The 56,447-nt window shown below is 64.8% G+C and carries 60 protein-coding genes and 1 pseudogene (2 of these 61 only partly in view); 36 read left to right on the top strand and 25 right to left on the bottom strand.

Features of this window, described 5'->3' with window-relative positions; genetic code table 11:
* From ACZYYX_RS20485 to ACZYYX_RS20465, 5 genes are all read left to right on the top strand, one after another.
* Positions 1–654: the 3' portion of an enoyl-CoA hydratase/isomerase family protein gene (locus ACZYYX_RS20485; RefSeq protein ID WP_463816422.1), read on the top strand. 189 nt of this gene lie to the left of the window's left edge; 654 of the gene's 843 nt are visible here — the last part of the coding sequence; its start codon lies beyond the left edge, outside the window; the stop codon is at positions 652–654.
* Positions 644–1,792, top strand: a complete 1,149-nt coding sequence (locus tag ACZYYX_RS20480) for an acyl-CoA dehydrogenase family protein (RefSeq protein WP_463816421.1) — start codon at positions 644–646, stop codon at positions 1,790–1,792. Before ACZYYX_RS20485 ends, ACZYYX_RS20480 begins: the two co-directional genes overlap by 11 nt.
* A 103-nt stretch (positions 1,793–1,895) precedes the next feature.
* Positions 1,896–2,540 (top strand): TetR/AcrR family transcriptional regulator, encoded by a 645-nt coding sequence (locus ACZYYX_RS20475; RefSeq protein WP_463816420.1) that lies wholly within the window; start codon positions 1,896–1,898, stop codon positions 2,538–2,540.
* Positions 2,537–3,043, top strand: a complete 507-nt coding sequence (locus ACZYYX_RS20470) for a hypothetical protein (RefSeq protein WP_463816419.1) — start codon at positions 2,537–2,539, stop codon at positions 3,041–3,043. Before ACZYYX_RS20475 ends, ACZYYX_RS20470 begins: the two co-directional genes overlap by 4 nt.
* A 107-nt stretch (positions 3,044–3,150) precedes the next feature.
* A complete protein-coding gene (locus ACZYYX_RS20465; RefSeq protein WP_463816418.1) occupies positions 3,151–4,329 on the top strand; it encodes an acyl-CoA dehydrogenase family protein in 1,179 nt (392 codons plus the stop codon).
* Here ACZYYX_RS20465 and ACZYYX_RS20460 read toward each other — a convergent pair.
* Positions 4,292–5,065: an emopamil-binding protein gene (locus tag ACZYYX_RS20460; RefSeq protein ID WP_463816526.1), complete on the bottom strand. Its 774-nt coding sequence runs from the start codon at positions 5,063–5,065 to the stop codon at positions 4,292–4,294. The two genes, ACZYYX_RS20465 and ACZYYX_RS20460, sit on opposite strands and share 38 nt — an antisense overlap.
* Before the next feature lie 23 nt (positions 5,066–5,088).
* A complete protein-coding gene (locus tag ACZYYX_RS20455; RefSeq protein ID WP_463816417.1) occupies positions 5,089–6,543 on the bottom strand; it encodes an aldehyde dehydrogenase in 1,455 nt (484 codons plus the stop codon).
* Between the two features lie 191 nt (positions 6,544–6,734).
* Here ACZYYX_RS20455 and ACZYYX_RS20450 point away from each other — a divergent pair, with 191 nt between their 5' ends.
* The 13 genes from ACZYYX_RS20450 (at position 6,735) to ACZYYX_RS20390 (ending at position 16,799) form a co-directional block, all read left to right on the top strand.
* Complete coding sequence (locus tag ACZYYX_RS20450; protein ID WP_463816416.1) at positions 6,735–8,000, top strand: aromatic ring-hydroxylating oxygenase subunit alpha; 1,266 nt, start codon at positions 6,735–6,737, stop codon at positions 7,998–8,000.
* A gap of 5 nt (positions 8,001–8,005) precedes the next feature.
* Positions 8,006–8,338, top strand: coding sequence for a hypothetical protein (locus ACZYYX_RS20445; protein ID WP_463816415.1), 333 nt, complete (start codon positions 8,006–8,008; stop codon positions 8,336–8,338).
* Complete coding sequence (locus ACZYYX_RS20440; RefSeq protein ID WP_463816414.1) at positions 8,335–9,573, top strand: metal-dependent hydrolase family protein; 1,239 nt, start codon at positions 8,335–8,337, stop codon at positions 9,571–9,573. Before ACZYYX_RS20445 ends, ACZYYX_RS20440 begins: the two co-directional genes overlap by 4 nt.
* A 24-nt stretch (positions 9,574–9,597) precedes the next feature.
* Positions 9,598–10,047 carry a MarR family winged helix-turn-helix transcriptional regulator gene (locus ACZYYX_RS20435; protein ID WP_463816413.1) on the top strand — a complete coding sequence of 150 codons (450 nt, stop codon included), beginning with the start codon at positions 9,598–9,600 and terminating at the stop codon, positions 10,045–10,047.
* A gap of 71 nt (positions 10,048–10,118) precedes the next feature.
* Positions 10,119–11,144, top strand: a complete 1,026-nt coding sequence (locus ACZYYX_RS20430) for a 2Fe-2S iron-sulfur cluster-binding protein (RefSeq protein ID WP_463816412.1) — start codon at positions 10,119–10,121, stop codon at positions 11,142–11,144.
* A 9-nt stretch (positions 11,145–11,153) separates the two neighbouring features.
* Complete coding sequence (locus ACZYYX_RS20425; protein WP_463816411.1) at positions 11,154–11,900, top strand: SDR family NAD(P)-dependent oxidoreductase; 747 nt, start codon at positions 11,154–11,156, stop codon at positions 11,898–11,900.
* Between the two features lie 49 nt (positions 11,901–11,949).
* On the top strand, positions 11,950–13,209 hold the full coding sequence (locus ACZYYX_RS20420; protein ID WP_463816410.1) for an aromatic ring-hydroxylating oxygenase subunit alpha: 1,260 nt from the start codon (positions 11,950–11,952) through the stop codon (positions 13,207–13,209).
* The gene (locus tag ACZYYX_RS20415) at positions 13,206–13,544 is read left to right on the top strand and encodes a hypothetical protein (protein ID WP_463816409.1); all 339 of its coding nucleotides are present in this window, start codon (positions 13,206–13,208) and stop codon (positions 13,542–13,544) included. Before ACZYYX_RS20420 ends, ACZYYX_RS20415 begins: the two co-directional genes overlap by 4 nt.
* A 17-nt stretch (positions 13,545–13,561) precedes the next feature.
* Positions 13,562–14,407, top strand: coding sequence for a TauD/TfdA dioxygenase family protein (locus tag ACZYYX_RS20410; protein WP_463816408.1), 846 nt, complete (start codon positions 13,562–13,564; stop codon positions 14,405–14,407).
* A complete protein-coding gene (locus ACZYYX_RS20405; RefSeq protein ID WP_463816407.1) occupies positions 14,407–14,943 on the top strand; it encodes a carboxymuconolactone decarboxylase family protein in 537 nt (178 codons plus the stop codon). Before ACZYYX_RS20410 ends, ACZYYX_RS20405 begins: the two co-directional genes overlap by 1 nt.
* Positions 14,944–15,024: 81 nt before the next feature.
* Positions 15,025–16,299: a cytochrome P450 gene (locus tag ACZYYX_RS20400; RefSeq protein WP_463816406.1), complete on the top strand. Its 1,275-nt coding sequence runs from the start codon at positions 15,025–15,027 to the stop codon at positions 16,297–16,299.
* Positions 16,296–16,487 (top strand): ferredoxin, encoded by a 192-nt coding sequence (locus ACZYYX_RS20395; RefSeq protein WP_463816405.1) that lies wholly within the window; start codon positions 16,296–16,298, stop codon positions 16,485–16,487. The genes ACZYYX_RS20400 and ACZYYX_RS20395 overlap by 4 nt, the downstream gene beginning before the upstream one ends.
* Positions 16,488–16,505: 18 nt before the next feature.
* Positions 16,506–16,799, top strand: coding sequence for a DUF1330 domain-containing protein (locus ACZYYX_RS20390; protein WP_463816404.1), 294 nt, complete (start codon positions 16,506–16,508; stop codon positions 16,797–16,799).
* Here the strand turns inward: ACZYYX_RS20390 and ACZYYX_RS20385 are convergent.
* The 6 genes from ACZYYX_RS20385 to ACZYYX_RS20360 are packed head-to-tail and all read right to left on the bottom strand — an operon-like array spanning position 16,783 to position 22,444.
* A complete protein-coding gene (locus ACZYYX_RS20385) occupies positions 16,783–17,589 on the bottom strand; it encodes an NAD(P)-dependent oxidoreductase (RefSeq protein ID WP_463816403.1) in 807 nt (268 codons plus the stop codon). The genes ACZYYX_RS20390 and ACZYYX_RS20385 overlap by 17 nt on opposite strands.
* Entirely contained in the window at positions 17,589–18,407 is an 819-nt protein-coding gene (locus ACZYYX_RS20380; protein WP_463816402.1) for an NAD(P)-dependent oxidoreductase, read from the bottom strand. Before ACZYYX_RS20380 ends, ACZYYX_RS20385 begins: the two co-directional genes overlap by 1 nt.
* A complete protein-coding gene (locus ACZYYX_RS20375; protein ID WP_463816525.1) occupies positions 18,407–19,267 on the bottom strand; it encodes an alpha/beta hydrolase in 861 nt (286 codons plus the stop codon). Before ACZYYX_RS20375 ends, ACZYYX_RS20380 begins: the two co-directional genes overlap by 1 nt.
* Positions 19,268–19,293: 26 nt before the next feature.
* A complete protein-coding gene (locus ACZYYX_RS20370) occupies positions 19,294–20,949 on the bottom strand; it encodes a thiolase C-terminal domain-containing protein (protein WP_463816401.1) in 1,656 nt (551 codons plus the stop codon).
* 1 nt (position 20,950) lies between these two features.
* The gene (locus ACZYYX_RS20365; protein WP_463816400.1) at positions 20,951–21,166 is read right to left on the bottom strand and encodes a ferredoxin; all 216 of its coding nucleotides are present in this window, start codon (positions 21,164–21,166) and stop codon (positions 20,951–20,953) included.
* Entirely contained in the window at positions 21,167–22,444 is a 1,278-nt protein-coding gene (locus ACZYYX_RS20360; protein WP_463816399.1) for an NADH-ubiquinone oxidoreductase-F iron-sulfur binding region domain-containing protein, read from the bottom strand.
* Between the two features lie 39 nt (positions 22,445–22,483).
* On the opposite strand from ACZYYX_RS20360, the gene ACZYYX_RS20355 reads away from it, so the two are divergent.
* Positions 22,484–22,966, top strand: coding sequence for a hypothetical protein (locus ACZYYX_RS20355; protein WP_463816398.1), 483 nt, complete (start codon positions 22,484–22,486; stop codon positions 22,964–22,966).
* 9 nt (positions 22,967–22,975) lie between these two features.
* Here ACZYYX_RS20355 and ACZYYX_RS20350 read toward each other — a convergent pair whose 3' ends face one another.
* The 4 genes from ACZYYX_RS20350 to ACZYYX_RS20335 form a co-directional block, all read right to left on the bottom strand.
* The gene (locus tag ACZYYX_RS20350) at positions 22,976–23,848 is read right to left on the bottom strand and encodes an alpha/beta fold hydrolase (RefSeq protein ID WP_463816397.1); all 873 of its coding nucleotides are present in this window, start codon (positions 23,846–23,848) and stop codon (positions 22,976–22,978) included.
* Between the two features lie 16 nt (positions 23,849–23,864).
* Positions 23,865–24,257 carry a Rieske (2Fe-2S) protein gene (locus ACZYYX_RS20345; protein ID WP_463816396.1) on the bottom strand — a complete coding sequence of 131 codons (393 nt, stop codon included), beginning with the start codon at positions 24,255–24,257 and terminating at the stop codon, positions 23,865–23,867.
* 112 nt (positions 24,258–24,369) lie between these two features.
* Positions 24,370–25,512 carry an amidohydrolase family protein gene (locus ACZYYX_RS20340; RefSeq protein ID WP_463816395.1) on the bottom strand — a complete coding sequence of 381 codons (1,143 nt, stop codon included), beginning with the start codon at positions 25,510–25,512 and terminating at the stop codon, positions 24,370–24,372.
* 14 nt (positions 25,513–25,526) lie between these two features.
* Positions 25,527–26,624, bottom strand: coding sequence for an amidohydrolase family protein (locus ACZYYX_RS20335; RefSeq protein WP_463816394.1), 1,098 nt, complete (start codon positions 26,622–26,624; stop codon positions 25,527–25,529).
* Between the two features lie 245 nt (positions 26,625–26,869).
* Here ACZYYX_RS20335 and ACZYYX_RS20330 point away from each other — a divergent pair, with 245 nt between their 5' ends.
* Genes ACZYYX_RS20330 through ACZYYX_RS20320 form a run of 3 tightly spaced genes read left to right on the top strand, consistent with a single transcriptional unit; the run spans position 26,870 to position 29,843 of the window.
* On the top strand, positions 26,870–27,868 hold the full coding sequence (locus ACZYYX_RS20330; RefSeq protein ID WP_463816524.1) for an acyl-CoA dehydrogenase family protein: 999 nt from the start codon (positions 26,870–26,872) through the stop codon (positions 27,866–27,868).
* The gene (locus tag ACZYYX_RS20325; protein ID WP_463816393.1) at positions 27,868–29,049 is read left to right on the top strand and encodes an acyl-CoA dehydrogenase family protein; all 1,182 of its coding nucleotides are present in this window, start codon (positions 27,868–27,870) and stop codon (positions 29,047–29,049) included. The genes ACZYYX_RS20330 and ACZYYX_RS20325 overlap by 1 nt, the downstream gene beginning before the upstream one ends.
* A 17-nt stretch (positions 29,050–29,066) precedes the next feature.
* On the top strand, positions 29,067–29,843 hold the full coding sequence (locus ACZYYX_RS20320) for an SDR family NAD(P)-dependent oxidoreductase (RefSeq protein WP_463816392.1): 777 nt from the start codon (positions 29,067–29,069) through the stop codon (positions 29,841–29,843).
* A gap of 72 nt (positions 29,844–29,915) precedes the next feature.
* Here ACZYYX_RS20320 and ACZYYX_RS20315 read toward each other — a convergent pair whose 3' ends face one another.
* Positions 29,916–30,473 (bottom strand): TetR/AcrR family transcriptional regulator, encoded by a 558-nt coding sequence (locus tag ACZYYX_RS20315; RefSeq protein ID WP_463816391.1) that lies wholly within the window; start codon positions 30,471–30,473, stop codon positions 29,916–29,918.
* A 223-nt stretch (positions 30,474–30,696) separates the two neighbouring features.
* Between ACZYYX_RS20315 and ACZYYX_RS20310 the strand changes: the two genes are divergently transcribed.
* Together ACZYYX_RS20310 and ACZYYX_RS20305 are read left to right on the top strand one after the other, a co-directional pair.
* Positions 30,697–32,010 carry a cytochrome P450 gene (locus ACZYYX_RS20310; protein WP_463816390.1) on the top strand — a complete coding sequence of 438 codons (1,314 nt, stop codon included), beginning with the start codon at positions 30,697–30,699 and terminating at the stop codon, positions 32,008–32,010.
* 110 nt (positions 32,011–32,120) lie between these two features.
* On the top strand, positions 32,121–32,291 hold the full coding sequence (locus ACZYYX_RS20305; protein ID WP_463816389.1) for a hypothetical protein: 171 nt from the start codon (positions 32,121–32,123) through the stop codon (positions 32,289–32,291).
* Between the two features lie 42 nt (positions 32,292–32,333).
* Here the strand turns inward: ACZYYX_RS20305 and ACZYYX_RS20300 are convergent, their stop codons facing one another.
* Genes ACZYYX_RS20300 through ACZYYX_RS20285 form a run of 4 tightly spaced genes read right to left on the bottom strand, consistent with a single transcriptional unit; the run spans position 32,334 to position 35,542 of the window.
* Entirely contained in the window at positions 32,334–33,701 is a 1,368-nt protein-coding gene (locus ACZYYX_RS20300) for a cytochrome P450 (RefSeq protein ID WP_463816388.1), read from the bottom strand.
* Positions 33,702–33,732: 31 nt separating this feature from the next.
* A complete protein-coding gene (locus ACZYYX_RS20295) occupies positions 33,733–33,924 on the bottom strand; it encodes a ferredoxin (RefSeq protein WP_463816387.1) in 192 nt (63 codons plus the stop codon).
* A gap of 19 nt (positions 33,925–33,943) precedes the next feature.
* Entirely contained in the window at positions 33,944–34,804 is an 861-nt protein-coding gene (locus ACZYYX_RS20290; protein ID WP_463816386.1) for a mycofactocin-coupled SDR family oxidoreductase, read from the bottom strand.
* Between the two features lie 36 nt (positions 34,805–34,840).
* Positions 34,841–35,542 carry an SDR family NAD(P)-dependent oxidoreductase gene (locus ACZYYX_RS20285; protein WP_463816385.1) on the bottom strand — a complete coding sequence of 234 codons (702 nt, stop codon included), beginning with the start codon at positions 35,540–35,542 and terminating at the stop codon, positions 34,841–34,843.
* Between the two features lie 238 nt (positions 35,543–35,780).
* On the opposite strand from ACZYYX_RS20285, the gene ACZYYX_RS20280 reads away from it, so the two are divergent.
* The 10 genes from ACZYYX_RS20280 (at position 35,781) to ACZYYX_RS20235 (ending at position 48,266) form a co-directional block, all read left to right on the top strand.
* Positions 35,781–37,286, top strand: a complete 1,506-nt coding sequence (locus ACZYYX_RS20280; RefSeq protein ID WP_463816384.1) for an aldehyde dehydrogenase family protein — start codon at positions 35,781–35,783, stop codon at positions 37,284–37,286.
* Positions 37,283–38,491 carry a CaiB/BaiF CoA transferase family protein gene (locus ACZYYX_RS20275; protein WP_463816383.1) on the top strand — a complete coding sequence of 403 codons (1,209 nt, stop codon included), beginning with the start codon at positions 37,283–37,285 and terminating at the stop codon, positions 38,489–38,491. Before ACZYYX_RS20280 ends, ACZYYX_RS20275 begins: the two co-directional genes overlap by 4 nt.
* A 292-nt stretch (positions 38,492–38,783) precedes the next feature.
* Positions 38,784–39,593 carry an MlaE family ABC transporter permease gene (locus ACZYYX_RS20270; RefSeq protein ID WP_463816382.1) on the top strand — a complete coding sequence of 270 codons (810 nt, stop codon included), beginning with the start codon at positions 38,784–38,786 and terminating at the stop codon, positions 39,591–39,593.
* A gap of 7 nt (positions 39,594–39,600) precedes the next feature.
* Positions 39,601–40,458, top strand: coding sequence for an MlaE family ABC transporter permease (locus ACZYYX_RS20265; protein WP_463816381.1), 858 nt, complete (start codon positions 39,601–39,603; stop codon positions 40,456–40,458).
* Between the two features lie 10 nt (positions 40,459–40,468).
* The gene (locus tag ACZYYX_RS20260) at positions 40,469–41,662 is read left to right on the top strand and encodes an MCE family protein (RefSeq protein WP_463816380.1); all 1,194 of its coding nucleotides are present in this window, start codon (positions 40,469–40,471) and stop codon (positions 41,660–41,662) included.
* A complete protein-coding gene (locus tag ACZYYX_RS20255; RefSeq protein WP_463816379.1) occupies positions 41,659–42,684 on the top strand; it encodes an MCE family protein in 1,026 nt (341 codons plus the stop codon). Before ACZYYX_RS20260 ends, ACZYYX_RS20255 begins: the two co-directional genes overlap by 4 nt.
* Positions 42,684–43,778, top strand: a complete 1,095-nt coding sequence (locus ACZYYX_RS20250; protein WP_463816378.1) for an MCE family protein — start codon at positions 42,684–42,686, stop codon at positions 43,776–43,778. Before ACZYYX_RS20255 ends, ACZYYX_RS20250 begins: the two co-directional genes overlap by 1 nt.
* Positions 43,775–45,277: an MCE family protein gene (locus ACZYYX_RS20245; RefSeq protein WP_463816377.1), complete on the top strand. Its 1,503-nt coding sequence runs from the start codon at positions 43,775–43,777 to the stop codon at positions 45,275–45,277. The genes ACZYYX_RS20250 and ACZYYX_RS20245 overlap by 4 nt, the downstream gene beginning before the upstream one ends.
* A 14-nt stretch (positions 45,278–45,291) precedes the next feature.
* On the top strand, positions 45,292–46,578 hold the full coding sequence (locus ACZYYX_RS20240; protein ID WP_463816376.1) for an MCE family protein: 1,287 nt from the start codon (positions 45,292–45,294) through the stop codon (positions 46,576–46,578).
* On the top strand, positions 46,578–48,266 hold the full coding sequence (locus tag ACZYYX_RS20235; RefSeq protein WP_463816375.1) for an MCE family protein: 1,689 nt from the start codon (positions 46,578–46,580) through the stop codon (positions 48,264–48,266). Before ACZYYX_RS20240 ends, ACZYYX_RS20235 begins: the two co-directional genes overlap by 1 nt.
* A 19-nt stretch (positions 48,267–48,285) precedes the next feature.
* On the opposite strand, the gene ACZYYX_RS20230 is transcribed toward ACZYYX_RS20235, so the two are convergent.
* A complete protein-coding gene (locus ACZYYX_RS20230) occupies positions 48,286–48,795 on the bottom strand; it encodes an Rv2253/PknI dimerization domain-containing protein (RefSeq protein WP_463816374.1) in 510 nt (169 codons plus the stop codon).
* A 167-nt stretch (positions 48,796–48,962) separates the two neighbouring features.
* Between ACZYYX_RS20230 and ACZYYX_RS20225 the strand changes: the two genes are divergently transcribed.
* Complete coding sequence (locus ACZYYX_RS20225; RefSeq protein ID WP_463816373.1) at positions 48,963–49,367, top strand: hypothetical protein; 405 nt, start codon at positions 48,963–48,965, stop codon at positions 49,365–49,367.
* A gap of 16 nt (positions 49,368–49,383) precedes the next feature.
* On the opposite strand, the gene ACZYYX_RS20220 is transcribed toward ACZYYX_RS20225, so the two are convergent.
* Positions 49,384–49,833 (bottom strand): hypothetical protein, encoded by a 450-nt coding sequence (locus ACZYYX_RS20220; RefSeq protein WP_463816372.1) that lies wholly within the window; start codon positions 49,831–49,833, stop codon positions 49,384–49,386.
* Positions 49,834–49,880: 47 nt separating this feature from the next.
* Complete coding sequence (locus ACZYYX_RS20215) at positions 49,881–51,167, bottom strand: cytochrome P450 (protein ID WP_463816371.1); 1,287 nt, start codon at positions 51,165–51,167, stop codon at positions 49,881–49,883.
* Between the two features lie 202 nt (positions 51,168–51,369).
* Between ACZYYX_RS20215 and ACZYYX_RS20210 the strand changes: the two genes are divergently transcribed.
* Entirely contained in the window at positions 51,370–51,999 is a 630-nt protein-coding gene (locus tag ACZYYX_RS20210; protein ID WP_463816370.1) for a TetR/AcrR family transcriptional regulator, read from the top strand.
* 2 nt (positions 52,000–52,001) lie between these two features.
* Here ACZYYX_RS20210 and ACZYYX_RS20205 read toward each other — a convergent pair whose 3' ends face one another.
* From ACZYYX_RS20205 to ACZYYX_RS20185, 5 genes and pseudogenes are all read right to left on the bottom strand, one after another.
* Positions 52,002–52,430: a hypothetical protein gene (locus ACZYYX_RS20205; RefSeq protein WP_463816523.1), complete on the bottom strand. Its 429-nt coding sequence runs from the start codon at positions 52,428–52,430 to the stop codon at positions 52,002–52,004.
* Between the two features lie 157 nt (positions 52,431–52,587).
* A complete protein-coding gene (locus ACZYYX_RS20200; protein WP_463816369.1) occupies positions 52,588–53,823 on the bottom strand; it encodes a DUF1214 domain-containing protein in 1,236 nt (411 codons plus the stop codon).
* A 1-nt stretch (position 53,824) separates the two neighbouring features.
* A complete protein-coding gene (locus ACZYYX_RS20195) occupies positions 53,825–54,634 on the bottom strand; it encodes a sugar phosphate isomerase/epimerase family protein (protein WP_463816368.1) in 810 nt (269 codons plus the stop codon).
* Positions 54,635–55,831, bottom strand: a complete 1,197-nt coding sequence (locus tag ACZYYX_RS20190; RefSeq protein ID WP_463816522.1) for a sulfotransferase family protein — start codon at positions 55,829–55,831, stop codon at positions 54,635–54,637.
* Between the two features lie 12 nt (positions 55,832–55,843).
* Positions 55,844–56,447: pseudogene (locus ACZYYX_RS20185) on the bottom strand (LLM class flavin-dependent oxidoreductase); its annotated part runs 500 nt beyond the window's last position; the annotation flags it as partial.

Below are 56,447 nucleotides of genomic sequence, written 5' to 3'. Positions count from 1 at the left end.
TCGGGAGCCGACATCGGCACCGGCGAGGACATCCATCCCCGCTACAAACTGCAACGGCTCACCGATGTGGCACTTGCTCTCCACGAACTCGCGGTCCCGACGGTGGCGAAGGTGACTGGGATTGCGGTCGGCGCCGGCTGGAACCTCGCCCTCGGATGTGACCTCGTGGCGGCCACCCCCGAATCGCAGTTCTGCCAGATATTCGCCAAACGCGGACTGTCGGTGGACCTCGGTGGGTCATGGCTGCTGCCGAAGCTGGTCGGCCTGCAGCAGGCGAAGCGCCTGATCCTGTTGGGAGACATGATCGATGCCGACGAGGCTCGTGCACTCGGTCTGGTGACCTGGGTGCGTGCGGCCGACGACATCGACGCCTTCGTCGACGGTCTGGCCGGTCGGTTGGCGGCTGGGCCGCCGTTCGCGTTGGCGCAGAGCAAAGCTCTCCTCAACGATGGCGCGAGTAGCACGTTGCAGTCGGCACTGGCGAACGAGGCCCGCGCTCAGCCCGGAAACTTCGCGACGACGGACGCGGCGGAAGCGTATGCCGCGTTCGCAGCCAAACGTGAGCCGACTTTCTCTGGCGAATGGGCGGTTTCACCTCCGTCGCCGCCGAGACCCCTGCCTGACGCCAGCGAAAGGAACACCCATGCGCCGTGACCTCTTCGACGAAGACCACGAAGCATTTCGTGCTCTGGTGCGCACATTCGTCGAGAAGGAGGTTGTGCCGCACTATCCCAGCTGGGAGAAAGGTGGTCGGCTACCACGCGAGGTGTTCGAGCGGATGGGTGAGCTCGGCCTGCTGGGTATGGCGATCCCGGAAGAGTTCGGCGGCGGTGGTACGAGCGACTACCGGTACAACGTCGTGCTGCAGGAAGAGGCGGCGCGGGCGCTGGTGACGCTGTCCACCGTGCGCACGCAGATCGAAGTGATCCTGCCGTACTTCCTGCACTATGCGAACACCGAACAGCGCGAACGCTGGTTCCCGGGTCTGGCGGCTGGCTCGCTGCTGACGGCCGTGGCGATGACCGAGCCGGGCACCGGTTCGGATCTGGCGGGCATGCGGAGCACCGCGGTGGTCGACGGCGGCGATTACGTCCTTAACGGCGCCAAGACGTTCATCACCGGCGGCATGCAGGCCGATCTGGTGGTCGTGGTGGCACGCACCTCCATCGATCCGGACAACCGCCGCAAGGGCCTGACCCTGCTGGTCGTCGAGGACGGTATGCCAGGCTTCACCCGGGGGCGCGAGCTCGAGAAGATGGGGTGCAAGGTCCAGGACACCGCCGAATTGTCGTTCGTGGATGTCCGGGTCCCGGCTGCCAACGTGCTCGGCGAGGTCGGCGAGGCCTTCGGCTATCTAGGCCACAACTTGCCGCAGGAGCGTCTGACGGTGGCGGTCGGGTCAGTTGCGCAGGCGCGATCTGCCATCACCGCAGCAATCGATTACACGAAGGACCGCAAAGCTTTTGGTTCGTCGGTGGCGTCCTTCCAGAACACGAAGTTCGAGCTTGCCGCGTGTTCGACCGAGGTGGAGGCGGCACAGGCGATGCTGGACCGCGCCGTCTCGTTGCACGTCGAGGGGCAGTTGTCTGGCGCCGACGCGGCCAGGGTCAAGCTGTTCTGCACCGAGATGCAGCAGCGCGTCGTCGACCGTTGCCTTCAGTTGTTCGGCGGCTACGGCTACATGATGGAGTATCCGATCGCGCGGCTCTACACGGACGCCCGTGTGGCCCGCATCTACGCCGGCACCAGCGAGGTCATGAAGGTCATCGTCGCCAAATCGCTCGGCCTGTAGCGGCGGCCACCACGCAGCCACCGGGTCCGAAAAGAGACCCTTGTCACAGCGGCCAAACCTACCTACTGTGTGTTCACTAGGTTGGTTCGACGGTGGGAGTGTGGTGAGCGACCAGAGCCTCGAGGTGGTGACGGGGGACCGCTCGACACGCCCCTACGCGTCTCTGTTGGCCAAGGGTGAAGACCGCCGAGTGCTCATCCTCCAGGTCGCCGAACGGCTGCTCGCCCGCAACGGCTGGCGCAACACATCGTTGGCGCAGATCGCGAAGGAAGCGGGCGTGAGCCCTGCGGGACTCTTGCACCACTACGCGTCCAAGGAGCATCTGCTCAATGCCGTGCTCGATGCCCGCGATGCCGACGACGACCAGCACGCTGACCGGATGGGTGACCTCATCACCGAGATCTGCCGAGTCGCGGAACGTTTCGATCGTCAGCCCGAACTGATCGGCACCTTCACGGTTCTGCTCGCCGAGAACATCGCTCCCGACGCGCCGTTGCACGATCGTCTGGTGAGGCGCCAACACGCGGCGGTGCGCATCGTCACCGACTTCATCCGACGTGCGCAAGACACTGGTGTGTACCGCTCTGACTTCGACCCGGCCATCAAGGCCGTCGAAATTCTCGCCTTCATCAACGGAATGGAGTCCGCATGGTTGCTCGATCCTTCGATACCCCTGGTCGAGGTCTTCACGGGGTACGCGCAGACGCTGGCCAGAGATTTCGAACCCGTCGACAGGAGTGCGCGATGAGGTACCGGCTGGACGTGGTGGGGCCTTCGGTTCACGACGTCGTGAAGTGCGCCGGCGGCTTCATCGTCGACCGAGTGATGGCTGGGTGGGACGTCACGGTGCTCATCGACGGCGCGGAGGATTTCCGAGCCCTGGAGATTCTCGGCGTCGCGGTTCATGATCTCGAAGAAGCGCTGGCGATGTGGGCGGATCAGCCCCACCCGCACACCGTGGCGGTCGCGGCAGAGTTGTTCGCTGCCGACGCTCGCGTCCGACAGGGCGTGCTCGAGGCGCTTGACCATGGACTCACGGAAGTGACTCTGTGGGGGGAGCGTTGTCCCGCCGAACTGGACGACACCGTGGATTCTGTTCATCACCAATTGAGTGCTGCCGCACGCGCTTTCAAGGCGCAGGCCTTACGGGCCATCGACCCGGGATTCGCCGACATCGGCGCCTCGGAGATGTTTCGGAGCGGCGCAATGATCAAGCCCTCGGTGGCGGCGGACCTCATCCCCGCCAGCTGACACGCGCGCGCCGCGCGTGATCCTGAGACGATCCTTTGCGCGCTCTGTTTCGGAGGGCACTTGTTGCCAGGCCTTCACAAATATTAAGTACTTGATATCATCGGCACATGAAACTCGTGTTCGATCACGAGATCGAGGCGTTCCGAGCAGAATTCAGTGCCTTTCTCGATGCACACCTGCCTTCGGCAGCGGAGGCTTCCGCAGAGCGCTCTCGCTCCACCGCGCACGTTCCGGAATGGGCGAGGCGCTGGCAGCGACTGCAATTCGACCACGGCTGGCTGGTGCCGGGAAATCCGCCAGAGTTCGGTGGCCGCAATGCCGGAATCCTCGAACAGTTCGTCCACCGCGAGGAGCTGAACCGGCGACGGCTGTACCACGCGTTCAATCCGCAGGGCGTCGGCATCGTCGCGGCGTCGCTGCTGTCGTTCGGAACCGAGGAACAAAAGGCGCGCTGGGCGGCGCCCATCCTGCGGGCCGACATCACGGCGTCATTGGGAATGAGCGAACCGGGGGCGGGTTCCGATCTGGCCGGCTTGGCCACGCGCGCCGTTCGCGACGGTGACCACTTCGTGGTGAACGGTCAAAAGGTCTGGACGTCCGGAGCGCACGACGCAGACGTGATCCTGACCTTCGTGCGGACCGACCCGACAGCCCCGAAGCACAAGGGGATCAGTGCCCTGCTCATTCCGACGGGCAGTCCCGGAGTGACGCGCCGCCCGTTTGCGAACGTGTACGACCGCGACGACCTCGACTTCAACGAAGTCTTCTTCGCCGACGTCCGCGTTCCGGTGGAGAACCTCATCGGGCCGCTAGACGAGGGGTGGCGGGTGGCGAACGGCTCGCTCGGCCATGAACGCACGATGATGTGGATGTCGTTCGCCACCCGGTTGGATCAGACGCTGCAGGGCGTTCGGCCGCGAACCGCCCTGGAGCGGGATCGCCTGGCCACCTCGGTCATGGACCACCAGGCGCTGCGCCTCCTCGGCTCCAGGGCGCTTGCGCGGGCCTCCCGTGGCGAGGTCGATGTGCCCGGTCTGTCCGTTCTGAAGGTGCTCGGCTCGGAAGCCGAGCAGCGGGCCTACGAGGACCGGCTGGACGCGGGCCAATCGGATTCTCTGACCGACTCCGCTCTGTCTGCGCCCGATAATCCCTACGCCCCAGGTCAATTCACCGCCAACTGGTTCACGCGGTACCTCGGCAGTTTCTCGGGCACGATCGCCGGAGGTACGTCGGAGATCCAGCGCAACATCATCGCCCAACGAGTTCTCGGGCTGCCAGCCGCGTGAGATGGTCGATCTGCAGGTAGATGGCATACAGCACCACCGGCGGCAGGACGATGAAGGGGACATTCTCGGCGATGAACTTGAATCCCAACCCGAAAGCGCCTTGGCCGATGTCACTGAAGCCGGCGCCGATCTCGGAGACGAAGTAGACGGCGGTGCTGCTCATCAAGACGGCGACGCCGGCGAACGTCAACCACAGGCACCGGATACGCGACTCGGTCGGCAGTCCCGGACGGATCAGCCGCGTCCACATTACGAGGAGCAGAGCGCCCGTCAGCACGCCGACCACCTCGAGGGCGAAGACCCATGGATTGCCGCTCACGTAGCGGGTGTCGGCCAAGCCGTATTGCCACCACAGCCACTTCCAGCCGGGGTCGTCGGTAGGTGTCCACAACCCAAGAGGGTGGCCGATGAGGAACATCAGCTCGTACCCGATCTGGCTACCCGCGGTGTAGGGGAGATAGAACAGGACGAGTTCGGCGGCCCTGTCGAGGGACGTCCGGTTCTCACCCGGGGCGTTCCACAGGATGACCAGGGGGAGTAGAAGGACAGGAACGCCGAAGATCAGGTTGACGACGACGTCGGTGGTGAACGTCGGTGCGATGACGCCGATGTGGACCCCGATGGTCACCCCGAGGAACACGGCGGCCGTGAACAGTCCGGTGCCGAGATAGATGCGCCCGCGGTGCGGCGCGACCGGTCGGGCGAAGTTCGTCTCCCGGCGCACCGACGACATCATTGCGCCTGTCTCGTTCTCCGCCGTCACGCTCTGACTGCTCCGGCCACCGCGATGGACTTCGTGTGGGTGTAGCCGTCGATGCCCTCGCGGCCCAGTTCGCGTCCGTAACCGCTGCCCTTGACCCCGCCGAAGGGAGCGAAAGGATCCATGGGATAGCCCTGGTTCACGCCGAACGTACCCGTCCGAATGCGTTCTGCGACAGCCATTCCGCGGTCGGCATCATCGGTGAACACGGATCCGGCCAGGCCGTAGTCGGAATCGTTGGCGATCGCGACGGCCTCGGCCTCGTCGGAGTAGGCGATCACAGTCAGAACCGGACCGAAGATCTCTTCGCGGGCCACGCGCATCGAGTTGTGCACGTCAGCGAACACTGTGGGACGCACGTACCAGCCGCGGTCGACGCCCTCTGGCAACTCGGTGCCGCCGACGACGAGTCGGGCGCCCTCGCGTTGGCCGAGGTCGATGTAGTCGCGTACCAGTTCCTGCTGTCGCCGCGAGACCAACGGCCCGACGTGAGTGGCGTCGTCGCGCGGGTCGCCCACCCGCAGGCCGTCGACCTCGGTGGCCAGTGCATCGATGAACTCGTCGGCTCGCCGGGCCGGCACCAGCACGCGGGTGAGGGCGTTGCAGATCTGGCCGGCGTTCGACAAGCTGGCCGACCGAACGGCGGTTGCGACGGCGGCGGGATCTGCGTCGTCGAGGGCTATAGCTGCCGACTTGCCGCCGAGTTCGAGGCTCACTCGTCTCAGGCCTGCGGCGCAGGCCGCTGCAACCGACTTACCGGCACGGGTTGAGCCCGTGAACGAAACTTTGTCGACTCCAGGGTGTTCAACCAGGTACTCGCCTAGATCCCGTCCGCCGGGCAGCACGCTCACCACGCCGGCGGGCAGGTCGGCCTCGGCGAGGATCTCGGCGAGGAGAAGCGCGTTCAGCGGCGTCTCGGGGGCCGGCTTGACGATGACCGTGCACCCCGCGAGCAGCGCAGGGATCAGCTTCGTGACGATGAGGAACTGGGGCATGTTCCACGGCACGATGGCCACCGCCACGCCGACCGGCTCGCGCAGCACGCGGATATCGGAGCCGTACATCCCACCGCGATCCTCCCGCCACGGGTACGTCTCGGCGAGGTCGCAGAAGGCGTTCATCATCGTCCACGGCAGCGCCACCTGAGCGCGCTTGGCGAAGCTGATCGGCGCACCGAGCTCCGAGGTGATCGCCTCGGCCATCTCAGTTCGCCTCTGTCCGTACAGCGTCGCCAGTCGGCGGATGACTGCGATGCGTTCTGCGGGTGTCATCCGCGGCCAGGGGCCCTCGTCGAAGGCTGCTCGCGCGCACGCGACCGCTGAGTCGGCGTCGCCGGGCTGCGCAGCGGCGACGCGCGCCACCTGCTCTTCGGTGGATGGAGACACGACGTCGATGTGTTCAGTGCCGCTGGGATGCAGCCACTTTCCGCCGATGAACAGCTCGCCATGGTGCATCCAGGATCTCCGTTTCGCCGCCGTCGACGCGGCAGTGTCAACTACTTGTGATTGCCGGGTCCAGCATATACGGTCAGGTTCGACGGCTGGCCTGATTGCCGATAGGTGTCAGGTGGCTGACGGAATACCCGCGGACCGACTGGGGCGTTGCGTGACATGCGTGCGGCCGGTCGCGTCGACAGGAGGATCTCGTGGCGCGCTTCCCCAAACCGGCTGAGGGCAGCTGGACCGAGCACTATCCGCATCTGGGCACCGGTCCGGTCTCGTACAAGGACTCAACGGATCCCGAGTTCTACGAAGTCGAGCGCAAGGCGGTGTTCAAGCGCGCCTGGCTGAACGTCGGCCGCGTCGAAAGCCTGCCGCGCAAGGGAAGTTACTTCACGAAAGAACTCAAGGCTGCCAACACCTCGATCATCGTGGTGCGCACTGCTGATGGTGCGGTGAAGGCCTATCACAATGTGTGTCGTCATCGCGGAAACAAGTTGGTGTGGAACGAGATGCCGCGCGAGGAGACCAGCGGCGTGTGCCGTCAGTTCACCTGCAAGTACCACGCGTGGCGGTACGACCTCGAGGGCAACCTGGCGTTCGTGCAGCAGGAGGAGGAGTTCTTCGACCTGGACAAGAGTCGATACGGCCTCGTCGGCGTGCACTGCGACGTCTGGGAAGGCTTCATCTTCGTCAACTTCGCCGCCGAGCCGGAGCAGTCACTGCGCGACTTTCTGGGGCCGATGATCACGGCGCTCGACGGATACCCGTTCGGAAAACTCACCTCGCGGTTCACCTACCGTTCCGAGGTCAAGGCGAACTGGAAGCTGTACATGGACGCGTTCCAGGAGTTCTATCACGCCCCCGTGCTGCATGCGAATCAGTCACCGACGGCCTACTCGAAGGCTGCTGCCGAGGCGGGTTTCGAGGCGCCGCACTATCGGATCGAGGGCCCGCATCGACTGGTGAGCACGTCTGGCGTCAAAGCGTGGGAGATGTCGGACGAGATGCGCAAGCCGATCGAGGACATCTGTCGGAGCGGGCTCTTCGGCCCCTGGGAGGCAGCAGATCTCGGGCCTATGCCCGTCGGTCTCAACCCCGCCAAGTGTGATCCCTGGGGGCTGGATTCCTTCCAGCTCTTCCCCAACTTCGTCATCTTGTTCTGGGGGCAGGGCTGGTACCTGACGTACCACTACTGGCCGACGTCGGTCAGCAGTCACACCTTCGAGTGCACCCTCTACTTCCCCGAACCCCGTACACCGCGTGAACGCATAGCCCAGGAGCTCGCTGCCGTGTCGTTCAAGGAGTACGGCTTGCAGGACGCCAACACGCTCGAGGCCACGCAGGCGATGATCGAGACGGGAGTGCTCGACGATTTCGTCCTGTGCGACCAGGAGGTGCTCATCCGCCACCTGCACGTCGAGACGGCAGCCTGGGTGCAGGACTACCAGCGCAAGACGGCGGGAGTGTGACGATCGTGGCAACGTCCCTGCTGCCTCCCGAATTCGCCGATCTCGAGCAATTCTCCGACTGGTGTCTGGGCACCGAGCAGGAGCGCTATGCCAAACGGCTGGCGAGCTCGATGACCGAGCTGATTGCGTTCTACGATGCGATCACAGCACGCGCGGAAGAGGCCATCTCCTACTGCGACAAGTTCTCGCTCGACGAACTTCCCGAGGATGTTCTGAACCTGATGCACATGCTGTACTCCATGATCTCGGTGTCGTTTCCAGTTGAATGCTGGAAACAGCCACGTGTCCCGGACACCGGTGCGACGTCGTTGGATTGCGTCATCGAGCCCGTCCCGTGACGACTGTTCTGCGTGCGGCCCGCTGGGCCGACGTGGCGGCGGGGGAGGTGCGCTCACCGGCCGTACTCGTCATCGAGGGTGAGCGGATCCAGTCCGTCAATCCCGACGTGCTCCCCGATGACCCGGCGGAGATCATCGATCTGGGGGACGTCACGCTGCTGCCCGGGTTGATGGACATGGAGCTGAACCTGCTCATCGGCGGCCCCGGTGGGCCCGAAGGCTTGCCCAACCCGATGCACGGGGTGCAGGATGATCCCGCCTACCGGACCCTTCGCGGTGCCGTGAACGCGCGAGCGACCCTCGCCGCCGGATTCACGACGGTGCGCAACCTCGGCCTGATGGTGAAGACCGGTGGCTACCTCCTGGACGTCGCGCTCATGCGGGCCATCGACAACGGCTGGCACCCCGGACCGCGCATCTTTCCCGCAGGCCATGCGGTCACTCCCTACGGTGGCCACCTCGACCCCACTGTGTTCCAACGGCTGGCCCCGGGCATCATGCCGCTGTCGGTGGCCGAGGGCATCGCCAACGGTGTCGACGAGGTTCGCGCCTGTGTCCGGTATCAAGTGCGCCACGGTGCCAAGTTGATCAAGGTGTCGGCCTCGGGCGGGGTGATGTCGCACAGTACGGCCCCTGGGGCGCAACAATATTCGGACGAAGAATTCGTGGCGATCGCCGACGAGGCGCACCGGGCCGGGGTTCGCGTCGCCGCTCATGCCGTCGGGGACAGTGCCATTCGCGCCTGCATCCGGGCGGGCATCGACTGCATCGAACACGGCTTCCTCGCGACCGACGACACGATTCGAATGATGGCCGACACCGGCACCTTTCTGGTGTCCACCACGTATCTCACCGAAGCGATGGCGGTCGACCGGATAGCCCCGGAACTCCGCAAGAAGGCGGAGGTGGTTTTCCCGCAAGCGCAGGCGATGCTGCCGAAGGCGATCGCCGCGGGTGTGCGCATTGCCTGTGGGACCGATGCTCCGGCCATTCCGCACGGGCAGAACGCCAAGGAGATCGTGGCGTTGGTGCGGCGAGGGATGACGCCCATGCAGGCCCTTCGGGCCGCCACGCTCACCGGTGCGGAACTGATCGCCGTCGACGACGAACTGGGCCAGCTCGCCCCCGGCTACCGCGCCGACGTCGTCGCCGTGCCGGGCGATCCGTCCCTCGACATCGCGGTGACCCTGGACGTGCGCTTCGTGATGAAGAATGGTGAGGTGTTCAAGCGCTGACGCGGGAGAGGTAGGGCAGGGGCCATGGAGCAGACCGACAACATTCTCTGGTTGCTCAAGCAGGCATGGTACTTCGCGCTCACGACCGTGAACGACTCCGTCAGCGAGCATGGGGTGAGTACTGCGCAGATCGGCCTCTTGCGCCAATTGGCTTCCGAACCTGGACTGTCCGGCGCCGATCTGGCCCGTCGCCTGCTGATCAGTCCCCAGGGCGTGCAGTTGGCGCTCAAGGAGCTCGAGCGTCGTGAACTCGTTGAGCGCAAACAAGATCCGCAGCACGGTCGGATACTGCAGGCGTTCCTGACCGACGAGGGCCGCACTGTGGCCGAAGCCGTGGTGAGCGACGCCATCGCCGCTCACGACAGGGTGTTCGGGGTGTTGAGCGCGGCAGAGCAGAAGACGCTGAGGGAGCTGCTGGGGCGGGTTGTCGAGCAGGGCACGGGTCACCGGCTGCATGCCGACCACATCGAGTAGAAACTGATCACGCAGGACCCGAGTGGCGGGTACTTGATATTAATGACAAGTACTTGATAACATGGTCGACGATGAGTCAGCACACGGAGGGATTTTCGTCACTGCGCATTGCGCGCGTGGTGCGGGAAACGGCAGACGCAGTCTCGCTGGTCCTCGACGTGCCGACGGACCGATCTGCCGACTTCGCCTTCCGTGCCGGGCAGTTCTTGACCGTGAAGGTCGATCTCGACGGCCAGGAGCTTCGGCGCTGTTACTCCATGTCGTCCGCGCCCAGCGAGGGCATGCTGCAGATCACCGTCAAACGTGATCCCGGCGGCATGGTGTCGAACTGGCTGAACGACAACGCATCTGAGGGCGCCGAATTGCACGCGGCCCCACCGGAGGGGCGCTTCACCCTCGGTGACGACGAATCCGTCGACGACTTCATCGCATTCGCCGGCGGCAGCGGAATCACGCCCATCTTCTCGCTCATCAGGACGGTGTTGGAGAACTCGACCCGGCGGGTGCGATTGTTGTACGCCAACCGGAACCGCGACGCGGTGATCTTCGGCCCTGCGCTCGAGCGTCTGGTGACGTCACACCCCGACCGAATCTCCATCGTCTACCACTTCGATCAGGATGCCGGGATCCTCACCCAGGGCGTCGTCGATGACTTCATCGGCTCGGGCGATCATGGCGATTACTACATTTGCGGCCCTGGTCCGTTCATGGAGACCGTGGAGGCCCGGGTACTGGCCGCCGGCGTCTCCGCAACGCGCGTGCGCCTGGAACGCTTCACGGCGGCTCCGGTGGTGCCCGACGCACTGGGCGGTGCGTCCGTGCAGGCCGACGAGATCGTCTTCGTCCTGGATCGCAAGACGACCACGACGTCGCACCGCTCGGGAGAGACGCTTCTGCAGACGGCTCGGATGGCCGGTCTCAAGGCGCCGGCGTCATGCGAGACCGGTTCCTGCGGAACATGTATGGCGAGGGTGATCGAGGGTAGCGCCCGGATGTTGAACAACGACGCGTTGGACGACGACGAAGTGGCGGAGGGGTGGGTCCTGACGTGTCAGTCGCTGCCCGCAAGTCCGACGCTTCGCGTCGTCTACGAGTAGGAGAGGGTGATGACCGGACGGGTTGCCGTGGTGACCGGGGGTGCCTCGGGCATGGGCGAAGCGACCTGCCACGAGCTGGGCCGCCGCGGCCACTCGATTGCGGTCCTGGATCTCGATGTGGTTGCCGCACAGCGGGTTGTGGACGCGCTGCGTGCCGACGGAATCGCGGCGGTGGCAGTCGCCGCCGACGTCAGTGATCACGACGCCGTCACCCACGCCTTCACCATGATTCGCACCCAGCTCGGCCCGGTTAACATTCTGGTCACCAGCGCCGGCGTGGTGGACTGGACGCCCTCGGTCGACATCACCCCGACGGCCTGGCAGCGCGTGATCGACGTCAACCTGACCGGGACCTTCTACTGTGCCCAGGCCGCGCTGCGCGACATGATCGACGCCGGGTGGGGCCGCATCGTGATCATCTCGTCGTCCAGCGCTCAGCGCGGCTCGCCGGGCATGGCGCACTATGCGGCCTCCAAGGGGGCCTTGATTTCGCTGACCAAGTCCCTTGCGCGCGAATACGGTCCGATCGGCATCACGGTGAACAACATCCCGCCCTCGGGCATCGAGACGCCCATGCAACATCAGGGTCAGGCGGCGGGAAATCTGCCATCCAACGAGCAGATGGCGGCCAGCATCCCACTGGGTCGCCTCGGTACCGGCGACGACATCGCTGCGGCGGTCGGCTTCCTCTGTTCCGAGGAAGCCGGGTTCATCACCGGCCAGACGCTGGGTGTCAACGGTGGATCGGTGATGTGAGTGCGACGCAGAGACGGACGGCGCAGAAACAGACAAGGAGGAGGTTGGCATGGCTGAGTGGCCCAAGCCCGCAGAGGGATCGTGGACCGAGCACTATCCCGAACTGGGTACCGGCCCAGTCTCCTTCCGGGACTCGATTTCACCGGAGTTCTACGAACTGGAGCGCGAAGCCGTCTTCAAGCGCGCCTGGTTGAACGTCGCCCGCGTCGAAGAGCTGCCCCGGGTGGGCAGCTATCTGACCAAGGACATCGCAGCCGCGAAGGCGTCCGTGATCGTGGTGAAGGACCGTGACGGCGCGATCCGGGCGTTCTACAACGTCTGTCGGCATCGCGGAAACAAGTTGGTGTGGAACGATTTTCCCGGCGTCGAGACCAAGGGCACCTGCCGTCAGTTCACGTGTAAGTACCACGGTTGGCGTTACGGGCTGGACGGGCAACTGAATTTCGTTCAACAGGAGTCGGAGTTCTTCAGACTGGACCGTGCCGAGTACGGCCTTCGACCGGTTCACTGCGACGTCTGGAACGGGTTCGTCTTCATCAACTTCGACCCTGAGCCCGCTCAGACACTGCGTGAGTTTCTCGGGCCGATGATCACCGCGTTGGATGACTATCCCTTCAAATTGATGACCGAGCGTTACGACTTCGTCGCGCACAACGACAGCAACTGGAAGATCTTCGCGGATGCCTTCCAGGAGTACTACCACGTGCCATCGCTGCACAGTCAGCAGGTGCCCACGGAGGTGCGCCGACCCAACCAGACGTTCACGTGCGGTCATTTTCAAATCGACGGCCCGCACCGGTTGGTCTCGACCGCCGGCACCCGGCGGTGGTTACTGGCACCCGAGTTCATGTATCCCGTCGAAAGGGCAACGCGAAGCGGACTGGTGGGCCCGTGGCGAACACCGGAAACCCACCAGTCGGCTGGACTCAACCCCGGCGGCATAGAACCGTGGGGCATCACCAATTTCCAGATATTTCCCAACTTGGAGATCTTGATCTACCACGGTTGGTACCTGCTCTACCGCTATTGGCCGACCTCGCACAACACCCATGATTTCGAGGCGTACAACGCGTTTCACCCAGCGCGCAGCGTGCGGGAGCGCATCGAGCACGAGGTCGCGTCGGTGGTGCTCAAGGAGTTCGCGCTGCAGGACGCCGGCATGCTCAGTGGAACTCAGGCCGCGCTGGAGTACGACGTCGTCGACGACTACCCACTCAACGACCAGGAGATCCTGGTACGCCACCTCCACAAGGTGTCGGTCGACTGGGTCCAGAAGTACGTTGCCGAAAAGGAAGCGGTGCGAGTGTGAACGGGGCGGGCCGGCTGCCCGGTGCATTTGTCGACCTCGAGCGGTTCGCCGAGAAGTGGTGTCTTGCCACCGAGCCCGAGCGCTGGGCGGGGAGGCTTGCGACCCCGATGTCGGATATTCACGACTTCTACGACGCGTTCTCCCCACGGTTCGAAGAGGCGATCGATTACTGCGACGGGTTTCCGCTCGACGATCTGCCCGATGACGTTCTGAACCTGCTGTACCTGATCTATTCGATGATCATGATCTCGATGGCGGTCGAGGTCTTCGGAACACAGAAGCCGGCTGATTCGGCGGACGCCGTGATTGACCGTGTCGGCGCACCGGTGCCATGAGGAATGAGGATGGCGGCGTGACTGTATTGACGATCGACCGGCTGACCGATTCGGTCGGCGCCCGAGTCTCCGGCGTCGACGCCGAAGGCCTTGCCACTGATGACGACTTGCGATCGGCGATCGTCGACGCGCTCGAGGAGAACGGCGTGCTGGTGTTCCCCGGGCTCGGTCTTGCGCCCGAGACCCAGGTGGCGTTCGCCCGGCGGATCGGCGACGTCGACCACTCGTCGGACGGACACCATCCGGTCGCCGGGATCTACCCGGTGACACTGGACGCCACCAAGAACGCGTCGGCGGCCTTCCTGCGGGCGACCTTCGAATGGCACATCGACGGCTGTACGCCTCTGCGCGGCGAGTGTCCGCAGAAGGCGACTGTCCTGACGGCCCGGCGGGTGGCAGACAGCGGCGGAGAGACCGAGTTCGCGAGTTCGTTCGCAGCGTATGACGCTCTCACCGAGACGGAGAAGGCGACGTATGAGCAGTTGCGTGTCGTGCACTCCCTGGAGGCGTCCCAGCGACGCGTCGAGCCTGATCCGTCACCCGAGCAACTGGCGAGGTGGCGGGCTCGTCCGACTCATGAACACCCGTTGGTGTGGACGCATCGCGACGGCCGCAAATCGATGGTGCTCGGCGCCTCGGCCGATCACGTCGTGGGAATGGACCTCGACGAAGGCCGCGCACTGCTGGGCGAATTGCTAGCCCGCGCAACCCGACCCGAGTTCGTCTACCGCCACCGGTGGGAAGTGGGCGACACCGTTATCTGGCACAACAACGGAGTACTGCACCGTGCTGCGCCCTACGACGCGGATTCGCCGCGCGAGATGCTGCGTACCACAGTGCTCGGTGACGAGGCCATCCGCTGATGACCCCACCGCGCATCGCACCCTTACCGCCCGAGGATTGGGACGACGGCGTGCGCGACGCGTTGAGCCCGCTGTTGCCGACCGCTCGGGCGAACCCGCAGCACGCGGGCAACGTCTTGGCGACGCTCGTGCGGCATCAACCCTTGGTGAAGGCCTACCTGACGTTCAACGCCTACCTCCTGCTCGACTCGACGCTGCCGGTGCGAACGCGAGAGGTCGCGGTGTTGCGGACCGCGCTCGTCAACGGATCGGATTACCTCTGGAGTCACCATCTTCCGATCGCAGAGCGGGCGGGGATCACGTTCGAGGTCGTCGACGACATCCGGACAGGTCGCCCCTCCGACCCGGTCGACCGGACCGTCGTGGCCGCGGTCGACGACCTGCACGAGGGTCACGCCGTCGCCGACGACACGTGGAGTGAGCTGGGCGTGCACTTCGACGACGCCCAGCGTCTGGACCTCCTGTTCACGATCGGGGGCTATCAGATGCTCGCTTTGGTGGTGAACACACTCGCCGTAGTGCCCGAACACGATTGACGGTCGGCCGCACGTATGAAAATGTTATGCGCACAGATGAGAATCGTATTCTCGCTGAGCGAGATCGGGGATGGAGCGCACATGGCGGAAGATCTGACATCGGTCGACTTCTTTCGGGACGACCGACTGGTTGCCGATCCGTACCCCTTCTACGAGGCGCTGCGGACCAAGTGCCCGGTGAGCCGGGAGAACCACTACGGCGTCACGATGGTGACGGGTTGGCAGGAGGCGGTCGACGTCTACAACGACGCGGACACCTTCTCGTCGTGCATCTCGGTGACGGGGCCCTTTCCCGGCTTCCCTGTGCCCCTCGAGGGTGACGACGTCACCGATCTGATCGTCGAGCACCGCGACGAGATCCCCTTCAGTGACCAGTTGCCCACGCTGGATCCGCCGACGCACACCAACCACCGGGCCCTCCTCATGCGGTTGATCACGCCCAAGCGTCTCAAGGAGAACGAGGACGCGATGTGGCAGATCGCCGACGATGTGCTCGACGAGTTCATGGCTCCGGGTGAGGGCGACTTCATCTCCGGGTTCGCCGCACCCTTCACGCTGCGTGTCATCGCCGATCTACTGGGCGTTCCGGACGAGGATCGCCCCGAGTTGCTCGATCGGCTGGCTCGCGGCACCCACGGGAGCGGATTGGGCAACGCCGACAAGGCGATGAAGAAGACCCCTCTGGAATACCTGTACGACATTTTCGGCCAGTACGTCCAGGATCGTCGCGCGAAGCCCCGCGACGACGTGCTGACCGGCCTGGCCACCGCCACCTTCCCCGACGGAACCATGCCAGAGGTCGGTGACGTCGTTCGCGTGGCCACCAACGTCTTCTCGGCGGGCCAGGAGACGACGGTCCGATTGCTCAGTACCGCGATGAAGGTCATGGGGGATCAACCCGAGATCCAGCAGCGGCTGCGGGACGACCGCAGCCTTCTCGGCAACTTCATCGAGGAATGCTTGCGCATCGAGAGTCCTGTGAAGGGTGACTTCCGGTTGTCCCGCGTGCCGACTGAGGTCGGTGACGAAAAGATCCCGGCGGGAAGCACTCTGATGGTCATCAACGGTGCTGCGAATCGTGATCCGCGGCGGTTCGAGAATCCCGATGCCTTCGACCCGGACCGCAAGAACGCCCGCCAGCATCTCGCCTTCGGCCGGGGGATCCACAGCTGCCCGGGAGCGCCACTCGCACGGGCCGAGACTCGTGTCGGTCTGGAACGGTTGCTCGATCGGACAACTGACCTGCGCATCAGTGAGAAGCACCATGGGCCGACGGGACAACGCAACTACCAGTACATTCCGACCTACATCCTGCGCGGGTTGACCGAGCTGCACATCGAGTTCGACGTCTCGTGAAAGTCACCGTCGACGAGGACCGGTGCGCGGGGCACGGCATGTGTCTGACGCTCTGCCCCGAGGTCTTCGAACTGACGGACAGCGGATGGGCGGTTGCCGTGGGCGACGATGTTCCTCAGGATGCCGAGCCCGCCGTCCGTGCGGCCATCGACAGCTGCCCCGAGCGGGCTATTCGCGAGATCGACTGACACAAAGGGAGATTCACTATGTCTGAAACGCCCAAGGGGTACGTGATCATCACCGAGGACGTCCAAGACCCAGCGGGAATGGCGGAGTACGGCAAGCTTGCCCGCAAGGCGATGTCCACGGCGAAGTTGTTGGCGTTCAGTCCCGCCGTCTCGACGCTGGAGGGTCAGTGGCACGGGACCCAGACCGTTCTTCTCGAATTCGAGTCGGTCGACGCGGCGAACGAGTGGTACCACTCCGAGGATTACCAACAGGCGGCAAAGCTGCGCCAGGCCGCGGCTGACTGCAACGCGGTCGTCATCTCGGGTCTGTAGGCCGCTGCCCGAACACCTCGACGGCGGCGCCGAGGATGCCCAGGTCGACGCCTAGCTCGAAGACGTTGTGGCGCAACGTGGCAACGTCTTTGGTCAGGAAGCTCCCCACCGCGGCCACGAAAGCATCGACCGAACCCGACGAAAGAACCATCTCCATCGCTTTGCTGCCGGAGCTGCCGTGGGGCAACGCTTGGAGCAGGCCCTTCTGTGAAATGCCGAGATGCGCACCCACTCGGGTGGCCGCGTCGATCAGGCCGACCTGAGCCGCGAAGAGGACGTTGTTGAGGAGCTTCATCGCTTGACCGGCGCCGATGCCGCCGACGTGGAGAACGGGATCGGCGTAGGCGGCGAGCACCGGTCGGACCCGGGCCACCGCTGCCTCGTCACCGCCGACGAACAGCGTGACCGACCCCGCCGCGACATCGTGCGGTCCACCGCTGACCGGGGCATCGACGGTCGCGACATCATCCCGCTGCGCAGCCAAAAGTGCTGCCGTGCTCGGGCTCCCGGTCGTGTGCACGACCAGAGACGAGCCGGGTTCCATCCCGGCCAGCAGGCCCCCCTCAACACACACTCTTCGGACCTGATCGTCGCTGAAGACGTTGACGACGACGACCTCTGCGGCCGAGGTGACGATCCTCATGTCCGATTCCGGGCGTCCACCCAGATCCTCGATGGCCCGTGCCCGGTCGTCACTCCGGCTCAGGACGGTGACGTCGTGGCCGGCGCTAACGAGCCGACGCACCATGGGCGCGCCCATCCGACCCGCGCCGGCGAACCCGACGTTCATCAGCGCGGGTGGTCCATGGCGTGAAGAGCGCTGTCGGCGACAGCGAAGACGGTGCCCTCCGGGGCTGATGCACCCTCTGCGAGACTCGCCGCATGCCGGACGTCCTTCTGGAGCAAGGCTCCCGCGATCGGCGCGAGCGACGCGAGGGTGCCTCCGGCCCGACCGATGCTGTGGATGGCTTTGCTCTCCGCTGATCCCCGGGCCAGCACCTCGCACAAGGCGGTTCGTGGAACACCGAGACTCTCACCGAGTTCCAGCGTGCTCAGCGCCGCACCGAGATTGGCGCTGAACAACAGATTGTTCAGTATCTTCGTCACCTGGCCGCTGCCCACCGGCCCGAGGTGCACGACCGCATCGGAGAACGTGGCGAACACCGGGCGGCACTTCTCGACGTCGGCGTCGGTGCCGCCGGCCATGACGAGAAGTCTGCCCTCGGCTGCGGCCGGTCCACCCCCGCTGACCGGCGCGTCGACTACTGAAACACCATGGCTGCCAGCATGTTCTGCGATCAACCGGCAGGTATCCGGGTGCACCGTGCTGTGAATGGCGACGGTGGCCCCCGCTGCGAGACCGGCGAGCACACCGGTGGGACCGTCGAGGACCTGCCGAACGTCGTCGTCACCGACCACGCAGAGGCAGACGAGATCGCTGACCGCGGCCAGCTCGGCGGGGGAGGAGGCGGTCTGCGCCGCCGTGTCGGCGAACTGTGCCACGGACTCGGGACGCCGACCCCACAGCGTGAGTGGGAAACCGCCCTCGACGATGCGGCGCGCCATGGGCGCGCCCTGGCTCCCCAAGCCGATGAACCCGACGCGCATCACAGCGCCTCCACTTCGTTGTCGGTGCCGGCTTTGTTGTCGGTGTCGATCAAGCACCGGTCGGCAAAGGACAGCACCCTCTGGTGGTAGTCCACGGCCGTCAGTCCGACGCTCAGATTGTGTCCGCTGTCTCGCATTTCGTTGATCGTCACGCGGGGTGACCTGACGAAGAGTGCCGAGATGTCGGACAGTGCCTCCGGCGACGTCTCCCACACGCGTTCGTGTTCGGCGACGCTGAACTGGACAGGTACCGCGACCCGGGAGGCGGCGTCGGCGAAGCCCCGGTCCGTCCATCGGGACGTGACGTCGGCCTCGTAGGCGGCGCCCGGCGCCGCGAGCTGCCCGCTGAGCACCTCGGCGGGATACAACTCGGTGGGTTGCCACAGCAGGTCGCGTAACCCAGTCGGCCGCGACACCGTGGTCGCCTCGCCCATGGCTGCTCGAACCCCCGGAGCGAAACGAATCCCCGTGCCGGCTATCTCGACTCCCACCACGTCGTCGCGGATGTCCTCACCCGCCATACGCAGTGCGAGTTCGCATCCTGAGGAATGGGCCATCACGAACAGACCGGCGCCGCCGTCGCCGGCGACGATCGCGTCCACCGCGCCGCAGGCCAACTCGAGTCGCCGTTCGCCCTCTGTCATCTCGTCCTGGTAGAGCGCCGAGGTCCCGTAACCGGGGCGGTCGAGTGCGATCACCGTGAATCCCCGAGATGCGGCTGCGCGCATCAACGACAACCGCGGCTGGCCGGGGCAGTCGAAGTACCGGGAGGTGACGCCGCCGCCGTGCACGGCCACGATCACCGCGCGCGGCTGCGGCACTCGAATGGCCAACGCCGACATCGGGATGCCGTCGACCATGATGACGCGGGGGCGGGGGCCGGAGTTCACGCGTCCGTCCTCAACAGAATCGCACCGCTGGGGGTCAGTCCGCCGGTGCTCACCACCGCCACTCTGGCATCGGTCACCTGACGCTCACCTGCCTCCCCGCGCAGCTGAACGACCGCCTCGTGCAGGAGACCCATACCGTGGGTCCGGCCGTGGGACAGCTGGCCGCCGTGAGTGTTGAGAGGGATGAGGCCGTCGCGTGCGATGTTGTGGCCACCGTCCAGGAAGTCCTTGGCCTCGCCGATGCCGCAGAAGCCGAGCGCCTCCAGCCAGGACAGGCAGTTGAACGTGAACCCGTCGTACAGCTGCGCGACATCAACGTCGGGTGGCCGCATCGAGGTTCTGGTCCACAGGTGCGCGGCCTGCCCCAGCACCTGAGGCTCGTGGGTCAACGTCGACTGGTCCCAGTCGGTGCGCTCGATGATCTGCGTGCCCACTGCCTCGAAGAACACCGGCCTCGTCCGCATGTCGCGCGCGACGTCGACGGCGGAGACGATGACGGCCACCGCCCCGTCGCAGGGGACGTCGCAGTCGTACAGACCGAACGGCGTGGTGATGAGCCGGGCGCCCAGATAGTCGTCCATCGTCATCGGATCTCGGTAGATGGCCGTCGGGTTCAGTGCGGCGTTGGCCCGCTGGTTGAGCGCGATCCAGCCAAGCGTCTCACGCGTGGTGCCGTAGCGGTGAAAGTGCCGCTGCGCGTTCATCGCCAGAGTGTGCGCGGCCGAGGTGGCACCGAAGGGCACCTGCCAACTGGTGGTGCGTGTCCCACCCGGTGGAGACGCCTTGCCCTCTTTCATCAGCTGGCCGAATGTGGCTTCCCACAGCGTGCGGAAGCACAACACATGGCGAGCCATGCCGGTGGCGACCGCCATCATGGCCGCGATCACCGAACCACCGGGTCCGAAGGTGTCCATGCCGCCGTTGATCCACGTCGGCCGCAACCCGAGAGCGCCCTCCAGTGCGCTCACCCCGCCTTCGCCCATGCCTGCCACGTCGATCCCCGGGTACGTCGACAGCCCATCGATGTCGTCGAAAGTCAGGCCCGCGTCTGCGATTGCCGCCTCACATGCCTCCACCGTCAGCGCCAGCGGTGCCACCATCAGTCGGCGTCCCATCCGCGATGCGCCGATCCCGGTGATGGCCGACCGGTCCTCGAATTTGGCCGTCGTCGTCGCGCGTCGCACATGGCGCGGGAACTCGCGGGGCTCGATCTCGTCGACCGCTTGCGGGGCGGGCGCGCTCTCCGTTGACGGGCGGAACAACGGCAACCACACGTCGGCGAGTTGACGGAACACCACCTCGACGGTTTGACCGACTTCGAGATCCTCCGGCACGCAGTCGACGATGTTGGTGGTCAACCGAACTCGGGGATCCTCGGCAATTGCCACCTGCGCGATGACGTACGGCGGGGGCATCGCGGGAGAACCGAAGCGATGGTTGACGGTGAATGCCGACAGACTGGCCATTCCCGACACGACCCTGACGCCCAGATCTCTACTACGGCAGTACCGGCAGATCGGGGCAGGCGGATGAATCAATGCCTGACACGACCGACATTCCTGAATGCGCAGTAGACCGTCAGCGCCAGAGGTCCAGAAATACTCATTGGCCACGGTCACCTGCGGTAGCGGACGGCCCGGTTCGTCGGACACGTCAGGTCGCCGTCCCGTCCTGCTGATCGATCTCGAAGATCGCGTGCGCGGGGCAGTCCAGCAGTGCGCGCACCACCGCGTCGTGGTCACTCTCGGGAACCGTGCCGTTGCCGATCAACGAAGCGTAGCCCCAGTCGTCGAGCGAAAAGTACTGCGGTGCATGCCGTGCGCAGGTACCGAAACCGTCGCACAAGGTCCGGTCCATCCGGATTCTCACCTAGAGTGCCTCCACTTCGAAGGGGCGCAGGTCTGTGAACGCGCCCGCCCGGCAGGACTCGCAGGACTCGTCCACGTGCTGCCCGACGATCTGCGGGAAGTTACGCAGCAAGGTGGCAGCCATGTTCGTCGCCGCGTCCAATGTTGCGCAGGCACCCCGCCCCCGAAGGACGACCGACCATCGCTCGAGGCGGACGAGGTCCTCCGGCGTCGCCCTGCGATCTCGCAGTGCGGTCGTCACCGCCGACATCGCCGCGGTGCCGTTGAAACACGACCCGCACTGGCCCGCGTTTTCGCGGTCGAAGTACGCCATGACCGAGGCCGCGACGGCGACCGGGCATTCTCCGGTGAGGATCGAGATGGCTCCGCAGCCCAACCCGCCCCCGAGTCGGCGCATCGACTCGTGATCGAGGCTGGCGTCGAGGACGTCGGTGTTGAACAGGCCGGTGAAGTAACCGCCCATCAGGACGCCGATGACGTCATCGTTCGACACACCGTGGTGAGCCAGTACGTCGGCGAACGCCACTCCGTGCGGAAGTTCGTAGAGCGCAGGCGGTTTGTCTGCACCGGTGACAGTCGCCAGGAAGGTGCCGGGTGAGGCAGAGGTGCCCACCGCGCGGAAGGAATCCGCGCCGTGGCGCAGCAAGAACGGTAGGTTGGCCAGCGTCTCGACATTGCTGACCAGGGTCGGGTGTCCGCTCACACCCCGTTCAAAAGGGCGCGGTGGCTTATCGGTGGGTTTGGCCGGACCACCGTTCACCGCTCGGACCGCGGCTGTTTCTTCACCTGCTACGTAACCGCTTTCGACTGTCGCGACCGAGATCGGAAGGTCGACGGGTGCGGTGTGAATGGCGTCGCGGAGGGCACGTGCCGAAGCGGCGTCGGACAGGTAGAGACATGCTCGCTCGGCGGACACGATGCGGGCTGCCAACCGGATACCGTCGAGCACCAGGTGGGGCCGGTGGCGCATCAACCACCGGTCCTTGATCGAAGCCGGTTCTCCCTCTTCGCCATTGGCCAGGATCACGGTGGGGTGGCCGGAGTGGCCGGATTCCCGCACGGCTCGCATCTTGACCGCCAACGGGAATGCGGCGCCACCGCGGCCGAGTAATCCCGACAGGTCGATCTCGGTGAGGAGAGCATCCGGATCATCGAGCGGCTGATAACCGCCGGTGTCGTCGTACTGCGCGAGATCTTCCGTGCCACCGGTGGTTCGTAGCAACCGAGGCGCGATGTCCGGCCAACATGCCACGTGCAACTCTGGCGCTGCTGCCGTCATGGGTGCCCCTTCGTCGTCGGCGCCGATAGGGTGGCGGAGGTGAGGACTGCTGTGGTGCGTGTCGACGTGGACCCGACGGGCCGACTCGAACCATCCCGGCTACGCGAGGCCATGGCGTCCCTTCGTGACTCGGTGTCGGCTGTCGGGGCGAGCGTGCTCGATGTCGACCTCGCGGCGCTGCCGCCCGGTCGTCGTCAGGTCGAGATCCTGATCGCCGGCGATGATCCCAGTCAGCTGCAGGACACGGCTCTCCGCCTGTGCGACAGCTGTTTCGGCCGACTCGGGGCGACACCGACCCTGGGTGCGCTCACCTTCGTCAGCCGCGGTACCGACGACGATGCTCACGGCGTGCTCGCAGGAATGGGACTGACGGGTGTGGTCGAGCGCTGCCCGGACCCACGCGGGTGGGACATCGTGACCGTGACGCTGCCCGAGGCGGCGCTGGCGCGGGTGCCGGAGAGCCGGGTGCACACTGCGCTGGAGGCTTCGCTGAACTGTGAGGTCCGCATCGTCACGAGATGATCCCACCGCCTACCTGCCGAGGAATTCGAGGATGGCGGGCGCGGCCTGAACCCAGGTGTCGAACAGGCAGAAATCCTTGTAGCCACTCGCGGCGAACTTCTCGCCGGCACGCTCCCAGGCATCCTCCGGCCACGGGGGATCCATCAGTTGCGAACCTTTGATCAGGCAATTGATCTCGAGCGACGTGCGCTTGGGGTGATCCCAGTCGTCTTCCCCGCCACGGATGATCAACGTCGGCACCGAGATGTCGGCGAAGAGGCCGTCTTCGACACCTGGAATCGTCTGACCCGGCTTGGGCACGAAGGCATTGAGCCAACGCAGCATCACCTTGAGGAAGGCGTCGGCGTCCAGGTCGCGTATCCGCTTCTCGTTGGCCGGGTTGGCCGCGATCCGGTCCTGCCACTCACCGATCGTCAACAACCCGTCGATGCCCAAGCCCCGGACTGCCAGGATGCTCGGGATGATGTAGTGCCCTCCGAGCGCGAACGAACCGTACACGCCGCCGACGATGTTCCAGACCACCAGCTTGGTCACCAACTCCGGGTACAGGATGGTCGTGATGATCGAATCGCGGGCACCCCCGGAACCGCCTGCGATGATGCACGGACCGACGCCGAGTTCGGTGACGAGGTGCATCAACGTTTCGGCGCGCATGTGAGATTCGCTGTAGCCGTAGAATTGGACATCCGAAGCACCACAGTTGGGTCGGTCCCACAGCAAGACCCGATAGCCACCGCGTACCAGTGCGTCGGCCAACGGCCTCAGCCCGGGGATGTCCTTGCTGAATCGGCCACCAGGGGTCAACGCGATCACGTCCCCGGCATCACCGAGCATCTCGTAGACGACGGCACCGCCGTTGATCACCATTCGTTCGACCGGCATGTCCTGGCTTCCGTTCTCAGGCCTGTACCAGCACGTCGTCGCCGACGACCCGCACGGGGTATGTCCGAATGCTCCATTCCGGTTTCACCGCGGTGGTGCCGGTGGCGAGCTCGAAACCCCATTGATGCCAAGGGCAGAAGATGTATTCGTGATCGCGGACCATCACTGCGTCTCCCGGCGCAGACTCGTCCACCACGTTGCGTCCCCGGGTGCGTCCCGAGCACAGTGGGCCGCCCTCGTGCGGACAGTAGTTGGCGATGGCGTAGAACGTACCGTTGACGTTGTAGACGCCGACGCCGTGCCTGCCGATCGGGACGAGTTTGTGGGTCCCCGGCGGAATGTCGGCCACGGTGGCCACGATATGCTCCCGGCCCTGCGCGAGCCTGGCCGGTTCGACGTGTTCTGTCACTGTTGCCAATTCCCGGGTCGCTGCGCTCCTGCCCGCCGCAACCTGTTCCCGGGTCGCTGCGCTCCTGCCCGCCGCAACCTGTTCCCGGGTCGCTGCGCTCCTGCCCGCCGCATCAGAACACCCTGACCTGACCCTCGAGGGCGGGAACGGTGTCCGGAAGGTGGTAGGTCTGGATTCCGTTGCGGAACATCACCTGCTCGCGGGCATACGCGGGCAGGTGCTTGACCAACCAGCGGGGATCGTCGAATGTCCAGTGCGGATAGTCAGAGGAGTACAACAGGATCTTCTCGCATTCCATCCACTCGAGGGCCCTGCTCAACTCTGTCTTGTCCTCGGGGTAATCCAGTGGTTGGGTCGTGAACTTGATGTGTTCCTTGACGATCTCGGACGGTTTGCGGGTGATCGTCATCCACTTCTTGCGCCGCTCGTAGATGGCGTCCATCCGCCACATCAGCGGCAGGATCCAGGTGAAGGCATGCTCCACGAACACGATTCGCAATGTCGGGAATCGGTCGAAGGTGCCGTCGAACACCAGACTCATCACCTGGTTCGCTGCCAGCAGTGAGTAAGTCACCATGAAGTCGTGGTTGTAGCTGGGCAGCCCGACCGGCGGAAACGGCAATTCCTCGAAGTGGCCACGGGACAGATGGCAGCTCACCGTGATGTCGTGTTTGGTTGCCGCCGCCCACAGCGGGTCGTACTTCGGGTCGCCCCACGACGGCCGCGGTTCGGCCTTGATGAGTACCTGGGCCATGAATTCGTGCCCGGCCCACTTCTCGATCTCCCTCGCGGCGGCTTCGGGCTCCTCGATGTTGGCGCAGATCGAACCGCGCCATCGTTCGTGCCAGTTGTTGTGACCGTCCAACCAGTGGTTGGCCTGCCAGTCGTTTAACGCCGAGCACATCGCCGTGTTGGCACCCGGAAGCCTGGCTGAATAGGACGCCGGCTCCAAGATGGCGATGTCGGCGCCGGCTTCCATGATGAGTTGCTGGAACGCCAGATCTGGACTGCTGCCGGGGAATTCGCCGTCGGACGGGAAGCTGTCGACACGCATGGCGTAGGCGTGTGCGTAGTCAGGAGCGTCGTAATAGATCTGGTCACCGACCGGGTGGGTGCCGAAGTAGTTGCTGCGCCAAGGTTCTGGCAGGTACTCGACGAGTTCGCCGCGACGCGGTGTCGGATGGACGTCAGAGTCGACGCACCGGACGGCCACGCGTTCGGCCGCCGCCACTCTGGGATTGGCTGTCACTGTCACGAGGCCTCCTCTGGCTACGTTGCGGCCACGGTGGCCGAGACGTCGATGCCGTACAGCTCGGCGGCGTTGCGCCAACACAACTTGTCCCGCTGGTCCGCGGTGTAGCTGGCGGGCACCACGAGTTCGTTGCACTGCCAGTGCGGGTAGCTCGAGCCGAACATCACCATGTCGTCCTTTCCGGTGAAGCCGGCCCATTCGCCCGCAAAGGGCACGTCACCAGGCCCGTCGAGATCGCCCTCGACGAAGTACACGTGGCCGGGCAGGTAGTCACTCGGCATTCTCGGCGCCCACGGAGTCTGCTCCAGATGCGGGCGACCGAAGCAGTCCATCCGCCACATGAACGGTGTCAGGAGATCGGCAGCGCCGTCTGCCCACACGAACTTCAACTCGGGTAACCGCTCGAACACGCCCTCGGCGATCATGTTCATCAGGTGATAGAGGTAGTTCAGCGCCATGAAACCGGCGTACTGCTCGTAGGTGCGCGTGTTGCCCGACGGTGTGGGCGCCGCGGCGATGCCCGTACCCACCTCGATGTGTACCGCCACCGGGAGGTCAGCCGCCACGGCGGCATCCCACAGGGGCCAGTACTGCGGCTTGCCGTAGAGCTCACGGGACTGCAGCGGGATGCCGATCTGGACGACGCGCGGATGGTCGCGATACTTCTCGATCTCCCGGATGGCGCCCGCGACGTCATCGGGATTGACCCGGATGGTTCCGCGAAAGCGATCACCGAACTCTCCGTCGAGCCACCTTCTGACCATCATGTCGTTGTGAGCCGAGGCGATAGCGGTGCCGAGGTGACGGTCGGGCATGACCCCTCGCGTCATGGGATGCAGGATGGCGATGTCGACGCCGCGCCGCTCGAACAGGTCGTGCGCCACCACCGCGGGGTCGGAACCGGGGTACTGACCGTCCGGGCCGGTGCTGCCGGCGACGTATTCGCCGCCGGGTGCGCCGTACCAATCCATCTCGTAGTCCGGGAATCCGCGGCTTCGAAACGGTTCGTGCATGTAGGTCTGCCGAAGGTCGGCGTTGGACTGACAGAAGATGTGCACGCTGGCGTCGATGACCGGTGTGGTCCACGCCGCACCAGCGTCGTCATGCAGTTCCATCACGTTTCCTGCCCCCTGCCGCGCGCATGCGGTGCCGTGCCCATCGAATCAGTGTAGATCCTTGTTCTTCTGTTGCAAGAATTATGTTCTCGTCCGCTCGTGGTCGCCATGAGCGCGGGTGATGTCGTCGGACCCATCGGCTTCCCGCAGCTCGAAGATGACCGTCGATGGCAGTCGAAGAGAATCAGTAATCCATGAATGAGAATGTTATTCTCGCCAAGGACCATCACCACGGGAGGCGCGGCATGCTGTTGGAATTGGACTCTGATCAGCGACTCTGGCAGGAGACGGTCCGTGACGCGGTGAGCAAACAGTGCCCGGCCACCCTGGTGCGTGAGGTGGCTGAGTCGGATGCTGACTCGACGCCGCTGTGGACGACCTACGTCAGCGCCGGGTGGACCGAGCTCGCCGATTCCGAGAATGCCGTCGAATTGGCGATTCTGCTCGAGGAACTCGGCCGGGCGACCGACCCGACTCCTTTCCTCGCGACGCTGACGCAGTTCGCGCCGTTGGTCGGCGATCGCTTCGATCCTCAGCGCCCAGGGGCTGCGTTGCTCGAGGGCATCAGTGCTCACCGCGACGCCGACGGGTGGATTCTGTCCGGGACGAGCCGCCACGTCCTCGAAGCAGACCGGGCGCACCGATTCGCGGTGGTGACCGCCGCCGGGGTGTTCGTGATCGATGCCGATGATCCGGCCGTCCTCACTCGCCGCGCTGCCGTCTTCGACCCGGTCCTGCACGTCGGCGAGGTGAGCCTCCTCGGCATGCACGTGCCCGACAGCGACCGACTCGCCGTCGATGCCGAGCGCGCGCACCACGTCGCTTTGACGGGAATGGCCATCACCATGGTGGGAGCCTGTCAACGGGTGCTCGATCTGGCGCTGGACCACGTCAAGAATCGCCATCAGTTCGGGGTACCGATCGGGTCTTTTCAGGCGGTGCAGCACAAAGCAGCCGACATGCACGTCGCAATCGAGCGGGCCCGCGCACTGTCGTACTTCGCGGCGCTGACGATCGCCGCCGACGATCCCCGCCGGCGGCTGGCCGCGGCCATGGCCAAGGCATCGGCGGGGGAGTGTCAGTCGCTCGTGTTCCGCCACGGCTTACAGCTGTTCGGCGCCATGGGATTCACCTGGGAGAACGATCTGCAATTCGCTCTCAAACGCGCCAAAGCCGGCGAGCACATGCTCGGCGGCGCGGCCGCGCATCGAGCCGTCATCGCCGCAGAGTACGGAACCTGCTGATGCAGTTGACCTTTGACTCAGACGTCGAGGACTTCCGTGCGGAGTTCGTAGCCTTCCTCGATGAGAACCTGCCCACCTCGGCAGAGACTCTCGAGCGGCCCCGCTCGGTGTCGCACCTTCCCCAGTGGGCGCGGGACTGGCAGCGGTTGTTGTTCGACAACGGCTGGTTGCTGCCTGCGCAACCGCCGGAATTCGGTGGTCGCAACGCCTCGGTGCTGCAGACGTACGTGCACCTCGAAGAGCTCTGCCGCCGCCGGATCTACCACAGCTTCAACCCCCAGGGCGTGAACATCGTTGCGGCATCGCTGCTGACGTTCGGCAGCGAAGAGCAGAAGCACGAGTGGGCCGTGCCCGTGCTACGTGGCGACAAAACCGCGTCACTGGGCATGAGCGAGCCCAGCGCCGGCTCCGATCTCGCCTCGCTGCGGACCCGCGCGATCCGCGACGGTGACGCGTTCGTCGTCAACGGCCAGAAGGTATGGACATCCGGTGCGCACGACGCAGACTTCCTGCTGACCTTCGTGCGCACCGACCCCGACGCGCCGAAGCACAAGGGCATCAGCGCGCTGCTCATCCCGACCGATCTCGAGGGTGTCGTCCGTCGGCCGTTCGCCGATCTGTGCGGCCAGCAGAACGACGACTTCAACGAGGTGTTCTTCACCGATGTTCGGGTGCCTGCCGAGAACCTGGTCGGCCCGATCAACGGTGGTTGGGGCGTCGTCAACGGATCCCTGGGCCACGAGCGCACGATGATGTGGCTCGGTTTCGCCGACCGGATCGACAACATGATCAACGACTTCTCCCCGAGTTCGGAACTCGAGCGCGATCAGTTCGCGACCATCGTCATGGATTATCAGGCGCTGCGCGCGATGGGTTCGATCTCCCTGGCTCGCGCCGCACGCGGCGAGGTCGACGTCGCCTCGGTGTCAGTGCTCAAGCTCTTCGGCTCCGAGGCGGAGATGAACGCGTCTGCCAACATCTTGACCGCCATCGGGCCCGAGGGTCTGACCCACCCGTCCACGTCGGGCGCGTATGCGCCCATGAATCTCGACCACTACTTCGCGAGTTGGTTCGAACGCTTCGCGCGCAGCTTCTCGGGAACGATCGCTGGCGGCACCTCGGAGATTCAGCGCAACATCATCGCCCAACAGGTACTGGGGCTGCCCCGACCGCCCCGCTGATCCCGAGGGGGTTCCGGATGACGCTGGAGATCGATCTCACCGGTCTGCGGGTCCTGATCACCGGAGCCGGACAGGGCATCGGCCGCGGTTTGGCGCTGGCGTTCGCGGCTGCCGGCGCCGAGGTGCTGGTCAACGATCTGCGCGCGGAACGCGCCGACGACGTCGTCGAGGCTTCCTGTGCTGCAGGGGGATTCGCACATGCGTCCGTGTTCGACGTGACCGACTACGGTGCCGTCACCGACGCGATCGCGGCGGCCGGAGCTGTGGACGTCTTGGTCAACAACGCCGGCAACGCGGGCGCCGACGACTTCCTCACCGGACGAAGCTTCGCAGCGACCGAACCGGCAGACTGGGAGCCATTTCTGCGGGTGAATCTCTACGGTGTCTTGCACTGCACCCGCGCTGTGCTGCCTGCAATGGTCGACCGCAACAGGGGCCGCATCATCACGATCGTGTCCGATGCCGGTCGAACGGGCGATCCCACGTCGGCTGCGTACGCGACAGCGAAGGCCGGGGCTGCGGGGTTCACGCGCTCGATCGCGGCGGAGATGGGCCGATACGGGATCACCGCGAACAACATCGCACTGGGAACCATGCGGACACCGCTGACCGAAGCGCTGTGGAGCCAGCCGAAAACCCCACAGCACGAGGCGATCCTGCGCAACTACGTCATCCGGCGCCCCGGCACCGCGGACGACGTCACCCGCCTCGCCGCGTTGCTCGCGAGCGAGCACGGCTCGTGGATCACCGGACAGACAATTCCGGTCAACGGAGGCTTCTCCTTCGCACTGTGATCTCCGACGTCGATCGACGCCGACGGCCGTGTGGCCCGCAATCAGCCTGCAGCCTGACATGCTGTGGGAGCGTCATTTGCGAAGCCCCGACGTCACTGACGGCGCGGCAAACCGTGTCACCAGTTCGTACTCGGTCTGCTTGTCCTTCACCGGCCAGTACCAGAGGGCGAAGGTGATCCGGATCAGCCATTGCGCAGCGAGGGGATCGTCACGCCCGATGATCTCTTCGGCGATCTTGGCCACGAGCGGTGACGCCGTGACGTGGCCGATGTCGTGGTCTGGACTGATGTCGCCCATGATCAGTTTTCCCAGCGGCTCGGTCCGCATGCACTGCAGTCCGACGACGATGGCCGTGGCGACGCGCTCGGTTCCCTCGGTCCCCGCGATGGCTTCGCGCACTCGGTGGGTGACGCGCTGGGACAACATGGAGATGAGGCGTTCGAGAATCGCGGCTTTTCCGCCTGCTTGCCGGTAGATGGTCGCGGGCGAACAGTTCAGCCGGGCAGCCAACGCATCGATGGTGAATGCTTGGAAACCATTGCGAGAAACTATTTCTGATGCTTCGAGCAGGATTCGATCCAGCGCCACCGCGCTTCGATCCGCGCCGAGGACCCAATCCCTGCGTGCCATGGTCTTCAGCATTCCCGTCGCGGTGGTGAAAGACAACGAATCCGCTTTCGCACCGCGAGACAGATCGCTTCGAATGTCTCACTCGTGTGTGCAGCTAGGAGGATCTCGCCTCGAGCGTCGACTCATCGCCCTGATGCCGGGCATGTCAACTTCAGCTCCTGGCATTGACCACTTCGATGTGCGCGCCGAATCTGGACACAACTGCGACAGGGAGTGAGTGTTCATGCCGAACCCGCTGATGAAAGCTACTGACGGCGCGACCGCGGTGCTGTCACCACTCATCGCTGCGGGGCAGTTGAATGTGGCAGCGGCAATCCGCACGCGCAGACGCGGTTATGGCGGTTGGACCGGGGCCATCAACACCGACTACGACCCATTGGATCCGAGCGTTGCAGCACATCCCCACGCTGCATACGACGCCCTGCACCGCGGCGGGCGTGTCCACTACAACCCGAAGCGGGCGACCTTCATACTGCACCGACTCGACGACGTCCGCGCAGCCCTGCGCGATACGGACCGGGTGACCAGTAGCCACGGGGTGACCCGAGCACGGATGGTCGCCGACTTGGTCGTGGTCACCGACGGTGATCGACACAGCCGTCTCCGCAAGCAGGTGCAGCCGGCGTTCACCAAAGGTGCACTTGATCGTTGGCGCAGCATCATCGACACGCTCGCCGCAGAACTGGTCGACGAGATGGTCGCGGCGAACGGCGGTGACGCGGTGCAGCAGTTGACCGTGCCTCTCCCGCTTCGGGTCATCGCCGCGATACTCGGGGTCCCTGACACTGACATCGCGGACTTTCGTCGTTGGTCAGAAGACTGCACCCAGATGATCAACGTCAGTCCAACGCCGAGAGGCATGGTGAACACGGCGCGTTCTCTTCGCGCCGCAGCAGCATTGCGTCGCTATTTCTTGCGACATCTCAAAGACGGACACCTCAAGGGGTCGAACACCGTGCTCGGTCGTCTGCTCGCCCACAGCAGCGACGGCGAACTTACGGACAACCAGTTGTTCTACATCGCCATCCTGCTGCTGATCGCCGGAAACGAGACCACGACAAATCTTCTCGGCGGGATGCTTCACACCTACGCTCGACACCCCGACCAATACGACATGATTCGAGCCAATCCAGAGCTCATTCCGCAGGCCATCGAGGAACACCTGCGCTACAGCAGTCCCATCCAGAATCTCTACCGCTATACCCGCGACGACTATCAGGTCGGTGAGGTCACCATTCCCACTGGTTCGCGCATATTGATGTCATTCGGGGCCGCCAACCGCGACCCACTGGCCTTCGATGACCCCAACACCTTCCGCGCCGATCGAAACCCACGCAGCCATCTGGGCTTTGGCTATGGTCCCCACCTGTGCCTCGGTGCACCACTTGCGCGCATGGAGGCCCAAGCCGTTCTCCGCGAGCTGGTCGGCCGCGTCTCGCGAATCTCGCTCACCGGCCCGACGACGTGGTCCACCAACAGCTCCCTACGCGGCCCGACACACTTACCCGTGGTTCTCCATGACGGGGCAGTTATTTGATCTCCTTGCGCACACGATCCGGACGGTGGTCACAGATCGGCGGGTCAGCTCTGGTCCTGTCCGGTGTTGCCCATGTGCTGTGTCCACGTGCTTTCGAATCAGTCAATCGAATGGCCTTCGCAGACAACATCCGTGCCCACGTTCTCGTCAACGGCAGCATCGAAACCGTGCTGGGCTTGGCGGTGCTGCACCCCGGTACCCGGCGCCCCGGGCTCGCTGCGACGGCTGCGTACCTCACTTATTTCAACGTCGCCCTGCTGTATCGGAGGCTTGCCGGCTGACTGCGATGCAACTGATGGCAATCGGACGCGCAGATCGAGACGTCACCAATCGATGACGACGGCGTCCTTGTGCTCGGTGATCGGTCGTGCGGGCAATTGCTCGTCGCACACTCGCTGCAACCTCGCCAGGGTCTCGTCGAGGCCGGGCCCGAGCCGCGTGCCGGGGGTGAATGTGGCGGGTAGGTGCTTCATACCCTGGATGACGCCGATGCTCTCGTAATGTTCTGTGCCCGCCGGATCACAGACATAATCCGGCATGCGGTCGAGGACCGCCGTCAGCATCGACTTGAACACCGTGCGGGCCACGTTGGATCCGACGCACCGGTGCACACCGATGCCAAAGCTGAAGTGACGGTTGCCCTTCCGATCCAGAATGACCTTGCCCGGTTCGTCGAAAACCGATGGGTCGCGGTTGGCCATGGCCCACGACAGCCACAACCGCTCGCCCTCTTTGAACTGCTGGCCCACGACCTCGATGTCCTCGGCGAACGTCCGTCCGTCCCCGGGGGCGGGAGTGAAGAAGCGCAGGAATTCCTCGGTGGCCGGGTGCAGCAGCGTGTCACGCTCGCGGCTGAGTCGGTCGCGCTCGCCGGGATTCTCCGACAGCCACTCCAGCGCATGGGCGGTGAGAGCCGTGGTGGTGTCGAACCCGCCGCCGATGACCAGCCCCAGGTTGCCCAGGATCTCCAGATCCGGTGCGGGCTCGCCGTCGATCCGCAGTTGCAGTAGCGCGTTCACCAGACCGGGGCGGGGATTCTCGCGGATCTCCATCATCGTGGTGATCATGTCGATGCCCATTTGTCTGCTCATCTCCGCGACGCGAGGCGCGTCGGGTGAGTGCTCGGGCGTGGAGACCGACAGATGGGCGGGCTCACTGTAAACGGGCCACTTGTCGAGCTGTATGCCCATCATGGCGAGAGTGAGGACCGCGGGCACGATGTTCGCCAGATCGTCGACGAAGTCGATGCGGCCGGTCTCGATCTTCTCGTCGATCGCCGCGCGGGTGATCTCGTCGACGAAGGGCGCCCACCGCTTCACTGCGGCAGGCGACAGGTACGGGTTCAGTGCACCTCGATAGATACTGTGGTCGGGCTCGTCCATCTCGAGGATGCCGCCGCGAACGACAGTGGCTCGCTGCGCCCTCGGAATCGTGATGCCCTGGTAGCCCCGCCGTTCACCGTGCAGGTCGTGGTCGTTGGAGATCGCGGGACAGCGAGCCAGCTCGAAGACCTCGTTACTGCCGGCCGCCACCCAATGCCCGTCGTACATGTCGGTCCACGCCACCGGACACTTCGCATGCATCTCTTCGGTGATCTGCTGGAACTGCTCCCGATACTCCGGTGCGTGCCGGTCGAAACGGAACGTGTTCTTCTTGCGGTGCTCGTCGCCCACGACGTCGTCGATACTCACGGCGGTGTCTCCTATTGTGTTGGGCTAGAGGTCATTCGAGGATGATCGCCTGCTCGGGACACGAGTGGGCGGCTTCTCTGACCTGATCTTCCCGGTCGGCGGGAACGATGTCGGTCACGGGTGATGCATGACCGTCCACGTCGTCGAGCTGGAACGAGTCGGGTGCGATCATCGAACACAGGGTGTGGCCCTGGCAGCGTTGTCCGTCAACTGAAACTCTCACGTCGACAACCTCTTTCGATTCAGATGTGGTAGTCGTACCACTTGAGATAGCCCCCGCCGTCAACGCGCATCTGCATACCGGTCACGTACCGCGACTCCTCGGAGGCGAGGAACAAGACCATGTTGCTGATGTCTGACGCTTCGACGTAGGGGATATTCATGGCCTGCTGCACTCTGAACGCGGGCTCGGCGTCCGCGCGGCTGGGCTTGTCCAGGTCGGGTCGGAAGGACCGGTACATCGGCGCACTCTGCAGCATGTCGGTGTTGCAGTTGGTCGGATGGACGACGTTGGCCCGGATTCCGCGCGGAGCGAGGTGGGTGGCGAGATCGTAGACATAGCCGGACAGCGCACGCTTGGAGGTCATGTACGCCACTCCGCCGAGATCGGCTCCGGGATTGTCCACCTTGGCCACGTCCATGAGGGCGGCGGTCGACCCGGTGGCGATGATCGAGGCGCCTTCGCCGAGATGGGGGAGGGCCACCTGGATCGCGTTGATGGTGCCGACCAAGTTGGTGTTGATGACGTCGCACCAGGCGTCGATCTGCGGCTCACCCTTCATCCCCGCGACGCCGGCCTGGGCGACCACGACGTCGAGCTTGCCGAATTCTGCGAGGCCCCGGTCGAGTGCGCTCTTGAGCTCGGTGACCTGTCGCACGTCAGCCTTGACCGCGATGATGCGTCGGCCCGTCTTCTCGACGTAGTTGACCGTTTCCTCCAGATCTTCCGCGGTGGCCAGTGGATAACCGATGGAGGCGATGTCTTCGCACAAATCGACGGCGATGATGTCGGCGCCCTCTTCGGCCAGTCGGATCGCGTGACTACGGCCCTGCCCGCGCGCCGCACCCGTAATGAATGCGACCTTGCCGTCAACCCGTCCCATGCGTGTCCTCTCGTGTCCGTGATCGATGCCCTCGGGTCAGGTGTTTCTGCCGCCGTTGACACCCAAGATCTGTCCTGTCACGTAGTCGGCTTCTTCCGAGACGAAGAAGGAGCACGCGGCCGCGATGTCCTCGGGCCGTCCGATGCGGCGCACCGGCGTGCGCTCGATGTTCTCGTCGATGTCGCCCAGGAACCCGCGACTCGCGGCCTTCCGCAGCATCGGGGTGTCGATGAAGCCGGGAGGAACGGCATTGACCGTGATCCCGGCCGGCCCGTACTCGAGCGCCAAGCTCTTGGTGAGCCCGTTGACCGCCGATTTGGCCGATACATAGTGCGACATGTACGGCGTTCCCGAGTGGGTGCTCGACGAGGAGATGTTCACGATGCGACCCCAGCCTGCCTCTATCATGTCGGGCAGCACGGCCTGAATGCAGTGGAAGACACCGTGGAGGTTGACGTTCACCACCCGCTGCCAGGTGTCGAAGTCGATGTCGAGGAAACGCTTGAAACCGTCGAGGCCTGCGGCATTGACCAGAACGGTGACCGGCCCCAAGTCGGAGTGGATGGCGTCGAGCGCGGTGTCGATCGCCGCGCGGTCGGTGACGTCGGCGACGTAGGAGAATTTCTCGTCCGACGGCGTCAGGTCGAGAGTCGCCACGTGATAGCCATCAGAACGTAACCGATCGGCGATCGCCCGGCCGATGCCCGATGCGCCCCCGGTGACGACGGCGTTCCTCACTGCATGGCCTCCCGATGACGTCGCACTACCCAAGAATCCTACTTCCGAATGCGAGAACCGTACTCTCAACTGCTGTTGACACGCAACCAATGCGTCCCTGAGAGATCTTTGCGACAGAACGACGACATCAGTGCAGGACGTCGCGACAAGGGCATATGCCGATATTTGTGTTCCCACAGGCTGAATGTATGATTTGCCGCAAGTGAGAATGGAATTTACATCACACTTGAGGAGCAGGATGGGGCAGTCACCCGCGGTCACCACAGGAGAGCGGTCCGAGACGCATCCCGAAGCACCCGATCGACGCATGCTGATCGACGGCCATCTCGTCGAAGCGCAACGTTCGTTCGCCTCGATCAACCCGGCGACCGGCGAGGTCGTCGGTCACGCACCGGACGGGACGGTCTCCGACGCGGATGCGGCTGTGACCGCGGCCCGCAGGGCCTTCGATGAGGGGCGGTGGGCGACCGACGTCGAGCTGCGGATGCGTTGCCTGGATCAGTTCCATCGGGCGCTGATCGAGCATCGCGACGAGCTGGCCGCGTTGACCATTGCCGAAGTGGGCGCCACCCCCGCGCTGCTCGCGGGCGCTCAGCTCGATCAGCCGATCGAGATCGTGCGCTACTACGCGGACCTGCTCGAGACGATCCCGCTGACCGAAGATCTCGGCAACATCGAAAGCCGTGGGATGCAGCACCACCGCTGGGTGGAGAAGGAGGCCGGCGGTGTGGTGGCAGCCATCGTGGCCTACAACTACCCCAATCAGCTGGCGCTCGCGAAGCTAGCACCGTCGCTGGCCGCGGGCTGCACCGTCGTGCTCAAGGGGGCGCCCGACACGCCGCTCGTCACCCTGGCCCTCGGCGAGATCATCGCCAACCACACCGACATCCCTGCCGGGGTGGTCAATGTCTTGAGCTCGTCGGACCCGGAGGTCGGTGCCGCACTGGTGGCCAGCCCTGAGGTGGACATCGTCACGTTCACCGGTTCCACTCCCACCGGTCGGGCGATCATGGCGGCCGCCAGCACCACTCTCAAAAGAGTGTTTCTCGAACTCGGTGGAAAGTCGGCGGCCATCGTGCTCGACGACGCCGACTTCGCGACCGCTGCAATGTTCGCGGCCTTCAGCATGGTCACCCACGCAGGCCAGGGTTGCGCACTGACCTCACGGCTCCTGGTGCCCCGGGCACACCACGACGAGATCGTGGAAATGGTCAAGACCAACTTCGCCCATGTCCGCTACGGCGACCCGCACAACCCGAAGACCTACATGGGTCCTCTGATCAGCGAGCGCCAGCGAGACAAAGTCGACGGCATGGTCCAGCGCGCAGTGGCCGCGGGTGCAACTCTGGTTGTCGGCGGAGAGAAGAAGGATCCCGGCTTCTTCTACACCCCCACCCTGCTCACCAACGTGGACGCAGACGCCGAGATCGCACAGGAAGAGGTCTTCGGACCGGTGCTCGTCGTCATCGCTTACGACGACGACGACGACGCGGTCCGGATCGCGAACAACTCCATATACGGTCTGTCCGGCGCGGTGTTCGGAAGCGAGGAGCGCGCGGTGGCGATGGCCCGTCGTATCCGAACGGGCACATTCTCGATCAACGGCGGCAACTACTTCAGTCCCGACGCTCCCTTCGGTGGCTACAAACAGTCGGGCATCGGTCGAGAAATGGGTCTGGCCGGCCTCGAGGAGTTCCAGGAGCGCAAGACCTTCGCCACTGTCGTCCCGGATTCTGCGTCGTGAGCCTGCCACTGGCGGGGATTCGCGTCCTGGAAGTCGCGATGTACGGGTTCGTGCCGTCGGCGGGAGCGGTCCTCGCAGAGTGGGGTGCCGATGTGATCAAGGTCGAGCACGCGGTCACCGGCGACCCGCAGCGCGGCCTTCGCCAGACCGGATCACTTCGCGTCGAGGGCGACCCCAATCCCAACATCGAACACGCCAACCGTGGCAAGCGCAGTATCGGTCTCGACGCCTCGACGCCGGAGGGCCGCGAGGTTCTCCTCGAACTCGCCAGTCACGCAGACGTCTTCTTGACCAGCTTCCTGCCCGGCCACCGGGAGAAGTTCGGCATCGACGTCGACGACATCCGCGCGGTGAATCCCCAGGTGATCTACGCCAGAGGAAGCGCCCTCGGCCCCCGCGGCCTGGAAGCCACCAAGGGCGGCTACGACATGACCGCGTTCTGGTGCCGCGCCGGAACTGCAGCCACCATCACGCCCCCGGGTGTCGAAGGCATGATCGCTCCTCCCGGCCCCGCATACGGCGACACCATCTCCGGCACCAATCTGGCCGGAGGTATCGCCGCCGCGTTGCTCAAGCGTGAACGCACGGGGGAGCCGTCGACGGTCGACGTGTCTCTGCTGGGAAGCGGGCTGTGGGCCATGGGCCACACCATCGCGTTGACGTCGCACCTCGGCCAGCGCCTCATCGCCCCGACGCCTGGCGTGCACGGGTCACCGGTCAACCCTCTCGCCGGCGTTTATGCGACGAAAGACGACCGCTACATCTCTCTGCTGATGATGCAGCCCATCAAGTTCTGGGCGGACGTCTGCCGGCACATCGATCGCGACGACCTGATCGACGACCCGCGGTTCTCCACCGCTGAGTCCATCGCGCAGAACACTGCCGCCGCCGTGGAAATCCTCCGGAGCGTCATCGCCACCCGAACCCTGCCCGAGTGGAGTGAGCGCTTCGCCACGCTGGCGGGACCGTGGGCGCCCGTTCAGGACACGTTGCAGGCCGCCGCCGACGCTCAGGTCCTCGCGAACGAATACATCGTGCGGGCAGGTGATCTCGACCTCGTCGCGAACCCGGTTCAGTTCGACGTCGCCGCGCCGCGAACCCAACCCGCGCCGGGTTTCGCCGCTCAGACCGACGAGATCCTGATGGAGTTGGGCATGGACTGGGACCGCATCATCGAGCTGAAGACCGCCGGCGCGGTCACCTAGGCGCGGAAGGCGACATGTTCGAAGCGTCACATCGAAGCGGACGACATCGTCCGGCAGTTCAGAGATGCCACGATGTCGCCCCATCGATTGAGGCGCCTTCATTTCCGATGGCATCGTCACCAGTCAGTGCGAACTACTTCGCCGAAGGCGCCCCCAGCAAAGGCCCTCGTGTGCCACAGTGCGTGAAGCCGGTTCGACCGCCCGAGGCAGCGCGGTTCCCGCTTGTGACGAAATGTGCTGTGGCACTGGATATTGACGCCCACGGTGTTCGACAGGAAAGGACCTGAAACCCATGGCGGTCAAGGGGCCCGAACGTTGGTCGACGGGTATCTCGCTGCCGAAGAGTTTGCGGTCGCCGATGGGGGCCGTGGGCGGCCTGTTCTCCATGGGTCTCGATGCGATGCGCTTCGTGTTCGTGCGGCCCTTCCAGACACGGGAGTTCCTGGAACAGTGTTGGTTCGTGGCGCGGGTGTCACTGTTGCCGACGCTCCTGGTGGCCATTCCGTTCACCGTGCTGGTGAGCTTCATTCTCAACATCCTGCTGCGCGAGCTGGGCGCGGCCGACCTGTCCGGAGCCGGCGCGGCGTTCGGCGCGGTCACCCAGGTCGGTCCGCTCGTCACCGTGCTGATCGTGGCCGGAGCGGGGGCCACGGCCATGTGCGCAGACCTCGGTTCGCGAACGATTCGCGAGGAAATCGATGCCATGGAGGTATTGGGCATCAACCCCGTTCAGCGGCTTGTGACTCCACGCATGCTGGCCTCGGGACTGATCGCGTTCCTGTTGAACAGCCTCGTGGTCATCATCGGGATCCTCGGCGGCTACTTCTTCTCGGTGTTCGTCCAAGACGTCAATCCCGGCGCATTCGCCGCGGGTATCACCCTGCTCACCGGTGTACCCGAGGTCATCATCTCGTGTGTGAAGGCGGCGTTGTTCGGGCTCTTTGCCGGCCTGATCGCCTGCTACCGAGGACTGACCATCACCGGTGGCGGAGCCAAGGCCGTCGGTAACGCCGTCAACGAGACCGTCGTCTTCGCCTTCATGGCGTTGTTCGTCATCAATGTGGTGGTCACCGCCATCGGCATCCAGCTGACGGCGAGGTAGGCGAGCCATGGGCACGTTGCAGGTGGTGCGCAGCCGGTTCCCGCGGCTGGTGTCCACGGCGAACCGTCCGATCAGCAGGCTGGGTCGGCTCGGTGACCAGACCATGTTCTTCGGCAAGGCCCTTGCCGGAACGCCGCACGCGGCAGCGCACTTTCGCACAGAGGTCGTGCGCCTCATCGCCGAGATCTCGATGGGCGCCGGCGTGCTGGCAATGATCGGCGGCACACTGGTCATCGTCGGCTTCCTCACCCTGGCCACCGGCGGCACTCTGGCCGTACAGGGCTACTCGTCGCTGGGCAACATCGGCATCGAGGCACTGACCGGATTCCTGGCCGCCTTCATCAACGTCCGCATCGCCGCCCCGGTGGTGGCCGGCATCGGTCTGGCAGCCACCTTCGGTGCCGGCGTCACCGCACAGCTGGGAGCGATGCGCATCAACGAGGAGATCGACGCCCTGGAAACCATGGGCATCCCCTCCGTCGAATACCTGGTGTCCACTCGCATCGTGGCGGGGATGCTCGCCATCACTCCGCTGTACGCAGTCGCGGTGATCCTGTCCTTCCTCGCATCCAGATTCACCACCGTTGTGCTCTTCGGACAGTCCGGAGGTTTGTACGACCACTACTTCGAGACTTTCCTCAACCCGGTCGATCTGATGTGGTCCTTTTTACAGGCCCTGCTCATGGCGCTGTCGATCCTGCTCGTGCACACCTACTACGGATACTTCGCCAGCGGTGGGCCATCGGGGGTGGGGGTGGCCGTCGGCAATGCCGTGCGCACGTCGCTGATCATCGTCGTGTCGGTCACCCTGCTGATCTCGCTTGCCGTGTACGGCTCCAACGGCCACTTCAACCTGTCGGGATAGGGGGATATCGATGTCGAGCACAATCCTTCGTCCCCTGGTGGGGTTGGGCATGGTCCTGGTGATCGTGGCGGCCATCGTGTTGGCGATCGCGATGTTCCTGGGCGGTTTCGGTCAGACCGTTCCGGTGACCGTGGTCGCCGAACGGGCCGGCCTGGTGATGAACCCGGAGGCCAAGGTTCAAATGCGTGGTGTCCAAGTCGGACAGGTCGAGTCGATAGAGACTCGTCCCGACGGCAAGGTCGTCCTGCACCTGGCGATGGATCCCGACGAGCTGCGCAACATTCCGTCCAACGTCGTCGTCGACATCAGCTCATCGACGGTGTTCGGCGCGAAGTCGGTCCAACTGGCCGACCCGCCCAATCCGTCGCCGACACCGTTGTCGAAGGGAGCCGAGATCGACGTCGAACACGTGACCGTGGAGACGAATACGGTTTTCCAACAGTTGAACTCGGTCCTCAAGGCCATAGATCCGGTCAAGTTGAACCAGACCCTGGGCGCCGCCTCGGGCGGCCTGCGGGGCCGCGGCGAGAAGCTGGGACAGACCGTCACCGATCTCGACCGCTTTCTACAGAACCTCAACCCCAGCATGGGCAGCATCAGCCGTGACCTCGAAGTGGCGCCGGTCGCGGTGAACGCCTACGCCGACGCGGCCCCCGACCTCGCCGACGTGCTCGCCAACACCACCAAGGTGAGCGACACGGTGGTCGACCAAGCACAGGCGATCGATATGTTCCTCCTCAGCTCGATCGGGCTCGCCGAAACGGGGAATGATGTGGTCGGATCCAACAGCCAAGGGCTGACCGACCTCCTGCACATGTTGGTTCCCACGACGTCAGTCGCCAGCAAGTACAGCGACAATCTGCGCTGCGGCGTGCAGGGTCTCGCCACCTTCACCAAGACCCCGCCGTTCGACAACTCTGGACTGAACATCTCGGCGACCTTCACACTCGGCATCGACCGCTACCGGTATCCAACCGACCTTCCCAAAGTCGCGGCGAAGAGCGGGATTTCGTGCAAGGAACAGATGCTACCGGTCGTACCGAACGGGAAGCGGCCGCCATTTCTGGTCACCGATGTCGGCGCGAACCCATGGAAATATGGCAACCAGGGGCTCCTGTTGAATTCCGACGGACTCAAGCAGGCATTGTTCGGACCACTCGATGGGCCGCCGCGTAACACCGGTCAGGTCGGGATGCCCGGATGACCGGCTCTCGCGCAACGATGGTGAAATTCGGCGCCTTCGCCGCCGTCATGATTCTGCTGACCGTGTTCCTGTTCTTCACTTTCGGCCAATATCGAACGGGCTCCACCAACGGTTACTCGGCCGTGTTCACCGATGCGTCCCGGCTGAAGTCGGGTGACACGGTGCGAGTCGCAGGCATCCGGGTCGGCACGGTGACCGAGGTGTCCCTAGGGCAGGGCGGCGAGGTCGTCGTCGACTTCGACGCCGACCGCAGCATCAATCTCACCGACGGAACCAAAGCTCAGATCCGCTATCTCAATCTCACCGGCGACCGCTTTCTCGACCTCGTCGATGGTCCCGGCTCCACTGCACCGCTCCCGCCCGGCGCCCAGATACCGAAGAGCCGAACCACACCGGCGCTGGACCTCGACCTGTTGCTCAGCGGCCTCAAACCCGTGGTCCAGGGCCTCAATCCGACAGACGTCAACGCCCTGACGGCCTCGCTGGTGCAGGTGTTCCAGGGACAGGGCGGCACCTTGGACTCGCTGTTGTCGAAGACGTCGTCATTCACCAACACCGTGGCCGACGACGACCGGACGGTCCAGGCCCTGATCGACAACCTGAAAACGACGCTGGACACGATCGCCAAGGATGGCGACCAGTTCGGCGATGCCATCGACCGGCTCGAGAAGCTGATCGACGGATTGGCCCAGGACCGCGATCCGATCGGCACCGCGATCACTTCGCTGGACCAGGGCACGGCCTCGCTGGCCGACCTGCTCGCACAGGCTCGGCCACCGCTGGCGGCTACGGTCGATCAGCTCAATCGTCTTGCGCCTAACCTGGAGAGCGGCAAGGGTGTCCTCGACGGAGCGCTGCAGCGCGCACCCGGCAACTACCGCAAGCTCGCGCGTGTAGGGGCTTACGGATCCTTCGTGCAGTACTACATCTGTGCGCTTCAGGTCCGCGTCACGGATCTTCAGGGTAGGGCCGCATTGTTCCCGGTCGTGAAACAGGAAAACGGAAGGTGTGCTGAGCCGTAATGCTGAAGTATCGCGCCAGCGCAACCCTCGTCAAAGCCGGTTTCATCGGTGTCGTGCTCGCCATCCTGGTCATCGCGGTCGGGCTGCAACCTGAGAGGTTGCTCGCGTATGCGACGTCATTGACCTACCAGGCGCGCTTCGCCGATGCCGGTGGCCTCTACGTCGGCAACGACGTCACGATCTCGGGCATCAAGGTGGGTTCTGTGACACGTGTGTCGCTCGCCGACGGCGACGCACTGGTCGGCTTCACCGTGCAGAGCAAGTACCCCCTGGGTTCGGAGACCTCCGCCCACATCCGAACGGGATCTCTTCTCGGGCAACGGGTTCTGGCTCTGGAGTCGAGTGGTAGCCGCGCCCTCGACCGATCAGAACCCATCCCGGTGGAGCGAACGTCATCGCCGTACTCACTCACCGACGCGGTCGGCGAGCTCACCGCGAACACCGCGGGCACCGATACCCAGCAGCTGAACCTCTCGCTCGACACCCTGTCCCAGACCCTTGACCAGGTGGCGCCCAGGCTCGGCCCCACGTTCGACGGGCTGACCCGCCTGTCCACTGCGTTGAACGGCCGCAACGAAAGCCTGCGCGATCTCCTGCAGGCCGCGTCGGCCGTCACCGGCATCTTGTCCGAGCGCAGCCAACAGGTGAACAGCCTGATCCTCAACGCCAACGATCTGCTGGGTGTTCTCGTGGAACGTCGGCAGGCCATCGTCGATCTGCTGGCAAACACCACCGCCGTCTCTCAGCAGCTCGTCAATCTCGTCGCGGACAACGAGAAGGAGCTCGCGCCGACGTTGGAACGGTTGAACAAAGTGAACGAGGTTCTCATCCGTAATCGCGACAACATCGCCAAAGCGATTCCGGGCCTGGCGAAATATCAGTTGACACAGAGCGAGGCCGTCTCCAGCGGTCCCTACTACATCGCCTACGTGCCGAACGTCTCCTTCGGACAGTACTTGCAGCCGTTCTTGGACTACGCCTTCGGATTCCGGCGCGGCCCATTCGGTTCCGGGGCGCCCCCCACCACGCCGGAGACCGGGCCGCGCGCTGAACTCCAGTTGCCCTACAACGCCATTCCGGGTGGGTCTCGATGACGACTCGAGTGCGACGCTGGCTGACGCCCTTCGTTGCGTTGGCACTGATCGTCGCGCTGATCGGGGGAGGGTTCCTGGTCCTGCGCGCCGCGTTCTTCGCGCCCTCGACGATCACCGCCTACTTCCGGACCGCCACCTCCATCTACCCCGGCGACGACGTCAAGGTCGCCGGAGTGAAGGTCGGGACCATCAGCGCGATCGAGCCGCAAGGCACACAGGCCAAGATCGTCCTGAGCGTCGACCATTCCGTGTCGGTGCCGGCAGACGCCAAGGCGGTGATCGTCGCTCAGAACTTGATCGCCGCCCGGTACGTCCAACTGACGCCGGCCTACCGGTCCACCGGTCCCACCATGGCCGACGGAGCCGTCATCCCCGTGGATCGCACCGCCGTCCCGGTGGAATGGGATGAGGTCAAACTCCAACTCGACCGGCTGGCAACGGATTTGGGGCCGACGGGAGACATGTCGACGTCCTCGGTGGGCCGGTTCATCGACAGCGCAGCGAACGCGCTCGATGGCAACGGCGACAAACTTCGTCAGACCTTGGCTCAACTATCGGGAGTCGGACGGATCCTGAGTAGTGGTAGCGGAGATCTGGTCGGCACGATCAAGAACTTGCAGATTTTCGTCACCGCACTGCGCGACAGCAACCAACAGATCGTCTCCTTCAACGACCGGCTCGCGACGTTGTCCAGCGTGCTCGACGGAAGCAAGTCGGAACTCGACGGTGCGTTGACGAACCTGGCTGCCGCGGTGAACGAGGTCACACGCTTCGTCGCCGGTACCAGGAATCAGACCGTCGAGCAGGTCAAGGGATTGGCGCAGGTGACCCAGACGTTGGTCGAGTCGAAGGACGATCTGGAACAGGTCCTGCACGTCACGCCCAACGCATTCGCCAACGCGTACAACATCTACGATCCCGATATCGGCGCGGTCCGTGGGGCGTTCTCTATCCCCAACCTCGCGAACCCCATGCAGTTGATCTGTGGCACGGTCGGCGCAACCGCCAACACGACCGCGCCAGAGACAGCCAAACTGTGCAACGACTACCTGGGGCCGGCTCTGCGACTGCTCAATCTCAATTACATTCCGGTACCGATCAATCCGTATCTCGCCAAGTCAGCGAGCCCGGATCACGTCATCTACGCAGACCCCGCGTTGGCACCGGGTGGTACCGGCGGTGCGCCGTCGCCACCGGAGATTCCGCCGTCAGTGTCTGCCTACACCGGTCTCGACGGCGACGTCCCGCCGCCGCCGGGCATGGGCCCACCCGGCGTCCCGCTCCCGGAGAACAATCGTCTCCCCGTGGCGCCGTTCCCCGCGCTGTATCCCGGCGCGCCCGTGCCCACGGATCCGCCGCAGATCCTGCCTGGCGGCCCTCCAGGTCAGGAATCTCCCGCCGCCGCGGGCCCACCGAGCCTGCCGCAAGTGCTGCTTCCCGCCGAGGCTCCGCCGGCTCCCGAGCCTGCCCCGCCGACCGAGGGGACGCCGCCGTCATGATCCCGAGAAGGCCGATGGCCCTGCTGAGCATCGTTGCCGGTATCGCGACGATTTCCACGGGATGTGCGTTCCAGGGGATCAACTCCCTGCCTCTGCCAGGTGCGGTGGGACGAGGTTCCGACGCGCACCTCTACCACGTGGAGATCGCGAATATCGCGACGTTGGAGACGAATTCGCCGGTGCTGATGAACGACGTGGTGGTGGGCAGCGTCAAGGCAATGCGTGTCGAGGGCTGGCATGCCGAGGTCGACGTGACGATCAAGCCCGACGTGGTGGTTCCCGCCAATGCGGTCGCCAGCGTCGGTCAGACGAGTCTGCTCGGTTCGATGCACCTCGCCTTGAATCCGCCTGCCGGTCAACAGCCCACGGGAGAGCTGCCCTCGGGCGCCACCATCGGACTGAACGACTCGTCCACGTATCCGACGACGGAGCAGACGCTGTCAGCGCTGTCGGTCGTGGTCAACGCGGGCGGACTGGGCCAGATCGGCGACATCGTGCACACCTTCAACACGGCATTGTCCGGACGTGAGAGTGACTTCCGCGATCTGCTCACCCAACTCGACACCTTCGTCGGCACCCTCGATCAGCAGCGACAGAGCATCGTTGCCACCATCGACGCACTGAACCGGGTCGCCTCGACCTTCGCCAATCGAAAGGACACCCTCGATCAAGCGCTGCAGCGTATTCCGCGTGCCTTGGAGGTGCTGGACCGGGAACGGCCACGGTTGACCACAGCGCTCACCAAACTGGGTCAGTTCAGCGATACGGCCAACCGGCTGGTGAACGACACCCAGGCAGACCTGGTCACCAACTTGACGAACCTGGCGCCCACGATCAAGGCCCTTGCCGACGTGGGACCCGATCTGGACGCCGCGTTGGCCTACGCCACGGTTTTCCCGTACGGACAGGGCGTGATCGACCGCGGCATCAGAGGTGACTTCATCAACATCTTCGTCACGGTCGACATCTCCGGCCCGCGGTTGCGCAAGTCGCTGTTCTTGGGCACACGAGGCGGCCAGGAGGGCCGCGATCTCGTGCCTCTGCCGGGTGAACCGTACTTCCAGACGTACACGCTCGATCCGCTGGGCCGACCACTGCGACCTCCTCCATCCGGCGGCCCGCTCGGTCCTCTGCCGGGCAATCCGCCGACCCCCGGTTTGCAGGCCGATCCGCCCGGGGCGGACAAGAGCCTGCCGGGACCCGGGTCGATTCCGGCACCCGCGGCGCCAGCACCCGCGGCCCCACCGCCCGCGGCGCCAGCACCCGCGGCACCACCGCCTGCGCAGGAGGGCGGCAACTGATGCTGACCCGTTTCATCAAGATCCAATTGGCGATATTCACCGTGGTGTCGGTCGTCGGCCTGCTGGTGATGGCGATCTCCTACATGCAGGCACCCACGCTGCTTGGCATCGGGAGGCTCACGGTGACGCTCGAGTTGCCGAGCAGCGGTGGCCTTTACCAGCTCAGCAACGTCACCTACCGCGGTGTGCAGATCGGCAAGGTCACCGATGTGCGGTTGGCCCCCGATGGTGCGGTGGCGACGTTGTCGATCGCGACGTCGCCGCAGATTCCTGCCGACCTGGAGGCGAGCGTCAAGAGCGTGTCGGCAGTGGGCGAGCAGTACGTCGACTTGATGCCGCGCACCGATTCTGGTCCCTACCTTCAGGATCACGCTGTCATCACCAGAGACAATGCGACCATCCCGATGCCCATCGGCCCGGTGTTGGACAAGGTGAACACCCTAGTCGGAACCTTCCCCAAAGATCGGCTGGCCGACCTGCTGGACGAGACCTACAAGGGACTCAACGGTGCCGGTGAGGACTTCGGTTCGTTGCTCGACTCCGGCTCGGTCCTGAGCGCAGACCTCAATGGCGTTGCAGCGCAGAGTCGGGCGCTCGCGGACGACGCCCGCCCGCTGCTCGAGGGTCAGGCCCAGGGGGCCGATGCGATACGGACGTGGGCACGCAGTGTCGCCGGCGTGACGGGCCAGTTGGTCGAGAGCGATCCGCAGCTGCGTACGGTGTTGCAGACCTTTCCCGGATTCAGTAGCGAGGTCTCGGGGTTGTTGAATGAGCTAAAGCCCACGCTGCCCGTTCTGATCGGCAATTTGAGCACGGTGGGCGAGATCCTGATGACCTACAACGCGTCGCTCGAGCAGCTGCTGGTGCTTCTGCCGCCATATATGGCCCAACAGCAGGGTTACTCGAGCACGTCGGACTCCACCGGTGGCGCTCGCGGTGACTTCGCCATCACCGTCAACGACCCGCCGGCGTGTACGGTCGGCTTCCTGCCACCGTCGTCGTGGCGTTCACCCGATGACGTGTCCGACATCGACACCCCCGACGGGTTGTACTGCAAGCTGCCTCAGGATTCGCCCATCGCGGTGCGTGGTGCCCGCAACTTCCCCTGCATCAGAAAGCCCGGCAAGCGCGCCCCGACCATCGCGATCTGCAACAGCGACAAGCCATTCACGCCATTGGCGATGCGACCTCACGTGTTGGGGCCGGTGCCCCTCGATCCGAGTTTGATCGCCCAGGGGATTCCCCTCGACGATCGAACGACGCTCGACAATGACATTTACGCACCTGTAGAGGGCACCCCGTTGCCGCCCGGAGCCGTCCCGTACGGAACCCCGCCGGGTGGCCAGCCCGTGTCACCGCTCGAGGTACCGGTCGCGCCGCCCCCGCCGGTCGGAAACTCGTTGAACGGTCAACCGTTACCGCCCGTGAGTGCCCCGGCGCAGGGGACACCTGAACCTTCACCGCCCGCGAGCATCCCCGACGCCCCCGCAGGCAGCGGCGGCGCGACGCCCGTCGCACCGAGCGGCTTCTCTGCGGGACCATCCGGTAAGAAGCCGAAAGTTGCTGTAGCACAATACAATCCCAGGACGGGGGAGTATGTCGGCTCGGACGGCAAGCTCTACAAAGTGACCAACCTGGCGTTCGCTGACCCGATGCCGACGACGTGGCGGGATCTGATGCCGCATTAGCCGGCGAAAGAGAGAGGGGTCAGGAGATCTTGACGATTTTGACCGGAAGGTTGACGACGAGCGACTTGTTGCGACCACAGTTCCCGCTGATCCCGGTGGTCTGGTCGGTCCCCAGCCACATGTCCGAGATCCGCTTGACGAGCCCGGCGTCGTCTGCGGGATAGAAGTGGTAGACCTGTAGACCGGGGGCCCTGCTGCCATCCGGGCACGGGATCCAGTCAGGAACAGCGTGTTTGACGTACCAGTCCGCCCCGGAGATCGTGTAGACGTCTTCAGTCCACCCCAGTGAGCTGGTGACCTTCCCGGCGCAGGTCATCGCCGTGGTGCAGGTGGAGGTGACGGTCCACGTGCTGCGCACCGTCGGTTCGTCCTGGTAGCGGTCGTTGTTCCTGGCCCATTCGCCGTTGGAGACCACCGAATAGGTGCCGTTCATCGCGTACTGCTCGTAATCGGCCTGCGCGGTGGGTGCACAGATGGCCGACGCCGCGGCGATCGCGAGCGCTCCGGCGAGGGGCCTGACTGCCTCCATGTCGTCTCCTCGGTCCTCGCTCACCGCAATGTCGTTCTGCCACAGAGAATAACATTTACCGCCGAGCGCCGGGCCGTCACGCGTTTTCGGCCATTGCGAGTGAAATCGGCGCCGATTGATGCGATGGATCGGACGAAATCCTGTTCGGCCCATGACAGAATCGGGGTGTGCACATCGCCAGCGTCGTCGCGGCCGGAATCCTGCTGTCAGGATTGGTCCTCGCGCCGTCAGCGGCCGCCGATCCGGCTGATCCGGCGCCCGCCGACGATCCGACATCGTGCAACGAACCAGCCTGCGTGCCGGGGATCCAACCGGGCGCCGTTCTCGGTGCGCCGTGTTATCAGACGACGTATTACGTGTTCGGAGTGACTGATTGGGGCCGCGTGCTGTTCTGCGGTTCTCCGAGGCGCTACGCTCCGCGGTGGTTCCGATCCACCGAGCTGCGTGGTGTCAAACTCGAAGGCTCCAACTGTTCAGGTCGCGACGGGGAGATGGCTCAGGCGCCCGACGGATTGTTCCTGTCGTGCGACGCGCGCGACGGCGAAAGCAGGTGGATGCGCGGGGACACATGATGTCCTTGGGTACGCGTCAGTAGCGTTGCAGGGCAAAGGTATACGTGCTGACGCCGCCCGGGGCGCCGTAACACCCCGCGTTGTACGTCGACACGATCGTTCCTGCCAGGGTTGTTGCGTCCCATGAGTAGACGTCGTGCGAGGGCAGGTTGTACCCGATGCAGCGCACCCCGTCGATGACGTCCACGGTCAGGGTGTAGCGCCCGTCGGCATAGAACGCGATGTTCTGGAAACGCTGGCTCTTCGGTGGCCGCGCTATCGCGATCACGTTGAGGTTGTCGGTGTGTGGGGCCAACACGGGATCCTCGTAGTAGGTTCCACACTCGGGATCGTCGTTGCATGAGTGGGTCACCGACCAGATCCACGAGTGGTCGTTCCACCGGTTGTTGAGTACCTCGTAGTTTCCCAACGGCATATGCGGGTCGGCGCCGGCGATCGGCGCCGATATGGTGGCCGCTGCCGTCAACGATGCGCCCAGCAGTGATGCTGCTGGGCGCCGCCACCGCCCGCCGGTCAGTTCGACACCGCCGGGGTGAATTCGATGTTGATCTCGGTCAGTCCGCGCAGGATGAATGTGGGCTCGTAGTTGTAGCTGCGAGCGCCGGCCGGCCCGTGTTTCTCCTCGTCGATGCGGATGTCGTTCATGCGGTCGAGGATGCGCTCCATCGACACCCGCCCCTCCACGCGAGCCAGCGGCCCGCCGGGGCAGGAGTGGACGCCCCGCCCGAACGCGATGTGTTCGCGGACGTTCTTGCGATTGATGTCGAATTCATGCGGGTTCTCGAAGCGCATCGGGTCGCGATTGACCGCTCCCGGGCAGATCATCAACGTCGTTCCGGCTGGAACTTCGGTGCCGTTGAGGACGGTGTTCTTCTTGGCCAGCCGGAACTGGCTCTTGACGGGGGCATCCATGCGAAGCGCCTCTTCGACGAACACCGGTATGCGACTTCGATCCTTGCGCAGAGCGTCCTGGATGTCGGGGCGGTCGCCGAGGACCCTGATCGACGCAGACAGTAGTTTCGTGGTGGTCTCCTGGCCGGCCGCGAAAAGGAATGTCGCCGACCGGGCGACCTCGATGACCGGAGGTGTCGACCCGTCGGGAAACTTGGCCGTCGCCAGCGCGGTCAGGACGTCATCACGGGGGTTCTCGCGGCGGTCCTCCAGATACGCAACGAACTTGTCATCGAGCCACGCCAGGGGGTTGGTCGCGACCAGCTCTCCTTCGAGTGATCCCACCGTCGCGCCGGGTCGCGGTGCGCCGAGAACGGTGCGGAACTCTTCGTGATCCTCGTGCGGCACACCGAGAAGATCGGCAATGACCAGAAGCGAGAACGGTTTTGCATATGCGGAGAGGAATTCGCACTTCCCGTGGGGCACGATTTCGTCGAGACATTCATCGGCCAGGCGCCACATGAAGGCCTCGTTCTCCTTCAGGCGGCGGGGGGTCAGCAGGCGGTTCAGGAGCGAACGGGCGTTGGTGTGGTCCGGCGGATCCATGGTGACCATGTGCTCGAACATCGGCATCAGCTGCCGGTGCTCGGCGATCTGCGCCGTGATGTCGTCGCCTTCCGGGGTGAACGGCAGTGGCGGGAACGGTCCGGCGACCGCAATGCACGATGAGTAGGTGTCGGTGTCCTTCAACACCGTGTTGGCCTCGTCATAGCCGGTGATGGCCAGCACGCCGTAGTTCGGCTCGCGCACGACCGGACACTTGCTGCGCAGGTGGTCGAAGTACGGGTGCGGATCCGGCACCAACGACTGGTCGGTGAAATAGTCGATGGCGTCGAAATCTGCAGTCATTGTCGGGGTTGTCCTTCCAGTGCCCGCTTGGGCGACGGATGAGGTTGGGCGACGGATGATCTGCCGTCGGGGGGCTGGGCTGCCATAGATGCTGAGCACATGCTTAGCATTACGTGGTGGCCCGGTCAAGAGAGTCCGGGTGCGTCGCGCCTACCATTCGCCTGGGAGGCGCTGTCATTCACACGAGAGGGCAGGTGGCGGCATGGCATCGGATCGGCGGGTCGCGGGACCCGAGGCGAAGAACCGCGCCGTGCTGCTCGACGCGGCCGAGCAATTGATGCTGGAAGACGGTTATGCGGCGGTGACGTCCCGGCGGGTCGCCGAGCGCGCTGGGCTGAAGCCCCAACTGGTGCACTACTACTTCCGCACGATGGACGAGATGTTCATCGAGATCTTCCGTCGCCGAGCGGTTCAGGGGCTCGAGGTGCAGGCGCGCGCGCTGGACTCGCCACAACCATTGTGGGCGCTGTGGGAATTCGGCATCGATCCCGCGGGCACCCGACTCACGATGGAGTTCATGGGGCTCGCCAATCACCGAAAGGCGCTGCGGGCCGAGATCGGCGCGTACGCCGAGCAATTCCGCAGACAACAGGTGGATGCGATCACCACGGCGCTTGGTCGCTACGGCTACGACGTGTCGGAGGTGCCGCCGGTCGTGTGGGCGGTGTTCGCGACGAGCCTGACTCGCGTACTGGTCATGGAGCAGGCGCTGGGGATGTCGGGCGGCCACGCAGAGACGCTCGCGTTCTGCGAGTCGTGGTTGCACCGGATGGAGGGTGAGCGTCGGCCCGTCACGACCGAACCGACGGACGGGCTGAGCGTCTCGGGGTGACGCTAATAGTTCCGTATGGAGCACAGCGTCCCTATCGGTCCCGTATTGGACACCACGACCGTGCCATCTACGGCGAGTGTGCAGTGGAAGTTGGGTCTCCTCGGTGAATCCAGGCTCGTGACCGTCACCATCGCCCAGTCGTCCGGGTTGGCGAGCTGGACGTCCAGGGTCCACGGCTGAGTCGGGCCCAGATCGGCCTCCACGTTCGGGGTGAATACGTAGGGGTTGTGGCTGTAGTCCGCGAAGTTCGGCGGATCGACTGCGTGATAGTAGATCTCGGCATTGCGGAACGGGGCCTCGGAGAACACGGTGTACGTGACCGTGTGCATCGGCGGGCCTGGCGGAGGAGCATCATCGGCGTGCGCGACGGGACCGGCGATCACTGCACCGGGCACGAGTGCCGCTGTGAGTAACAGCGGCGCGAGCGCCATCTGGCCGCGGCAGACGGCGGGTGCGGGTGGGCGGTTTCTCGAAGGAAAGCGCATTTCCGTATTTTAGAACGTGCTTTACTCCGATGGCCGAGAAAGCGCGATTCGGTCGCTGCCGAACCCTGGCGGGAGTGCCACGGTGACTGCGCGGCTCACGACGTCAGATGCCATATCGCAACTTCACAGCGCGGTAGCGTTCGTGCAGTTGCCGAGCTCTGCCGGCGCGGTCGACGAGCGCGGTGTCGGGTGGCAGTTCGTCGAGCACCGCCGATCGCGACAGGAGGCGGGTGCGGAACACTGCCCGATGGGTGCTCGCGAGATTACGGTAGGTGAGATTGCCGTCGGAAAACGATTGGGTATCAAGCCAATTGTGCACTCCGGGGTCGTCGTGGGCGATGACGAAACGGATGACACCGTCTCCATCGACGACGGTCCGTGCCGGCGTGAAACTGACCGAGCGGTGCAGGAAGTCCATGCTGCCGCCGAACACTCCGCCCATCCCGAAGGCCCAGAACCCGTCGTGGGCATCCATCTCCACGATCAGCGCCTCGTCCGGACGCAGGCGCCACACCATGTGCGCCGCCATTCGTCCCCGCGTCGCATCCGACGCGGAGTCGGCGACCTTGTCTGGCGGGAAAGAGTTGGTGAAGGTGGGATCGCACACGCCCCCGGAGTGCCGCCAGGAATGCTCAGGCCAGTCACGCATCGCGCCGACGAGGAATGCTCCTGCCCATTCCATGGCGTCAGTCAGTTGCGTAGGCCCCGGTACCGGGCGAGGTGAGTCCATGCCGACACGCTCGATGGTCATCGAGGTGGGGGTCTCGGTCCAGGCATCGAAAGCTTCACGGATGAACAGTTTTCGAGACCCCGGTGTCGTCGGCAGCCAGTTGGCGGCGCGGCGCTCCCCGCCGACGAAGAGTTCGAAGGTGCCGTTGGCATCGGTGTTGATCTGATGACCGAAGATGTTGCTCTCGGGGACGTCACCGAACGGTTCGTGCAAGCTAGGCACGTCGGTACCGGGAATGAACTCGGGTCGTGGGCCCTGCACGGTCACGTTGAGCCAGCGCGCCGAACCGCGGCGCCCGGTGATTCGATAGGTGTGGCGACCATCGATCCAGGCCTGTCGATAGGTGAAGTCCGCGACATCACCACCGAGCTTGCAGGTGGGCGTGCAGAACCAGTGAAGCTGCGGGTAGGCCGGATCTTTGGTCTCGAGTGCCAGATCGAAGGCTTGGCCGAGATTCTGGGTCAAGAAGCGAAACGCGTCGGCCCGCATGATCGGTGCAGCGGGATTGACGTCCTTGAAGGCGGCGTCGCCTGCGGTCTTCAGCTGGTCGCAGAAGTGGTGCCAGGCGTCGCGAAGTGACTCGTCGGCGGGTCCATCGCCGATGGCCACGTCAGGCTCCCAATCGTGTCAACAGGTCGGACACGTAACGTGCACCGCGTGCGGTTGCCTCCCGGGCACCCTCCGCATCGATCCGGGGGCCGACCAACTCGACGTCGAAGATGCCCTGGTAGCCCGCGGCCAGAACGTGGGCGAGGATGTCTCGCAACGGGATCACGCCATCACCGGGTACCGCGCGGCAGGGTGCGGATCGATCGCCGAGCACGTAGTCGCTGACCTGTATGAGTCCGGTTCGCGGCAACGCCCGCTCGAGCAGCGCGAAGAGCCCACCCTCGGTCCAACAGGCGTGCAGCTCGACGCATGTGCCCACGTCGGCGATCTCGGCGACGGTGATGGCGTCGGTGAGGGTGTGCACGAAGTGGATGTCGGCGTTGAAGGCCGAGGCGTTCTCGACGAGGAGGTGAACGCCGTAGGCCGCCGCATGGGCCGTGCACTGTGAGACGAGATCGGCGAAGCGTTGGGCGGCCTGCTCCCACCGCAGGTATCCGCGACCGCCCGTGATCATGTAGACGATGCCAGCGCCGAGACTGTCAGCGAGATCGATTGCTTCGTAGAGCTTTTCGACTGCCAACCCGGTGTCCCGATCCAGATCGGGGTGTACTGCGAAGGGGTGGTTGAGTGCAGTCACCGTGAGGCCGTCAGTGTGGACGGCGCGGCGCGCGGCGTCGTAGGCGTCGAGTTCGGTCAGTGAGGTGGAGATCAACGAGACGTTCCCGACGCCGATGCTGCGGCAGTGGTCCAGGAACGTCTCGGTGGATTCGTTGAGGAACGCGACCTGGTGCAGTGACACTCGCGGATGCATCTAATCCCGATTCTCGATGACGACGCCGAATCGTTCCCGAAACGGTCGGAACTCCTCGTGTAGTCGATCCACATCCTCACCGATGTCGGTAAGCAGCGTGGTCGAGTAGCGGAACTTCCCGTGACGGTCGCTCTTGTTCTCGGTGAGATAGGTCCGCATCGCCCGCTCTGCATCGGGGGAGAGCTCGCGGTCGGCGAATGTGTAGCAGCCGCGAATCGTCCCCACTGGATCGGCGACGAAGTCGGTGTAGCGGACGTGATGAATGCGGGGGTCGGCGGTGAGTGGGTTGGTCATGGTGTTGGCGACGCTTGCGCGGGTCATCTCCAAATGCGCCCTGGCCTCGGTCGCGAGGTCGAAAGTCGCGTCTGTGCCATGGAGTAGTCCGTGCATGATGTCGGCCATCATCATCGCGCGCGATGCGGCTACCTGCACTGGGTCGCGGTGCAGCCAGATCAGCCGGGCATCGGGGTACGCGTCGAAGAAGTCGGACAACCGTGCGCCGTGGAAGCCCTTGAGTACCCACCGCTTTGACGGTCGGCGGTATTGCATCTGCTGCAGCATCGCACGGTGGATGCGGTACTGGGCCGCGGCATCGGTCGGCAGACCGGAGACGAGGCTCTGTATCGGAACCCGCCACCACGCGGTCGGTGTCATGACGCGGAAGTCGAACGCCCAGCACCGTTCGTCCTCGGGCAACCCGTCGCCGAGCATGTCGTTGTACGGATGGGAGTGAAGCCACCTGGGTAGCCGGGCGTTGATCTCGCGCCAGTCGGCATCGGCACGAGCCTGCCGGTCGTCGTCGGGAGCCGCCACCCCCGGCGGCGGTGACGGGTACATCACCTCCCAGAAGCGCAGGGCCCTGGCGTTGGGGTCGACAGACATCAGGGCATGCATCAGCGTCGTCCCCGATCGGGGTTCGCCAGTGACGAAGGTGGGTCGGTCGATGATCTCGTCGGCGAGGTCGTACCGGTGGCGGTCCTCGATGAACCTCAGACGCGTGGTCAACAGCCAGCGGCAGTTCTCCGCCGCCGCGTGTCGTCCGGCCGCATCGAGCGCTACCCGGTTGAGGTGCTCGACGGCGGACGCGAACCGGTCGGGCAACGTGGTATCGCCCCAGTCTGACAAGCCGGTATCCCTGCAGGCCGACTCGAGCAGCGCGTTCGCGTCGAGGCGACTTCCCGTCGGCGCGGACGGCACGGCCCCGGTCAGCAGGCGGAGCACTTCGTCTTCGGTGTCGCGGACCTTGGCGGCGGAACGCTCCGCGAAGCGGATGCCGGCCATCGCTCCGTACTCCATCAGCTTGAACACCCGCATGCCTGCTTCGCCGAAGCCGACGATTCTCTTGGCCACCTCGTGCGGTGTGCCGCAGGGGAACACGTCGCGGACGGCCTGAGTGTCCACTTCTCGGCAGAACTCGACGATCCTTTCTCGAGACAGACTGACAGGGTCGAAGTCCATGACACCGCGCCACTGCGGGCCCATCGGGTGTTGGTACCCGAAGGTGAGCAGATCCTCGGCGGTCATCAGCAGAATGATCGCCTTGACCATGGGCGACTCGAGCATCTCGGCGATTTCGTCGTCGTCACCGATGAGGCAGATCTGGGTGAGCGCGGGCACGATCGCCGCGGGGTCGCGACCGGAGCGCTCGGCAGATCGGTGGATCACCGCGAGCTTTTCTGCGTAAGCCTCCGGGGTGTATGCCCCGTTCGGCCACCATCCGTCGGCATGCCTGCCGGTGATCTCGAGCATTCGTGGCCCGGCGGCGCCGATCCAGATAGGGGGTGGTCGTCCGTCGACGAGTTCGGTGTCGAGT

It is taken from the genome of Mycobacterium sp. IDUB_1 (genome assembly GCF_055419625.1).
This window is presented reverse-complemented; position numbering and strand designations above follow the sequence as displayed.

Excerpts from the sequence above, each read along its gene's own strand:
- ACZYYX_RS20480 (WP_463816421.1), top strand. The coding sequence starts at position 644 with ATGCGCCGTGACCTCTTCGACGAAGACCACGAAGCATTTCGTGCTCTG.
- ACZYYX_RS20470 (WP_463816419.1), top strand. The coding sequence starts at position 2,537 with ATGAGGTACCGGCTGGACGTGGTGGGGCCTTCGGTTCACGACGTCGTG.
- ACZYYX_RS20465 (WP_463816418.1), top strand. The coding sequence starts at position 3,151 with ATGAAACTCGTGTTCGATCACGAGATCGAGGCGTTCCGAGCAGAATTC.
- ACZYYX_RS20460 (WP_463816526.1), bottom strand. The coding sequence starts at position 5,065 with ATGATGTCGTCGGTGCGCCGGGAGACGAACTTCGCCCGACCGGTCGCG.
- ACZYYX_RS20455 (WP_463816417.1), bottom strand. The coding sequence starts at position 6,543 with ATGCACCATGGCGAGCTGTTCATCGGCGGAAAGTGGCTGCATCCCAGC.
- ACZYYX_RS20435 (WP_463816413.1), top strand. The coding sequence starts at position 9,598 with ATGGAGCAGACCGACAACATTCTCTGGTTGCTCAAGCAGGCATGGTAC.
- ACZYYX_RS20430 (WP_463816412.1), top strand. The coding sequence starts at position 10,119 with ATGAGTCAGCACACGGAGGGATTTTCGTCACTGCGCATTGCGCGCGTG.
- ACZYYX_RS20425 (WP_463816411.1), top strand. The coding sequence starts at position 11,154 with ATGACCGGACGGGTTGCCGTGGTGACCGGGGGTGCCTCGGGCATGGGC.
- ACZYYX_RS20420 (WP_463816410.1), top strand. The coding sequence starts at position 11,950 with ATGGCTGAGTGGCCCAAGCCCGCAGAGGGATCGTGGACCGAGCACTAT.
- ACZYYX_RS20405 (WP_463816407.1), top strand. The coding sequence starts at position 14,407 with ATGACCCCACCGCGCATCGCACCCTTACCGCCCGAGGATTGGGACGAC.
- ACZYYX_RS20400 (WP_463816406.1), top strand. The coding sequence starts at position 15,025 with ATGGCGGAAGATCTGACATCGGTCGACTTCTTTCGGGACGACCGACTG.
- ACZYYX_RS20390 (WP_463816404.1), top strand. The coding sequence starts at position 16,506 with ATGTCTGAAACGCCCAAGGGGTACGTGATCATCACCGAGGACGTCCAA.
- ACZYYX_RS20385 (WP_463816403.1), bottom strand. The coding sequence starts at position 17,589 with ATGAACGTCGGGTTCGCCGGCGCGGGTCGGATGGGCGCGCCCATGGTG.
- ACZYYX_RS20380 (WP_463816402.1), bottom strand. The coding sequence starts at position 18,407 with ATGCGCGTCGGGTTCATCGGCTTGGGGAGCCAGGGCGCGCCCATGGCG.
- ACZYYX_RS20375 (WP_463816525.1), bottom strand. The coding sequence starts at position 19,267 with ATGGTCGACGGCATCCCGATGTCGGCGTTGGCCATTCGAGTGCCGCAG.
- ACZYYX_RS20360 (WP_463816399.1), bottom strand. The coding sequence starts at position 22,444 with ATGACGGCAGCAGCGCCAGAGTTGCACGTGGCATGTTGGCCGGACATC.
- ACZYYX_RS20350 (WP_463816397.1), bottom strand. The coding sequence starts at position 23,848 with ATGCCGGTCGAACGAATGGTGATCAACGGCGGTGCCGTCGTCTACGAG.
- ACZYYX_RS20335 (WP_463816394.1), bottom strand. The coding sequence starts at position 26,624 with ATGGAACTGCATGACGACGCTGGTGCGGCGTGGACCACACCGGTCATC.
- ACZYYX_RS20330 (WP_463816524.1), top strand. The coding sequence starts at position 26,870 with ATGCTGTTGGAATTGGACTCTGATCAGCGACTCTGGCAGGAGACGGTC.
- ACZYYX_RS20325 (WP_463816393.1), top strand. The coding sequence starts at position 27,868 with ATGCAGTTGACCTTTGACTCAGACGTCGAGGACTTCCGTGCGGAGTTC.
- ACZYYX_RS20320 (WP_463816392.1), top strand. The coding sequence starts at position 29,067 with ATGACGCTGGAGATCGATCTCACCGGTCTGCGGGTCCTGATCACCGGA.
- ACZYYX_RS20315 (WP_463816391.1), bottom strand. The coding sequence starts at position 30,473 with ATGGCACGCAGGGATTGGGTCCTCGGCGCGGATCGAAGCGCGGTGGCG.
- ACZYYX_RS20310 (WP_463816390.1), top strand. The coding sequence starts at position 30,697 with ATGCCGAACCCGCTGATGAAAGCTACTGACGGCGCGACCGCGGTGCTG.
- ACZYYX_RS20305 (WP_463816389.1), top strand. The coding sequence starts at position 32,121 with ATGGCCTTCGCAGACAACATCCGTGCCCACGTTCTCGTCAACGGCAGC.
- ACZYYX_RS20290 (WP_463816386.1), bottom strand. The coding sequence starts at position 34,804 with ATGGGACGGGTTGACGGCAAGGTCGCATTCATTACGGGTGCGGCGCGC.
- ACZYYX_RS20280 (WP_463816384.1), top strand. The coding sequence starts at position 35,781 with ATGGGGCAGTCACCCGCGGTCACCACAGGAGAGCGGTCCGAGACGCAT.
- ACZYYX_RS20270 (WP_463816382.1), top strand. The coding sequence starts at position 38,784 with ATGGCGGTCAAGGGGCCCGAACGTTGGTCGACGGGTATCTCGCTGCCG.
- ACZYYX_RS20265 (WP_463816381.1), top strand. The coding sequence starts at position 39,601 with ATGGGCACGTTGCAGGTGGTGCGCAGCCGGTTCCCGCGGCTGGTGTCC.
- ACZYYX_RS20260 (WP_463816380.1), top strand. The coding sequence starts at position 40,469 with ATGTCGAGCACAATCCTTCGTCCCCTGGTGGGGTTGGGCATGGTCCTG.
- ACZYYX_RS20255 (WP_463816379.1), top strand. The coding sequence starts at position 41,659 with ATGACCGGCTCTCGCGCAACGATGGTGAAATTCGGCGCCTTCGCCGCC.
- ACZYYX_RS20250 (WP_463816378.1), top strand. The coding sequence starts at position 42,684 with ATGCTGAAGTATCGCGCCAGCGCAACCCTCGTCAAAGCCGGTTTCATC.
- ACZYYX_RS20245 (WP_463816377.1), top strand. The coding sequence starts at position 43,775 with ATGACGACTCGAGTGCGACGCTGGCTGACGCCCTTCGTTGCGTTGGCA.
- ACZYYX_RS20240 (WP_463816376.1), top strand. The coding sequence starts at position 45,292 with ATGGCCCTGCTGAGCATCGTTGCCGGTATCGCGACGATTTCCACGGGA.
- ACZYYX_RS20235 (WP_463816375.1), top strand. The coding sequence starts at position 46,578 with ATGCTGACCCGTTTCATCAAGATCCAATTGGCGATATTCACCGTGGTG.
- ACZYYX_RS20230 (WP_463816374.1), bottom strand. The coding sequence starts at position 48,795 with ATGGAGGCAGTCAGGCCCCTCGCCGGAGCGCTCGCGATCGCCGCGGCG.
- ACZYYX_RS20215 (WP_463816371.1), bottom strand. The coding sequence starts at position 51,167 with ATGACTGCAGATTTCGACGCCATCGACTATTTCACCGACCAGTCGTTG.
- ACZYYX_RS20210 (WP_463816370.1), top strand. The coding sequence starts at position 51,370 with ATGGCATCGGATCGGCGGGTCGCGGGACCCGAGGCGAAGAACCGCGCC.
- ACZYYX_RS20205 (WP_463816523.1), bottom strand. The coding sequence starts at position 52,430 with ATGGCGCTCGCGCCGCTGTTACTCACAGCGGCACTCGTGCCCGGTGCA.
- ACZYYX_RS20195 (WP_463816368.1), bottom strand. The coding sequence starts at position 54,634 with ATGCATCCGCGAGTGTCACTGCACCAGGTCGCGTTCCTCAACGAATCC.